At 66.5% G+C, this 55,555-nt stretch carries 54 protein-coding genes (2 of these 54 running past the window's edge); 24 read left to right on the top strand and 30 right to left on the bottom strand.

What is annotated here, in order from left to right; translation table 11 throughout:
- On the top strand, positions 1–373 hold the end of the coding sequence (locus tag VGV58_RS08220; RefSeq protein ID WP_326873480.1) for an AGE family epimerase/isomerase. Its footprint begins 773 nt before the window's first position; the window shows 373 of its 1,146 coding nt (coding positions 774–1,146); its start codon lies off the left edge, out of view; its stop codon occupies positions 371–373.
- On the opposite strand, the gene VGV58_RS08215 is transcribed toward VGV58_RS08220, so the two are convergent.
- Genes VGV58_RS08215 through VGV58_RS08205 form a run of 3 tightly spaced genes read right to left on the bottom strand, consistent with a single transcriptional unit; the run spans position 370 to position 3,682 of the window.
- Positions 370–996 carry a DUF4166 domain-containing protein gene (locus VGV58_RS08215; protein ID WP_326873479.1) on the bottom strand — a complete coding sequence of 209 codons (627 nt, stop codon included), beginning with the start codon at positions 994–996 and terminating at the stop codon, positions 370–372. The two genes, VGV58_RS08220 and VGV58_RS08215, sit on opposite strands and share 4 nt — an antisense overlap.
- Positions 997–999: 3 nt before the next feature.
- A complete protein-coding gene (locus tag VGV58_RS08210) occupies positions 1,000–2,406 on the bottom strand; it encodes an FAD-binding oxidoreductase (protein ID WP_326873478.1) in 1,407 nt (468 codons plus the stop codon).
- Between the two features lie 19 nt (positions 2,407–2,425).
- A complete protein-coding gene (locus tag VGV58_RS08205) occupies positions 2,426–3,682 on the bottom strand; it encodes a class I SAM-dependent RNA methyltransferase (protein WP_326873477.1) in 1,257 nt (418 codons plus the stop codon).
- Between the two features lie 80 nt (positions 3,683–3,762).
- On the opposite strand from VGV58_RS08205, the gene VGV58_RS08200 reads away from it, so the two are divergent.
- Together VGV58_RS08200 and VGV58_RS08195 are read left to right on the top strand one after the other, a co-directional pair.
- Entirely contained in the window at positions 3,763–4,806 is a 1,044-nt protein-coding gene (locus VGV58_RS08200; RefSeq protein ID WP_326873476.1) for a cysteine synthase A, read from the top strand.
- Positions 4,807–4,810: 4 nt separating this feature from the next.
- Positions 4,811–5,317, top strand: coding sequence for an MOSC domain-containing protein (locus VGV58_RS08195; protein ID WP_326873475.1), 507 nt, complete (start codon positions 4,811–4,813; stop codon positions 5,315–5,317).
- Positions 5,318–5,326: 9 nt separating this feature from the next.
- Here the strand turns inward: VGV58_RS08195 and VGV58_RS08190 are convergent, their stop codons facing one another.
- The 5 genes from VGV58_RS08190 to VGV58_RS08170 all read right to left on the bottom strand — a co-directional run bounded on the left by VGV58_RS08190 (position 5,327) and on the right by VGV58_RS08170 (position 11,489).
- Positions 5,327–6,694: a dicarboxylate/amino acid:cation symporter gene (locus VGV58_RS08190; RefSeq protein ID WP_326873474.1), complete on the bottom strand. Its 1,368-nt coding sequence runs from the start codon at positions 6,692–6,694 to the stop codon at positions 5,327–5,329.
- Positions 6,695–6,864: 170 nt separating this feature from the next.
- Positions 6,865–7,860, bottom strand: coding sequence for a nucleotidyltransferase domain-containing protein (locus VGV58_RS08185; RefSeq protein ID WP_326873473.1), 996 nt, complete (start codon positions 7,858–7,860; stop codon positions 6,865–6,867).
- Positions 7,857–8,516 carry a 3'-5' exonuclease gene (locus tag VGV58_RS08180; protein WP_326873472.1) on the bottom strand — a complete coding sequence of 220 codons (660 nt, stop codon included), beginning with the start codon at positions 8,514–8,516 and terminating at the stop codon, positions 7,857–7,859. The genes VGV58_RS08185 and VGV58_RS08180 overlap by 4 nt, the downstream gene beginning before the upstream one ends.
- Before the next feature lie 167 nt (positions 8,517–8,683).
- Positions 8,684–10,462, bottom strand: coding sequence for an SLC13 family permease (locus VGV58_RS08175; protein ID WP_326873471.1), 1,779 nt, complete (start codon positions 10,460–10,462; stop codon positions 8,684–8,686).
- 37 nt (positions 10,463–10,499) lie between these two features.
- Positions 10,500–11,489: a magnesium transporter CorA family protein gene (locus VGV58_RS08170; protein WP_326873470.1), complete on the bottom strand. Its 990-nt coding sequence runs from the start codon at positions 11,487–11,489 to the stop codon at positions 10,500–10,502.
- Positions 11,490–11,709: 220 nt separating this feature from the next.
- Between VGV58_RS08170 and VGV58_RS08165 the strand changes: the two genes are divergently transcribed.
- Complete coding sequence (locus VGV58_RS08165) at positions 11,710–14,202, top strand: methyl-accepting chemotaxis protein (protein WP_326873469.1); 2,493 nt, start codon at positions 11,710–11,712, stop codon at positions 14,200–14,202.
- Positions 14,203–14,316: 114 nt separating this feature from the next.
- Here VGV58_RS08165 and VGV58_RS08160 read toward each other — a convergent pair whose 3' ends face one another.
- On the bottom strand, positions 14,317–15,177 hold the full coding sequence (locus VGV58_RS08160; RefSeq protein WP_326873468.1) for an SDR family oxidoreductase: 861 nt from the start codon (positions 15,175–15,177) through the stop codon (positions 14,317–14,319).
- Between the two features lie 17 nt (positions 15,178–15,194).
- Positions 15,195–16,052 (bottom strand): SDR family NAD(P)-dependent oxidoreductase, encoded by an 858-nt coding sequence (locus VGV58_RS08155; RefSeq protein WP_326873467.1) that lies wholly within the window; start codon positions 16,050–16,052, stop codon positions 15,195–15,197.
- A gap of 68 nt (positions 16,053–16,120) precedes the next feature.
- Here VGV58_RS08155 and VGV58_RS08150 point away from each other — a divergent pair, with 68 nt between their 5' ends.
- Positions 16,121–16,915, top strand: coding sequence for a class I SAM-dependent methyltransferase (locus tag VGV58_RS08150; RefSeq protein WP_326873466.1), 795 nt, complete (start codon positions 16,121–16,123; stop codon positions 16,913–16,915).
- 215 nt (positions 16,916–17,130) lie between these two features.
- Here the strand turns inward: VGV58_RS08150 and VGV58_RS08145 are convergent, their stop codons facing one another.
- Positions 17,131–18,906 carry an acyl-CoA dehydrogenase gene (locus VGV58_RS08145; protein ID WP_326873465.1) on the bottom strand — a complete coding sequence of 592 codons (1,776 nt, stop codon included), beginning with the start codon at positions 18,904–18,906 and terminating at the stop codon, positions 17,131–17,133.
- 166 nt (positions 18,907–19,072) lie between these two features.
- Between VGV58_RS08145 and VGV58_RS08140 the strand changes: the two genes are divergently transcribed.
- Together VGV58_RS08140 and VGV58_RS08135 are read left to right on the top strand one after the other, a co-directional pair.
- Complete coding sequence (locus tag VGV58_RS08140) at positions 19,073–20,050, top strand: L-threonylcarbamoyladenylate synthase (RefSeq protein WP_326873464.1); 978 nt, start codon at positions 19,073–19,075, stop codon at positions 20,048–20,050.
- Positions 20,051–20,131: 81 nt separating this feature from the next.
- A complete protein-coding gene (locus VGV58_RS08135; protein ID WP_326873463.1) occupies positions 20,132–21,040 on the top strand; it encodes a LysR family transcriptional regulator in 909 nt (302 codons plus the stop codon).
- Positions 21,041–21,043: 3 nt separating this feature from the next.
- Here VGV58_RS08135 and acuI read toward each other — a convergent pair whose 3' ends face one another.
- Positions 21,044–22,030: an acrylyl-CoA reductase (NADPH) gene (gene acuI, locus VGV58_RS08130; protein ID WP_326873462.1), complete on the bottom strand. Its 987-nt coding sequence runs from the start codon at positions 22,028–22,030 to the stop codon at positions 21,044–21,046.
- Positions 22,031–22,117: 87 nt separating this feature from the next.
- Positions 22,118–23,353 carry an MFS transporter gene (locus VGV58_RS08125; RefSeq protein WP_326873461.1) on the bottom strand — a complete coding sequence of 412 codons (1,236 nt, stop codon included), beginning with the start codon at positions 23,351–23,353 and terminating at the stop codon, positions 22,118–22,120.
- 183 nt (positions 23,354–23,536) lie between these two features.
- Between VGV58_RS08125 and VGV58_RS08120 the strand changes: the two genes are divergently transcribed.
- Both VGV58_RS08120 and VGV58_RS08115 read left to right on the top strand, forming a co-directional pair.
- On the top strand, positions 23,537–23,890 hold the full coding sequence (locus VGV58_RS08120) for a VOC family protein (RefSeq protein WP_326873460.1): 354 nt from the start codon (positions 23,537–23,539) through the stop codon (positions 23,888–23,890).
- A 69-nt stretch (positions 23,891–23,959) separates the two neighbouring features.
- On the top strand, positions 23,960–24,094 hold the full coding sequence (locus VGV58_RS08115) for a hypothetical protein (protein ID WP_326873459.1): 135 nt from the start codon (positions 23,960–23,962) through the stop codon (positions 24,092–24,094).
- 43 nt (positions 24,095–24,137) lie between these two features.
- Here the strand turns inward: VGV58_RS08115 and VGV58_RS08110 are convergent, their stop codons facing one another.
- The 6 genes from VGV58_RS08110 to VGV58_RS08085 form a co-directional block, all read right to left on the bottom strand.
- Positions 24,138–25,055 carry a dihydrodipicolinate synthase family protein gene (locus VGV58_RS08110; RefSeq protein WP_326873458.1) on the bottom strand — a complete coding sequence of 306 codons (918 nt, stop codon included), beginning with the start codon at positions 25,053–25,055 and terminating at the stop codon, positions 24,138–24,140.
- 40 nt (positions 25,056–25,095) lie between these two features.
- Positions 25,096–25,629, bottom strand: coding sequence for an O-acetyl-ADP-ribose deacetylase (locus tag VGV58_RS08105; RefSeq protein ID WP_326873457.1), 534 nt, complete (start codon positions 25,627–25,629; stop codon positions 25,096–25,098).
- A gap of 75 nt (positions 25,630–25,704) precedes the next feature.
- Positions 25,705–27,222 carry a tripartite tricarboxylate transporter permease gene (locus VGV58_RS08100; protein WP_326873456.1) on the bottom strand — a complete coding sequence of 506 codons (1,518 nt, stop codon included), beginning with the start codon at positions 27,220–27,222 and terminating at the stop codon, positions 25,705–25,707.
- Positions 27,223–27,244: 22 nt separating this feature from the next.
- Positions 27,245–27,733 carry a tripartite tricarboxylate transporter TctB family protein gene (locus VGV58_RS08095; protein ID WP_326873455.1) on the bottom strand — a complete coding sequence of 163 codons (489 nt, stop codon included), beginning with the start codon at positions 27,731–27,733 and terminating at the stop codon, positions 27,245–27,247.
- A 92-nt stretch (positions 27,734–27,825) separates the two neighbouring features.
- Positions 27,826–28,821 carry a Bug family tripartite tricarboxylate transporter substrate binding protein gene (locus VGV58_RS08090; protein ID WP_326873454.1) on the bottom strand — a complete coding sequence of 332 codons (996 nt, stop codon included), beginning with the start codon at positions 28,819–28,821 and terminating at the stop codon, positions 27,826–27,828.
- A 62-nt stretch (positions 28,822–28,883) separates the two neighbouring features.
- Positions 28,884–29,918, bottom strand: coding sequence for a 4-hydroxythreonine-4-phosphate dehydrogenase PdxA (locus VGV58_RS08085; RefSeq protein WP_326873453.1), 1,035 nt, complete (start codon positions 29,916–29,918; stop codon positions 28,884–28,886).
- A gap of 244 nt (positions 29,919–30,162) precedes the next feature.
- Here VGV58_RS08085 and VGV58_RS08080 point away from each other — a divergent pair, with 244 nt between their 5' ends.
- Positions 30,163–30,849 (top strand): GntR family transcriptional regulator, encoded by a 687-nt coding sequence (locus VGV58_RS08080; protein ID WP_326873452.1) that lies wholly within the window; start codon positions 30,163–30,165, stop codon positions 30,847–30,849.
- Positions 30,850–30,876: 27 nt separating this feature from the next.
- Here the strand turns inward: VGV58_RS08080 and VGV58_RS08075 are convergent, their stop codons facing one another.
- Together VGV58_RS08075 and VGV58_RS08070 are read right to left on the bottom strand one after the other, a co-directional pair.
- On the bottom strand, positions 30,877–32,109 hold the full coding sequence (locus VGV58_RS08075) for an HlyD family secretion protein (RefSeq protein WP_326873451.1): 1,233 nt from the start codon (positions 32,107–32,109) through the stop codon (positions 30,877–30,879).
- A 10-nt stretch (positions 32,110–32,119) separates the two neighbouring features.
- Positions 32,120–32,575, bottom strand: a complete 456-nt coding sequence (locus VGV58_RS08070; RefSeq protein WP_326873450.1) for a hypothetical protein — start codon at positions 32,573–32,575, stop codon at positions 32,120–32,122.
- A gap of 154 nt (positions 32,576–32,729) precedes the next feature.
- On the opposite strand from VGV58_RS08070, the gene VGV58_RS08065 reads away from it, so the two are divergent.
- The 7 genes from VGV58_RS08065 (at position 32,730) to VGV58_RS08035 (ending at position 39,328) form a co-directional block, all read left to right on the top strand.
- Positions 32,730–33,644, top strand: coding sequence for a LysR family transcriptional regulator (locus VGV58_RS08065; RefSeq protein WP_326873449.1), 915 nt, complete (start codon positions 32,730–32,732; stop codon positions 33,642–33,644).
- Between the two features lie 117 nt (positions 33,645–33,761).
- A complete protein-coding gene (locus VGV58_RS08060; protein ID WP_326873448.1) occupies positions 33,762–34,637 on the top strand; it encodes a shikimate dehydrogenase in 876 nt (291 codons plus the stop codon).
- A 66-nt stretch (positions 34,638–34,703) separates the two neighbouring features.
- Positions 34,704–35,840: an ABC transporter substrate-binding protein gene (locus tag VGV58_RS08055; protein WP_326873447.1), complete on the top strand. Its 1,137-nt coding sequence runs from the start codon at positions 34,704–34,706 to the stop codon at positions 35,838–35,840.
- Positions 35,841–35,950: 110 nt separating this feature from the next.
- Positions 35,951–36,829, top strand: a complete 879-nt coding sequence (locus VGV58_RS08050) for a branched-chain amino acid ABC transporter permease (protein ID WP_326873446.1) — start codon at positions 35,951–35,953, stop codon at positions 36,827–36,829.
- The gene (locus VGV58_RS08045; protein ID WP_326873445.1) at positions 36,826–37,839 is read left to right on the top strand and encodes a branched-chain amino acid ABC transporter permease; all 1,014 of its coding nucleotides are present in this window, start codon (positions 36,826–36,828) and stop codon (positions 37,837–37,839) included. Before VGV58_RS08050 ends, VGV58_RS08045 begins: the two co-directional genes overlap by 4 nt.
- A complete protein-coding gene (locus tag VGV58_RS08040) occupies positions 37,836–38,579 on the top strand; it encodes an ABC transporter ATP-binding protein (protein WP_326873444.1) in 744 nt (247 codons plus the stop codon). Before VGV58_RS08045 ends, VGV58_RS08040 begins: the two co-directional genes overlap by 4 nt.
- An 11-nt stretch (positions 38,580–38,590) precedes the next feature.
- Positions 38,591–39,328, top strand: a complete 738-nt coding sequence (locus VGV58_RS08035; RefSeq protein ID WP_326873443.1) for an ABC transporter ATP-binding protein — start codon at positions 38,591–38,593, stop codon at positions 39,326–39,328.
- A 149-nt stretch (positions 39,329–39,477) separates the two neighbouring features.
- Here VGV58_RS08035 and VGV58_RS08030 read toward each other — a convergent pair whose 3' ends face one another.
- Entirely contained in the window at positions 39,478–40,464 is a 987-nt protein-coding gene (locus VGV58_RS08030) for an MBL fold metallo-hydrolase (RefSeq protein ID WP_326873442.1), read from the bottom strand.
- A gap of 204 nt (positions 40,465–40,668) precedes the next feature.
- On the opposite strand from VGV58_RS08030, the gene VGV58_RS08025 reads away from it, so the two are divergent.
- On the top strand, positions 40,669–41,631 hold the full coding sequence (locus VGV58_RS08025) for a LysR family transcriptional regulator (RefSeq protein WP_326873441.1): 963 nt from the start codon (positions 40,669–40,671) through the stop codon (positions 41,629–41,631).
- A 73-nt stretch (positions 41,632–41,704) separates the two neighbouring features.
- Positions 41,705–42,829, top strand: coding sequence for a zinc-dependent alcohol dehydrogenase family protein (locus tag VGV58_RS08020; protein ID WP_326873440.1), 1,125 nt, complete (start codon positions 41,705–41,707; stop codon positions 42,827–42,829).
- Positions 42,830–42,916: 87 nt separating this feature from the next.
- On the opposite strand, the gene VGV58_RS08015 is transcribed toward VGV58_RS08020, so the two are convergent.
- Complete coding sequence (locus VGV58_RS08015) at positions 42,917–44,140, bottom strand: MFS transporter (RefSeq protein ID WP_326873439.1); 1,224 nt, start codon at positions 44,138–44,140, stop codon at positions 42,917–42,919.
- 48 nt (positions 44,141–44,188) lie between these two features.
- On the opposite strand from VGV58_RS08015, the gene VGV58_RS08010 reads away from it, so the two are divergent.
- Positions 44,189–44,743, top strand: a complete 555-nt coding sequence (locus VGV58_RS08010; RefSeq protein WP_326873438.1) for an Lrp/AsnC family transcriptional regulator — start codon at positions 44,189–44,191, stop codon at positions 44,741–44,743.
- Positions 44,744–44,746: 3 nt separating this feature from the next.
- Here the strand turns inward: VGV58_RS08010 and VGV58_RS08005 are convergent, their stop codons facing one another.
- From VGV58_RS08005 to VGV58_RS07975, 7 genes are all read right to left on the bottom strand, one after another.
- The gene (locus VGV58_RS08005; protein ID WP_326873437.1) at positions 44,747–45,475 is read right to left on the bottom strand and encodes a class I SAM-dependent methyltransferase; all 729 of its coding nucleotides are present in this window, start codon (positions 45,473–45,475) and stop codon (positions 44,747–44,749) included.
- Between the two features lie 106 nt (positions 45,476–45,581).
- On the bottom strand, positions 45,582–47,015 hold the full coding sequence (locus tag VGV58_RS08000; RefSeq protein ID WP_326873436.1) for an aldehyde dehydrogenase family protein: 1,434 nt from the start codon (positions 47,013–47,015) through the stop codon (positions 45,582–45,584).
- Positions 47,016–47,053: 38 nt separating this feature from the next.
- Positions 47,054–47,749, bottom strand: coding sequence for an ABC transporter ATP-binding protein (locus VGV58_RS07995; protein ID WP_326873435.1), 696 nt, complete (start codon positions 47,747–47,749; stop codon positions 47,054–47,056).
- Position 47,750: 1 nt separating this feature from the next.
- Entirely contained in the window at positions 47,751–48,500 is a 750-nt protein-coding gene (locus VGV58_RS07990) for an ABC transporter ATP-binding protein (RefSeq protein ID WP_326873434.1), read from the bottom strand.
- Positions 48,497–49,450: a branched-chain amino acid ABC transporter permease gene (locus VGV58_RS07985; RefSeq protein ID WP_326873433.1), complete on the bottom strand. Its 954-nt coding sequence runs from the start codon at positions 49,448–49,450 to the stop codon at positions 48,497–48,499. Before VGV58_RS07985 ends, VGV58_RS07990 begins: the two co-directional genes overlap by 4 nt.
- Positions 49,450–50,343 carry a branched-chain amino acid ABC transporter permease gene (locus VGV58_RS07980; RefSeq protein ID WP_326873432.1) on the bottom strand — a complete coding sequence of 298 codons (894 nt, stop codon included), beginning with the start codon at positions 50,341–50,343 and terminating at the stop codon, positions 49,450–49,452. The genes VGV58_RS07985 and VGV58_RS07980 overlap by 1 nt, the downstream gene beginning before the upstream one ends.
- Positions 50,344–50,535: 192 nt before the next feature.
- Positions 50,536–51,831, bottom strand: coding sequence for an ABC transporter substrate-binding protein (locus tag VGV58_RS07975; protein WP_326873431.1), 1,296 nt, complete (start codon positions 51,829–51,831; stop codon positions 50,536–50,538).
- Between the two features lie 224 nt (positions 51,832–52,055).
- Between VGV58_RS07975 and VGV58_RS07970 the strand changes: the two genes are divergently transcribed.
- From VGV58_RS07970 to VGV58_RS07955, 4 genes are all read left to right on the top strand, one after another.
- Entirely contained in the window at positions 52,056–53,198 is a 1,143-nt protein-coding gene (locus VGV58_RS07970; protein ID WP_326873430.1) for a CaiB/BaiF CoA transferase family protein, read from the top strand.
- A 7-nt stretch (positions 53,199–53,205) separates the two neighbouring features.
- Positions 53,206–54,363, top strand: coding sequence for an acyl-CoA dehydrogenase family protein (locus VGV58_RS07965; protein WP_326873429.1), 1,158 nt, complete (start codon positions 53,206–53,208; stop codon positions 54,361–54,363).
- Between the two features lie 5 nt (positions 54,364–54,368).
- Entirely contained in the window at positions 54,369–55,208 is an 840-nt protein-coding gene (locus tag VGV58_RS07960; RefSeq protein WP_326873593.1) for an HTD2 family dehydratase, read from the top strand.
- 74 nt (positions 55,209–55,282) lie between these two features.
- Positions 55,283–55,555, top strand: partial view of a bifunctional 2',3'-cyclic-nucleotide 2'-phosphodiesterase/3'-nucleotidase gene (locus tag VGV58_RS07955; protein ID WP_326873428.1) — the start only. Its footprint extends 1,683 nt past the window's final position; the window shows 273 of its 1,956 coding nt (coding positions 1–273); the start codon lies at positions 55,283–55,285; the stop codon falls past the right edge of the window.

Genomic DNA, 55,555 nt, shown 5'->3' with positions numbered 1-55,555 from the left:
CCGCAAGCTCCACGCGTTCGGAGAACGTCAGGTCAACGCCTCGGCCAATCCATCGCGGCTCGTCGTGAACGAGGTCGATCCGACGGGGCGTGTGCTGAACGGCGCTGCGCTGCTCTGGCCGCAGACCGAGTATCTGAAGGCGCTGGTCGCGCGGATCGAATTCGAGAGCGATGCCGATGCCGCAGCACTGCTCGACCGGCATCTACACCTGATGTTCCGGCACTTCGTCGATCGTGAGAGCGGTATCTGGGTCAACCAGCTCGACGACCGGGGGCTGCCGATCAGCGAGCGGGTGCCGGTCCGGGTGCTTTACCACCTTGTGCTGGCGCTCGCCGAAGTCTGCCGCGTCACCAAGGGTGGCGTCCCGTCCTAGCGCGCGCTGGCCACCTCCTCCTCCGGAAGCGCGAAGGTGCCGCTATAGCGGAACAGCTCGCCGAACAGCGGATGCTTCAGCGTCATCCGCATGCTGAAGCTGCGCTCATCGATCGGCCGCTCCTCGATATAGCCGGTGCCGAGGAGCAGACCGACGGGCAGTGGTAGATCGTAGCCGAAGAGCCGCCAGACATAGCCTTCGTCGCGGAAGATCAGCGCCCCCTCCTCGGCCGTCACCCTGAGGCGCATGCCGACGCCGAAGCGGACGAATTCGATGACCTGATTGGGCCCCACCTGCTGCATGTGCGAGCGGAAGTGGAACGGCCTGCGACCGGCAAAATGGAACACGCGGTTCCAGTGCAGCGTGCCGTCATTGGGCCGCGCGGTGTAGTGCACCTCGATCGGCACGTCGCGGCCACGATAGGGCACCAGCGCCCCGACGATCCGAGCGAAGGGCAACAGCACCTTGGCGAAGGTGCTGTGCTCGACCTCCTGCATCACCCCTTCGACACAGATGTAATCGTCGCTGAACGGGCGCAGGAAGTAGTGGCGCCGGATGACCTCGCCGAGCCGGTGCCAGTCCTCGCCGAGCACCTCCTGGAAGACCGGCCGGCGTCCGCTCATGCGCTACAGCACCGCGCCGGGGTTGAGCACGCCCTTGGGATCGAGCGCCGCCTTCACCGTCCGCATCAAATCGAGCTCGACCGGATCCTTGACGCCCGGCAGGAGCGAGCGCTTCAGGCGGCCGATGCCATGCTCGGCCGAGATCGAGCCCTTGAGCTCGGTGACGATGGCGTGGACCGCCTCGTTCATCGCGCCCCAGCCTGCGAGATAGGCGGCCTTGTCGGCGCCGACCGGCTGGCTGACGTTGAAATGGATGTTGCCGTCGCCGAGATGGCCGAAGGGCACCGGCCGGCAGCCCGGCACCAGCGCCTCGACCGTGGCGATGGCGCGCTTCAGGAACTCGGGCGTCGCCTGGATCGGCACGGAGACGTCGTGCTTGATCGAGCCGCCCTCATGGGTCTGCACCTCCGAGAGCATCTCGCGCAGCTTCCAGAGATCGGCGCGCTGGCCGAGCGAGCCGGCGAGCACGGCATCGGTGACGAGCCCCTCCTCCAAGGCTTCCCCGAGGAAGGCCTCGACCGCGTCGGTAACCCCGACCTCGGCCTGGGCGCAGACCTCCATCAGCACATACCAGGGCGACGGCTCCGACAGCGGATCGCGGGCGCCGCTGGCATGGCGGACGACGAAGTCGAGGCCGATGCGGGGCATGATCTCGAAGGTGGTGAGCGTCCCGCCGGCGCTGGCCTTGGCCTTGTTCAGCAGCGCGAGCGCCGCTTCCGGATCGGGCACGGCGAGGAAGGCCGTGGCACGCGCCGCCGGCAGCGGGAAGAGCTTCAGCACCGCGGCGGTGATGATACCGAGCGTGCCTTCCGAGCCGATGAAGAGGTTCTTGAGGTCGTAGCCGGTGTTGTCCTTGCGGAGCTGGCGCAGGCCGTTCCAGATGCGGCCATCGGCTAGGACGACCTCGAGGCCGAGGCAGAGCTCGCGCGCATTGCCATAGGCGATCACCGCCGTGCCGCCGGCATTACTCGAGAGATTGCCACCGACCGTGCAGGAGCCTTCCGAAGCCAGCGAGAGCGGGAAGAGCCGCCCGGCCGCCTCGGCCGCTTCCTGCGCCTTCTGCAGGATGACGCCGGCCTCGACGGTCATGGTGTCACCGGCGGCATCGACCGAGCGGATCTTGTCGAGCCGCTGTAGCGACAGGATGATCTCCCGGCCCTCGGCGACAGGGACCTGGCCGCCGACCATGCCGGTATTGCCGCCTTGCGGCACGACCGTGACGCCGGTCTCGCTGGCCCATTTCATCACGGCTGAAACCTCCGCGACGGAGCCCGGCCGCACCACGGCCTGTGCCTTGCCGGGGAAGAGACCGCGCGGCTCCTTGAGATAAGGCACCATCGCGTCGGCGTCGGTGATCACATTCTTGGCGCCGACGATGCCGGCCAGAGCTTCGATAACGGGCGCGCTCATCCTGCCTCCGGAGATCTGGTCACTTGCGGCCGACAGTCTTGCGGAAGACGCCGACGAGTTCGATGTGGGCGGAATAGCGGAACTGGTCGACCGGCGTCACGCGCTCCAGCGCATAGCCACCTGCGACCAAAAGCGCCGCGTCGCGGGCAAAGCTGCCGACATCGCAGGAGACGTAAGCCACCAAAGGCACCTTCGAGGCCGCGAGCCGCTTGACCTGCGCCTCTGCGCCGGCGCGCGGCGGATCGAGCACGATGGCGTCGAACACGTTGAGCTCATGCTCCAGCAGCGGCCGGCGGAAGAGATCGCGCGCCTCGACCGTGACCGGCTTCAGCCCTTGCGTGTGGTTGGCAGCCCGGCTCAGCGCCTGGACCGCGGCCTTGTCGCTCTCGTAGGCCGAAACCTGCGCCTTTTCGGCGAGCCGAACACTGAACGGGCCGCAGCCGGCGAAGAGATCGGCGATGCGCTTCGCCTTGGGGATCGCGTCGAGCACGAGGCGCGACAGGATCGCCTCGCCCTCGGCCGTTGCTTGCAGGAAGCCGCCGGGCGCGGGTGTCACCGCCGCCTTGCCCATCAGCTGGAAGGGCGCACGCCGTTCGACGATGACCTCGCCATGCATGGACAGGCGCGCGAGATCGAGGCGTTCGGCCACCTCGGTAAGTTGCCGGCGCAAGCTGTCTCCGGCCGGTCCGTGGCCGCGAATGTCGACATCGAGGCCAGCCTCGGAAGCGGTCAACTGGATGTCGAGCGCCTTGTTCGAGGAGCGCAGCCGGTTGGCGAGATGCTGCGCCACGATCGGCGCGCGTTCCAGCCCCGGCGCCAGCACCGGGCAGGCCACGACCTCGACCAGATCGTGGGTGCCTGCCGCCATGAAGCCGACGCGCATCCCATCATCCTCGCGGCGGGCATGGAAGGTGACGCGTCTGCGGCCAACACCATGGGCATCGACCATGGGAGCGACTTCGGTTTCCAGCCCGGCGCGAGAGAGCGCCGTCACCACCTGCTGGCGCTTCCATTCGGCATAGAGCCCCTCGCCCATATGCTGCGCGGCGCAGCCACCGCAGCGGGTGAAGAGCGGGCAGATCGCGGCGATGCGCGAGGCGGAGGGCGCGAGGATCTCGACGACCTGCGCCCGGTCGCCGTCTCGCACGGCCCGCACATTCTCGCCCGGCAAGGCGAAAGGCACGAAGACCTGGCCTTCGGCCGTCTCGGCGACGCCGTCGCCGCGCTGGCCAAGCCGCGCGATCGTGAGCGTTTCATTCATGGCGAGGGCGGACATGGGGTGTTGGGCTCGTGACGTGATTGCGGGTTTGGCCTATCAGGTGACGGCAAGCAGGGAAATGGCTGGAGTTGCCTAATATGACCATCCGCAACGGCGTCGTCGAAGCGATCGGCAACACCCCCTTGATCAAATTGAAGCGCGCCTCGCAGGAAACCGGCTGCGAGATCCTCGGCAAGGCCGAGTTCATGAACCCCGGCCAGTCGGTCAAGGACCGGGCCGCGCTCGCCATTATCCGCGACGCCGAGAAGAGCGGCGCGCTGCGCCCCGGCGGCGTCATCGTCGAGGGTACGGCCGGCAATACCGGCATCGGCCTGGCTTTGGTCGGCAATGCGCTGGGCTATCGCTCGGTGATCGTCATTCCGGAGACGCAGAGCCAGGAAAAGAAGGACATGCTGCGGCTCGCCGGCGCGACGCTGGTCGAGGTGCCGGCCGTCGGTTACGTCAACCCGAACAATTACGTGAAGGTCTCCGGCCGCCTCGCCGAGGAACTGGCGAAGACTGAAGCGAACGGCGCGATCTGGGCCAACCAGTTCGACAATACCGCCAACCGCCAGGGCCATATCGAGACCACCGGGCCGGAGATCTGGCAGCAGACCGACGGCAAGGTCGACGGCTTCGTCAGCGCCGTCGGCACCGGCGGCACGCTCGCCGGCGTTGCGATCGCACTGAAGAACTTCAACCCGAAGATCAGGATCGCCCTCGCCGACCCGATGGGCGCAGCGCTCTATGCCTATTACACCACGGGCGAACTCAAGGCCGAGGGCTCCTCGATCACTGAGGGTATCGGCCAGGGCCGCATCACCAAAAACATCGAGGGCGCGCCGGTCGACGTCGCCTTCCAGATCCCGGACGAAGAGGCGATCCCGCTCTGCTTCCAGCTGCTGGAGGAAGAGGGCCTCTGCCTCGGTGGCTCCTCCGGCATCAACGTCGCCGGCGCGATCCGACTGGCGAAGGAGATGGGGCCCGGCCACACCATCGTGACCATCCTCTGCGATTACGGCACGCGCTACCAGTCGAAGCTGTTCAATCCGGAGTTCCTGCGCTCGAAGAACCTGCCTGTTCCGGGTTGGCTGGAGCGCGATGGCGGGCTGAAGGACGTGCTCACCAAGGTGATGGCCTGACACCGTGCAGCCGCAGCCGGGATCGCTCCTCTCCGAGCTGCTGAACGCGCCGATCCGGCCGGGCCGGGTCGTCTGGATCGGATTGCGACCGGCACGACGCGCGGCGATGACCAGCGTCGAGACGGCCACGGCGAGTGCGGCGGAAGGCCTTGTCGGCGATCGCTATAACGGCCGGAGCGGTTCGCGGCAGATCACGCTGATCCAGCGAGAGCATCTTGCCGCGATCGCCAGCCATCTCGGCTTGGAGCGGATCGATCCGGACCAGCTGCGCCGCAACATCGTCGTCGAACGCATCAACCTCGCGGCCCTGAAGGATCACCGCTTCCGCCTCGGCACGGCCATCCTGGCATGGACCGGCGAATGCCATCCCTGCTCACGAATGGAAGAGGCTTTCGGCCCCGGCGGCTACAACGCCGTGCGGGGCCATGGCGGCATCACGGCGCGGGTGATCGAAAGCGGGACCATCGCGCTCGGCGACAAGCTGGAGCGGCTTCCCGCAACCAGCCTGTAGCTGGCGGCGTCAGGCCGTCTGCGCGCCGGCCTCGATCGCCTCGATGTCGCCGGCGCGATCGTATTGCGCCTGATCGAGCATCCCCTGCCGCTTGGCGACGATGGTCGGCACCAGCGCCTGCCCGGCGACGTTCACCGCGGTACGGCCCATGTCGAGGATCGGGTCGATGGCGAGCAGCAAGCCGACGCCGGCGAGCGGCAGGCCGAGCGTCGACAGGGTCAGCGTCAGCATCACCGTCGCGCCGGTCAGGCCCGCGGTCGCGGCCGAGCCGATCACCGAAACGAAGGCGATCAGCACATATTCCTGGATGCCGAGCGGCACGCCGTAGAACTGCGCGACGAAGATCGCCGAGATCGCCGGGTAGATCGCGGCGCAGCCATCCATCTTGGTGGTAGCGCCGAGCGGCACGGCGAAGGCAGCGTATTCGCGGGGCACGCCGAGGCTCTTTTCGGTCACCGCCTCGGTGACCGGCAAGGTGCCGACCGAGGAGCGCGAGACGAAGGCGAGCTGGATCGCCGGCCAGGCGCCCGCGAAGAAGCGCAGCGGCGAGAGCCCGTGCAGGACGAGCAGCACCGGGTAGACGATCAGCAGCACGATGGCGAGGCCGAGATAGATCGCGAAGGCGTACCAGGAGAGCTGCTGCAGGGTCTGCCAGCCATATTGCGCGACGGCGTTGCCGAGCAGGCCGATGGTGCCGATCGGCGTCAGCCGGATCACCCACCACAGGATCTTGCGCGTGATCGCCAGCAGCGACTCGTTGAAGGAGAGGAACGCATTGGCGCGCTCGCCGACCTTCAGCGCCGCGACGCCGACGACGATCGAGATCACCAGCAGCTGCAGCACGTTGAAGCCGAGTCGCGTCGTCGCCGCGCCACCATCGATCCGGGTCGAGGCCTGCAGGCCGAGCATGTTGGCGGGAACGAGACCCTTCAGGAAGTCAAGCCAGGAGCCGACCGAGCCGGGCGCCTTGGCGCTGGCGGCGAGCACCCCGGAATTGATGCCGGGCTGGATGATCAGGCCGAGCGCGATGCCGATCAGCACGGCGATGAAGGCGGTGAGCGCGAACCAGAGCAGCGTCTGCCAGACCAGCGCAGCGGCGTTGGAAAGCTGCCGGAGATTGCTGATCGAGGCGACGATCGCGGTGAAGATCAGCGGCGGCACCAGAGCCTGCAGCAATTGCACGAAGATCGAGCCGGTGGTCGCGAGCGTCGTCGTCAGCCAGTTCGCCTGTCCGGCCGCGTCGGGGCCGATATTGCGCGCGATCCAGCCGAGCACGAGCCCGATCACCATGGCCGCCAGGACCTGGAAGCCGAAGTTCGCGTAAAATGGCTTTGCGCCGGCGGTCGCCGCGCCGGCTCGGGACGTCACTGTGGTCATGGCAAGAGCTCGTCAATCGCCGCGATGCGGCTGAACATGTCTGCCCGTTTTATAGGCGCTGTTACAGCTTCCGGAAAGCTGAAGATAACATTCACGCCGACTGTCTGAACGGTTGAAACTCGCTTCCCCATCCCAGCAATTACATCGACTCAACCCATACATTCGCAGCGTTACACAACAATAATGCGATGGAGCCGCCCTCCCTTACCAATAGCGCTTACAGATTCAAACACTGCGTCCCCAAATGAATTTGCAGCCTTATTTAAATCTGCCCCATCCTGACTGGAGCTAAATCGCTCGATGAGCTCCGCCTCTGGCACGGAAGTAGCCATTAAAAACGTTTCATATCTTCGCAAGAGCTCAACCAATGTTTCTCGCACGCGATCGTCAGACACCTCTTTTACGATATGCTCCACCCTCTGCGTGGGCGTCATCCCACACATAAGCTTGGCATCATCAGGAGATACAGTTTTCTTCTCACCAAAGACGTATAAGAGAAAAATCAATGCAGAATAACATGTCATAAGTCTACTATATTTCAGTTTATAGTTTTTTATCTTTCTCTTGATCCTCTTTTCTTCGGGTTCCCTTTCGGTTCTCGCTTCATAATTCACACAAAAAGTCCGCCAGAGTCGCAAAATATCGTTCACTAAAAAAGCAGGAGCAAAATCACTAGAATGATCTGGATAATCCCCCCAATACGCACCTATTACGGATTCGATCACCTCCTCATATATCGACACTCCAATTAATGGAGAGCTTTCTAAAAGCAAAAGGAGTCGAGCCGTAAATGTATTTGTTACATCATCCTCCGGCGTACCCAGTGATCTTGTAAGTTGATTTACGGAATAATGCTGTAAATATTTACCATCCCCGTCAAAATCCGGTATCCCCATTTGGCGGGTCTGATATATAAGATCAGCCTTTACGCAAATTTCATCGAGTCTTTTCAAACTTGGACGATCTGTTCCATCTTCCATCGATCGACTACGACCGACTATGAACAGGTCCAAATCACTGCTTGATCCAGACTCTTTCCTACCAAATGAGCCAGTGGCGTAAACACACGCTTTCTGCTCTAAAATTTTTTCGGAATTCGCAAGAGCCTCTCTCAGCTTCGCGAAACGCTCGCTGGTACTGAGGCGTCGCCGCTCAATCTCGTTCAAGGTCCACCCCACTCAAATACATTTGCAAATATTTCAGCCTGTTCGATAGCGTCGTCAACTGCGTGATGAGTATGCGCTCTTCTTGAACGCAACATTTCGGGCACCTTCGACCGACTTGACTGCGAAATTGGTATATGCGCCTTCACCGCCAGCGCAGTCTTTATGTCAAAGCATTGCGAATGACCGAACGGAGAACCTTGCATCGAAAATCTTATAAAATACCAGTATAACCACGCCCAATCAAAACTCAGAGGGTAAGCAACAAGAACCGGGCGCGCATCTCCCGCTATAGAGTTCACCCATTCGGCAGCATCTGTCATGGCGACTTCGGGCGAAACACCATTCAACATCAACCGCGTGCGATCTAAGCCATTTACCTGAAGCGCCTCTCTTTCAAAATTCTCAGAAATAGGCCTCAATTCAACGTAAAATCGCTTTGAATAATCACGAGGCCTCTGAAAATGCCGCCCATCGAACGATCCAGCATACACAAGTGCGAACGAGAGAATTGAGTATGGCCCTGGGATTGGGCCATCGGTCTCAACGTCCGCTGAAAAATATGCGTCCACCCGAGAGCTCATCTCATGAGATTGATTGGGAGCAACTTCACCGAAGCTAAATTCTTCGCGCTGACGCTCGTCGGCTAGATGGCTCATATCGTTCGACCCTACACGCGGACATTTTCGCACATCACGCTCTCCGAGGATATCCGAGTCGCACTTTCAAGACAGCGCAGAGCGTCATTTCTTATGACCTAGAATGCGCCGATGATAGGATCACCCGGCTCCCACTCCACAATTGCGCGTTCTGATAGGCACTTCATTCAGCGCAGCGGCCAGACGAAGAGGATCAGCGGCACCGCGAGCAGGATCACCAGCAGCGACAGAGGCGCGCCAAGCCTGGCATAATCGCCGAAGCGGTAGCCGCCCGGCCCCATCACCAGCGTGTTGCACTGATGGCCAATCGGGGTGAGGAAGTCGCAGGCCGCGCCGATTGCGACCGCCATCAGGAAGGCGTCGGGATTGTAGCCCAGTGTCTTGGCGAAGCCGGCACCGATCGGCGCCATCACCAGCACGGTCGCGGCATTGTTGAGGAATGGCGTCACGGCCATGGCGGCGACGAGCATCAGCCCGACCGCGCCCCAGCCCGGCAGGCCGGCGCCGACCTGCGCGAGCAAACCTGCGAAGACATCGGTCGCGCCGGTCAGGCGCAGGCTGTCGCTGACCGGGATCAGCGCCGCCAGCATCACCAGGATCGGCGCTTCGACCGACTCATAGGCATCGCGGAGTGTCAGCGCCCGCGTGACGAGCAGCGCCACGGCAGCCGCGAAGAACGCGATCGCCACCGGCAGCAGGCCGAGCGCGACGACGATGACCGTCGCGGCGACGATCGATCCGGTGACGAAGCGGCGGCGCGTGCTGCCCAGAGCAAGGCTGCGCGCCGCCAGCGGCAGCAGGCCGAGCTCGCGCAGGCGCTCGGGCAAGAGGTCCTCGTCGCCCTGCAGCAGCACGACGTCGCCGGCGCGCAGGCGGATGTCGCGCAGGCGCTCGGTGATGCGCTCGCCGGCGCGGCTGATGCCGAGCAGGTTGATGTGGAAGCGGGCGTGCAAGTCGACGTCGGCGGCGCTGAGCCCTTCGAGCAGCGAGCCCTGCGTCACGATCGCCTCACCGGTTCTGGCCGGATCGAGCGAGCCCTCGCGCTGCGTCGAGCGATGCTGGCCGACGAGCTCCAGCCCGCCATCGGCGACGACGCGCTCCAGCGCCTTGGGCTCGCCACGCAGCAGCAGGATGTCGTTGGCACGCAGGCTGGCATCGGGCAGCGGCGCCCGGCGGCGCTCGCCATCGCGCAGGATCGCCACGACCTCGACCTCGCCATCGCCCGGCTTCCTGAGATCGGCGACGGTCTTGCCGGCCAGCGGCCCCTTCTCGGGGATGCGTGCCTCGGTGACGTAGTCCTTGATGTCGACGGCCTGGTCGAGCGAACGCGAGCCCTGGCGGTCTTTCGGCAGCAGCCGATAGGCGACGCTGAGAAAGGCGCAGCCGGCGAGCGCGATGCCGATGCCGACCGGGGTGAAGTCGAACATGGCGAAAGGCTCGCCACCGAGCTCCTGCCTGACGCGCGCGACGATGACGTTCGGCGATGTACCGACCAGGGTGACGATGCCGCCGAGCAGCGAGGCGAAGGCCATCGGCATCAGGAAGACCGAGGGCGATTTTCCGTCCTTGCGGGCGAGCTGGTAGGCAATCGGCAGCATCATCGCGAGCGCGCCGATGTTCTTGATGATCGCCGACATGGCGGCGACGACGAAGACGAGGACCGCGACCTGCGCCTGCGTCGAGCGCAGTCGCGGGGAGATGCTGGCAAGCGCGGTCTCGACCAGCCCGGAGCGCGCCACTGCGGCGCTGACGATCAGGGCGCTGGCGACGATGATGACGATGTCGTCGGAAAAACCCTTGAAGGCTTCCTTGGCCGGCACGACGCCGAGCGCGACACCCGCGAGCAGCGCCAGGAGCGCGACCACGTCATAGCGCAGCTTGCCCCAGACGAAGGCCGCCATCATCGCGGCGACCAGGGAGCAAGACAGAATCTGTGGCAACGTCATCCGGGCAAGCTATCCGAAGGCCGCCGCCCCGGCACGGTCAAAGCCACTTTTTCCAGCGGAAGAACAGATAGGGCAGCACGGCGAAAAGAATCATCAGGCCGACTGCCATCGGGTAGCCGAGCTGCCATTCCAACTCGGGCATGGTCTTGAAGTTCATTCCATAGATCGAGGCGATCAGGGTCGGTGGCATCAGCGCGACCGAGACGACCGAAAACAGCTTGATGATCTTGTTTTGCTCGATGCTGACGAGGCCCAGCGTCGCGTCGAGCATGAACTGCAGCTTGCTCGACAGGAAGGTGGCGTGCTCCTCGATCGCCTGGACGTCGCGCAAGGAGGAGCGCCATTCCGGGTTGAAGCCGCCGGCCGCCTTCTTGGTGCGCTTGAAGTTGGCGGAGAGGTACAGCAGCACGCGCTCGACCGAGACCATGCTCTCGCGCACATTGGAGATGATGTGCTCGTACTGGCCGATCTTGCGCACCACCGCCTGATAAGCGCGGCCATGCTCGACATGGGCGCTGTCACCGTCGAAGATCTGGCGCGAGCGCATGTCGATGCGATCGCCGACGCCGCGCAGCACCTCGGCGGCGCGATCGACGACCGCCTCGATCAGCCCCTCGATGACGCCGGCCGGCTCGAGCTCGCAGCCGCCGGGCTTGGTGACGCGGTTCTTGAAGATGTTGAAGGCGCCGGGCTCGTCATAGCGCACCGTCACCAGCGCCTTTTCGGTCAGGATGAAGGTGACGTCGGCGAGGCGCGGGACATTGGTGTCGGACTGGCAGATGATCCGCGCCGTCATGTAATGCGCGCCGTTCTCGGCATAGATGATCTCGGACGGCTCGAGATCGTGCATCTCCTCCCGCGTCGGGATGGAGATGCCGAGATGCTGCTCGATCTTTGCGTCCTCGGGCCCGGTCGGATTGAGCAGGTCGATCCAGATCGCGCCGGACGGAATCTCGTCCTCGACGGAAAGGGTGCGCGGGACGAGCTTGTCGCCGCTCGTCTGGCAGATGCCGTGGATCAGGAGCATGGCAAGTCGTCCGGAATCGGGCGCAGCAGGGCTGCGGATTTGCGCTGCACCAACTCCAAACCTCCGGCAGTGTCAAACCGATGACGTGCTCCGGGCAACGTCGCGTTCAGCGAAGTTCACCTGTCCGGCGGACGGCCCTTTCGAGCGTGGCGGCGTGGTTAGCATAAAATCAATCGCCGCATGGGATACCGGGCGGATCGGTTTCCCTTCAGAGTTTGCCATGTTCGACGCCGCGAAGAATCTCAGCATCAAGACCATGCTCCTGACCGTGCTCGGCCTTGCCAGCGCGGCGATCGTCGCGCTCTCGTCGCAGGCGCTCTGGCAGGCCTGGACGCGCCACAGCACCGCCGTCGAGGTGTCCGCCCTCGCCGACCTGAACAAGGCCTATTTCACGGCCCTGCAGAACCTGCGCTACGAGCGCGGCAATGGCGCGAGCGCGCTGACGATGCCGACCGAGAAGAACGGCGGGATGATCGACGACGTGCTGACGCGGCGCAAGCGTCTGGACGACGCCATCGCCACGGCGCAGGGAATCGTCCGCAGCAACGGCTACGAGGTCGCCAAGACCGTCTCGCAGGAGATCGACGGCCATGTCGCGGCGCTGAAGCCTCTGCGGGCGAAGGTCGACGCCAACTGGAAGCTGCCGCTGGATGCGCGGGAGAAGGAGCTGGCCGGGGCCAGCATGGCCCAGACCGGCAAGTTCCTGACCGCGCTCGAAGCCGCCTCGGCGACGCTGGAAGAACGCATCCTCGCGCTCGACGCCAGCTTCGCCAACCTGACCTCCGTCCGCGCGATGGCCTGGGCCGCGCGCTCGCTCAGCGGATCGTCGACCATCGTCCTCAACAACGCCGTCGCGCAGGACCGGCCGCTGGACGCCAAGGAAAGCAATGGCGTCCTCGTCAACGATGCGCGCATGGAGTTCGCTTGGGGCGTGGTGAGGCAGCTCATCGGCCAGGCCAGCACCCCGCAGGCGCTCAAGGACGCGCTCACCACCGCCGAGAACACCTATTTCGGCGGCTCCTTCAAGGCGACGCGGGCCGACCTCGTCGCCAACGTGACCGGCGGGCGCAAGCCTTCGATCAACCCCGACCAATGGCGCGACCAGATCGTCGCGGCTTCCGAGACGCTTGGCGCCGTGGCGAGCCGCGCCATCGACGTCGTCTCGGATGTCGCCGACGCGAAGGCCGATGCGGCGATGCGCTCGCTCGTCGCCTACGGCCTGCTCCTGCTCGCCGCGCTGGTTCTCGCGCTGATCGGCCTCTGGCTGGTGCAAAGCCGCGTGACGCGCCCGATCACCGCCTTGACCGCCTCGATGAAGCAGCTGGCGCAGGGCGACTTCTCCGCCGAGGTCATGGACAATGGCCGCAATGACGAGATCGGCGGCATGGCCGCCGCCGTCCGGGTGTTCAAGGAGAACGGTTTGCGCGTCCAGGCGCTGGAGGCGCAGGAGCGCGCCGCCGCAGCCGAGCGGGCCGCGCGGACCGAAGCGATGGTCGCCGTGGTCAGCGATGTCGGCACGGTCGTCGCGGCTGCAGCAGCCGGCGACTTCAGTGCGCGCCTGCGTCTGGAGAGCGCCGACGCGCAGATGCAGCAGCTGGTCGACGGCATCAACCAGATCAACGCCGTGGTCGACGGCGCGACGACCGAGTTCGCCGACATCCTGGCATCGGTCTCGCAGGGCGACCTGACCCGCCGGGTCGCGACCAGCTATCAAGGCCGCTTCGCCGAGCTGAAGCACTCGGTCAACGAGACGGTCGAGCGCCTCTCGGAGACGATCGGCGGCATCCAAGCGACGACCTCGCAGGTTTCGGCCTCCGCCCGCGAGATCAAGGCGGGCGCCGATGATCTCGCCAAGCGGACCGAGGAGCAGGCCGCCTCGCTGGAGGAAACCGCCGCGACGACCGAGGAACTCGCAGCCTCCGTCAAGGCGAGCGCAAGCTCCTCGAAGGTGGCTGCATCGTCCTCCGACGAGGCCACGAACGTGGCGCAGAAGGGCGGCATGATCGTCCAGGACGCGGTCGCGGCGATGGAGCGGATCGAGGCCGCCTCGCGCAAGATCACCGACATCACCTCTGTGATCGACGGCATCGCCTTCCAGACCAATCTGCTGGCGCTCAACGCCGCCGTTGAGGCAGCCCGCGCCGGCGATGCCGGCAAGGGCTTCGCCGTGGTCGCCTCGGAGGTGCGGACGCTCGCCCAGCGCTCGGGCGAGGCCTCGAAGGACATCACCACCCTGATCCAGTCCTCGACCAGCGAGATCGAGGAAGGCGTCAAGCTCGTCCGCTCGGCCGGTGCCGTCCTCGACCAGATCGTCTCGGCCTCCCGGCAGGTCGCTGCGACCGTCGTCGAGATCTCGACGGCTGCGGGCGAGCAGGCCAACGGCATCGACGAGATGAGCCAGACCGTCGCCCATATGGACGAGATGACCCAGGCTAACGCGGCTCTCGCCGAACAAAGCGCCGCCTCGGCAGCCTCGCTCGCCGACCAGATCCACAGCCTGGATCAGCTGGTCGCGGCCTTCCGCATCGCCGGAGGCGCACGCTCGACCAACGAGCCGGAGCGCCTGCGCAACCTCGCCGCGGCCGCGATGTCGGAGACCCGCTCGGCTCCGCGCGCGCCGGCGCGGAAGGCACAACCCGCCCCCGCAGCTGCGATGCCGGCCCGCAAGGTCGCGAGCGGCGGAGCGCGGGACCGCAAGTGGGAGGAGTTCTGAGTTCCTGTAGAATTTGCGCGCTTCTCCAAGCGCGCAAATTCTACAGTCTTTCGGTATGCCGCATTTTCTTCACGCGAACCGGTTCCCACTTCGCTCGAAAATGCTCCGGCAGGCTCAGACGCCGCCCTTCACGCCCTCAGGCGGCTTGATCTCCTCGGGCACGAAGAAGTCCGGCATCAGCGGCACCGACGGATCGACCTGGTAGGGCGTGAAATCGGTGACGCCCTCGCTGGCCATGAAGTTATCGTCGATCAGGAAATTGCCCGAGAAGCCGCGCGAGGGTTTGTTGAAGACCATGTAGGCGGCGTCGGCCAGCATCTCCGGCGTACGGCTCGCCTGCACCATCTTGTCGCCGCCGAGCAGGTTCTTCACCGCAGCGGTCGCGACCGTAGTGCGCGGCCAGAGCGCGTTCACGGCGATGCCCTTCGGCGCCAGCTCGCCGGCAAGGCCGAGCACGCACAGGCTCATGCCGTATTTCGCCATGGTGTAGGCGAGGTGCGGCGCAAACCAGCGCATCTTCATATCGAGCGGCGGCGACAGCATCAGGATGTGCGGGTTCTCCGCCTTCTCCAGATGCGGGATCGCGTATTTCGAGACCATGAAGGTGCCGCGCGTGTTGATCTGGTGCATCAGATCGTAGCGCTTCATGTCGGTCATCTGGGTGTTGGTCAGCGAGATCGCGCTGGCATTGTTCACGACGATGTCGATGCCGCCAAAGGTCTCGGCGGTCTTGGCGATCGCCTCGGCGACGCTCTGCTCGTCGCGGACATCGACCATCAGCGGCAGGCACTTGCCACCGGCCGCCTCGATCTCGGCGGCGGCGGTATAGATCGTGCCTTCGAGCTTGGGATGCGGCTCGGCCGTCTTGGCGGCGATGGTGACGTTGGCGCCGTCGCGCGCCGCCTTGATGGCGATGGCGAGGCCGATGCCGCGCGATCCGCCGGTGATGAAGAGCGTCTTGCCCTTGAGCGACATGCAGGTCTCCTCCCTCATTAGTCTTGCAAAATGAACCGGTCCGGCTGGCTGCCGTCCGCATCGGTGAAGCCATAGGCGCGCGCCAGATCGGCGACGTGCAGCACCTGCCCGGCATGGCGGGCGACGTCCGGATCGCCGGCCAGCGCCGCGACCGCGCGGCCGGCATAAAGCGGCGTCTCGGTGGTCTCGTCGGCCATCCCGGCGTCGCGCACGCGCTCGGTCAGGACATGGCCAGGGGACAAGGCCAGTGCGGTGACGCCAAAGGGCTTGAGCTCCTGCGCCATCGCCAGCGTCAGCCGGTTCATCGCCGCCTTGGACAGGTCGTAGAAGACGTCGCCGAGATAGCCGCCGGCGGTGTCGAAGCTCACCGTGACGATCAGGCCCTGGCGCATCTGCACCATGGCGGGTGCGACGGCGCGCGCGAGCAGCAACTGCGCATAGACGCCGCTCTCGAAGCTCTGGCCGAGCCGCGCCACCGGGCGGCGCCAGAACGGCGCGCCGAAGGCCGAGCCATCCGGATAGCGCTCGCCATCATAGCCCTCATTGCCACCCCAGACCGCGTCGACGACGCAATCGAGCCGACCGAAACGTCGCAGCGACCAGGCGACGAGTTGGTCGACCTCGCGCTCATTGGTGTGGTCGCAGCGATAGGGCTCGCCGCGGCCGCCGGCAGCCTCGACCTCGCGGGCGGTGTCCTCGAAGGTCTCGGAGCGCTGGTCGGTGCGCGGGCCGGCTTCGCTGGAGCGGCCGGTGACGATAACGGCCGCGCCGCCCTGGCCGAGCGCCCTTGCGATGCCACGCCCGAGCCCGCGCGAGGCGCCTGCGACGAGGCAGACCTTGCCGGCAAGCGGCCTTTGCGGGCTGTTATCGGTCATGGCGATACCGCTGGCGCAATGCGAGCGGCTCCGCTAGAAGCCCCCTCCCCCGAACGGCGAGGACGATCATGGAAGCGAGCGAAGTCGCGGCCTGCTGGGAGGCCAATGCCGAAACCTGGACCCGGCAGGCGCGCGCCGGTTACGACCTCTATCGAGATGCCCAGAACACCCCGGCCTTCTTCGCCAACCTGCCCGATATCGACGGGCTGGACGGCCTCGATATCGGCTGCGGCGAGGGTTCGAACACCCGCAAGCTCGCCGAGGCCGGCGCCAGCGTCACCGCGATCGACATCGCGCCGACCTTCATCCGCCACGCGCAGGAGGCGGAGGCTGCGAACCCGCTCGGGATCGACTATCGCATCGCCGACGGCATGGCCCTGCCTTTCGCCGATGCCTCGTTCGATTTCGCCACCGCTTTCATGTCGCTGATGGACATGCCGCATCAGGACCGCGTGCTGGCCGAGGCCAAGCGGGTGCTGAAGCCGAGCGGCTTCCTGCAGTTCTCGATCCTGCATCCCTGTTTCGCCACGCCCGGCCGCAAGGTGATGCGGGACGAGGCCGGAAACGTGCTCGGCATCGAAGTGCGTGAATATTTCCGCGTCAGCGACGGCGAGATCGAGAGCTGGCGCTTCGGCGCGGCGCCGGCCGAGGAGAAGGCCAGGGTCGAGCCGTTCCGGGTTCCGCGCTTCCATCGCACGCTGAGCGACTGGGTCAACCTTCTGGTCGCCTCCGGCTTCCGGATCGAGCACATGCACGAGCCGGGTGTGGATGCTGAAACGGCCAAGGCCGTGCCCTATCTCGCCGACACCTATATCGCACCGCTCTTCCTGCACATGAGGGTGCGGAAGCCGGTCCGCCCTTGATGCGATACCGACTGCGATGATGAAGCGCGGGAGCCCTCCACCCTTGTGGGGGAGGGTTGGGAGGGGGGTGACCGGGTGAGCGTCGGATCGCCGACGATCAGCCTCACGGCTGACTACCCCCCTCTCTAGCTCTCCCCCACAAGGGGGGAGAGGACAGGTTGCGGCTCCCGCGAAGCCCCTTGCAGGATAGTGCTCCGGCAGGGAGAGTTCCGCGTTCACGCCGCGAAGACCGCAGCCGAATCCTCGACGGCGCCGGCGCCCTCGGTCACTGCCAACTCCAATGCCGTGGCTTCGCCGACATGGTGCTCGGCATAGAAGCGCGCGGTGGCGAGCGCCGCGGCGCCCTGATCCTCGCCCTGCATGGCCAGCGCCTTCTTGGCGAGACCCGTGCCACCCTGGGCAAGCGCGAACAGCTTGAGATAAGGGGTCGCGCCGGCGAGTGCGCTCGCCTGATCGATGCCCATCGTCGCCAGCATCCATTCGGTGGCGCGTTCGAGCGAGTCGACGGCAGCGCCGAGCCGCGCCGCGCTATGGCCGAAGCCGGGCGTATTGGCCTCGCGCACCTGGGCGACCACGCCGCGCATCTCGCCGATCAGCGCCTTGACCGCATCGCCATTGGAAAGCGGCAGCTTGCGCAGCACGAGGTCGATCGCCTGGATGCCGTTGGTGCCCTCGTAGATCGTGGCGATGCGGGCATCGCGCAGATGCTGGGCCGCGCCGGTCTCCTCGACATAGCCCATGCCGCCATGGATCTGGACGCCGGTGGACGCGACCTCGACGCCGATATCGGTGGCATAGGCCTTGGCGACCGGCGTCAGCAGCGCGGCACGCTCGGCCGCCGCCTTGCGCTTGCCCTCGTCGGCCTCGCGATGCGAGCGGTCGAGCAATGCGGCCAGCAGCAGCGAGAGCGTGCGTGCGGCCTGCGTCTTGGCGCGCATCTCCATCAGCATGCGGCGGATGTCGGGATGGACGATGATCGGGCTCATCGGCGCGCCCTTCGGCGCATCGAGCGCCGTGCCTTGCTTGCGCTCCTGCGCGAACGAAAGCGCCTGCTGATAGGCGCGCTCGGCGATGGCGACGCCCTGCACCGCGACGTTGAGGCGGGCATTGTTCATCATCGTGAACATGCAGGCGAGGCCGCGATTCTCCTCGCCGATCAGCCAGCCGATCGCGCCGCCCTCGTCGCCATAGCTCATCGCGCAGGTCGGCGAAGCATGGATGCCGAGCTTGTGTTCGACGCCGGTGCAGCGGACATCGTTGCGCTTGCCGAGCGAGCCGTCGGCATTGACCAGGAATTTCGGCACGAGGAAGAGCGAGATGCCGCGCGTGCCGGGAGGGGCGTCGGGCAGGCGGGCGAGGACGAGGTGGACGATGTTGTCCGTCATCTCGTGATCGCCATAGGTAATGAAGATCTTCTGGCCGCTGATGCGATAGGTGCCGTCACCGGCGCGCTCGGCCTTGGAACGCAGCGCGTTCAGGTCCGAGCCGGCCTGCGGCTCCGTCAGGTTCATCGTGCCCATCCACTCGCCGGAGACGAGCTTGGCGAGATAGGTCTCCTTCAGATAATCGGAGCCATGGGCATGCAGCGCCTCGATCGCGCCAACGGTCAGCAGCGGGCCGAGCGCAAAGGCGAAGGCGGCCGAATTCCACATCTCGGTGCAGGCCGACTGCACCAGCGTCGGCAAAGCCTGGCCGCCATAGGCCTCCGGCCCCGGCAGCGCGTTCCAGCCACCCTGCGCCCAGGCGTGATAAGCTTCTTTCCAGCCCGGCGGGGTGACGACCGTGCCGTCCTTGAGCTTGGAACCGACGCGATCGCCGACAACATTCAGGGGCGCGAGGACATCGCCGGCGAACTTCGCGGCTTCCTCAAGCACGGCCTCGGTGACGCCATCCGCGAGCTCCGGTGCGAGCCCCTCGTCGATGAGGGCATCGAGCCCGGCGACATGGCGCATCGTTGCCAGGATATCCTCGACCGGAGCACGGTACGACATCGCTTACCTCCCTCGGCGCCCGCGCAGCATGGCTGGGCATTCGTCTCGTTGCGTTGACGGCGATGCTAGCCGCGAACTATGCGCTTGCCCACGCGCCAGATGGCGCGGTCTCGCACATGCCATCCCGGCATTGTTATAGTTTACATATGAACTTTCAAGAGCGACCGTGACAGGATCCCGCCAGACCCAGCGCCTTTCCGCCGATGAGCCCGGCATCGCCGCCGCCGCGGAGCTGCTGCGCGCCGGCAAGCTGGTCGCGCTGCCGACCGAGACGGTCTACGGGCTTGCCGCCGACGCCAGCGACGACCGCGCCGTCGCCTCGATCTACGCCGCCAAGGACCGGCCGAGCTTCAACCCGCTGATCTCGCATCTGCCGGATGTCGACGCCGCCCGGCGCCAGGGCCTGTTCGATGCGCCGGCGCTGGCGCTGGCGAAAGCGTTCTGGCCGGGGCCGCTGACGCTGGTCGTGCCGGCCTCCGGCAGCTGTACTGTCTGCAGCCTCGCCCGCGCCGGGCTCGACAGCGTCGCGCTGCGGGTGCCGTCGCATCCGGTGGCGCGCGCCGTGCTGCGGGCGGCGGGCCGGCCGATCGCGGCGCCCTCCGCCAATCGCTCTGGACGCATCAGCCCGACGCAGGCGGATCATGTCCTCGCCGATCTCGACGGCCGCATCGACGCCGTGCTCGACGCCGGACCGACGGCGGTCGGGGTCGAATCCAGCATCGTCGCCTGCCTCGGCGGCGCGCCGCGCCTGCTCCGGCCGGGCGGTGTCCCCCGGGCGGCGCTGGAAGCGGCGATCGGGCAAGCCCTCGTCATCGTCGAGGAGGGCGGCGCAGCCCCGATCGCTCCCGGACTGCTCGCCTCGCATTATGCGCCGCGCGCCGCCGTCAGGCTCGATGCGGAGGCACCACGACCGGGCGAAGCCTGGCTCGGCTTCGGGCGCGAGCCTAGTGGCTCCGCCCTGCCCGCGCTCGCCTTCAACCTGAGCCCGTCAGGCGATCTGACCGAGGCGGCCGCCAATCTCTTCGCCGCGATGCGCCGGCTCGACGATCAGCGCCCGGCGACGATCGCTGTGGCGTCGATCCCGGTGCACGGTCTCGGCGAAGCGATCAACGACCGACTGCGCCGCGCCGCCGCGCCGCGCTGAAATCGGCATTATCGCCGGACATCCGCTTGCAATTCCGCAAGATACGGCAATGCTGCACGCGGAGTTGCCGGAGAGTGGCCATTGTCGATATCGAAGCTCGCCTGGGATGATTTCCGCCTGATCAAGGCGATCGCCGATGCTGGCGGGCTGACCGGAGCGGCCGCGGCGCTCAACGTCAATCATTCGACAGTGTTCCGCCGGCTCGGCCAGATCGAGGAACAGCTCGGCCACGCTCTCTTCGAGCGCCGCAAGACCGGTTATGTCGCGACCTCGGCCGGCGAGGAGATGACCACGCTGGCCTCGCGCATCGACGACGACGTCACCGCCTTCGGACGCCGGCTGGCGGGGCGCGATCTCGCCCCCTCCGGCGACTTGCGGGTCACCACCACCGATACGCTCTATCTGCATGTGCTGCTGCCGATCTTCGCAGCGTTCCGGGCGGCGCATCCGTTGATCCGGCTCGACATCGTCATGGCCAGCCAGACGCTCAACCTCTCGCGGCGCGACGCCGACGTCGCCATCCGCGCCAGCGATTCACCGGGCGAAACGCTGGTCGGCCGCCGCCTCGCCAATCTGAACTGGGCCGTCTATGCCCGCGCCGACGCGCCGGCAACCGAGGCCGAGGCGCATGAGCCGAAGCTGCTGTTCCGGCGCGACTGGGTCGCGCTTGGCGACCCGCTCGGCTATGTCAAGGCCGCCCGCTATGTCCGCGATCATGTCCCGGCCGAACGGATCGCGCTGCGTTCCTCGGCCGTGCTCGGGCTGACGGAAGCTGTCGAGCAGGGGATGGGCATCGGCCCTCTGCCCTGCTTCATCGCCGACCAGCGACCGGGGCTCGTCCGCCTGCTGCCGCCGGACCCGGACTTCTCCACCGGGCTGTGGATCCTGACCCACCCCGACATCAGGCATGCGCCACGCGTGCGCGCCTTCATGGACTTCGTCGGCGGCGAGCTGGCGAAGCGGAAGGCGCAGCTTGAAGGCGCCGGTTGATCCTCAGCCGATCTCGACGACGACGCGGCCGCGCACCTTGCCGTCGAGCAGAGCGCGGCCGGTCTCGACCACATCCTCCAGCGGGATCGTCGTCGTCATCGCCGCGAGCTTGTCGCGGTCGAGATCGCGCGCAAGCCGTGCCCAGGCTTCGAGCCGGCGCGGCTTCGGGCACATCACCGAGTCGATGCCGAGCAGTGCGACGCCGCGCAGGATGAAGGGCGCGACCGAGGCCGGCAGGTCCATGCCCTGCGCCAGGCCGCAGGCGGCGATAGCGCCACCATACTTCGTCATCGACAGCACATTGGCGAGCGTATGCGAGCCGACGGCGTCGACGCCGGCGATCCAGCGCTCCTTGCCGAGCGGGCGGCCGGGGCCGGAGAGTTCGTTGCGGTCGATGATCTCGGCCGCGCCGAGGCCCTTGAGGTAATCCGCCTCCTCGGGACGGCCAGTCGAGGCAATCACATGCCAGCCGGCCTTGGCGAGCAGCGCGGTCGCGACCGAGCCGACGCCGCCGGCGGCGCCGGTGACGACGACAGGTCCGTCGGCGGACTTCACGCCGTAACGCTCCAGCGCGAGCAGGCTGAGCATGGCGGTGTAGCCGGCGGTGCCGATCGCCATTGCCTCGGCCGGCGTCATGCCCTCGGGCAGCGGCACCAGCCAGTCGCCCTTGACCCGGCTCTTCTGGGCATAGGCGCCCAGATGCGTCTCGCCCGTGCCCCAGCCATTGAGGATGACGAGATCGCCGGGCTTGAATGCGGGATTGTCGGAACTCTCGACCCGGCCGGCGAAATCGATGCCGGGGATCATCGGCCAGCGCCGCACCACCGGGGCGCGGCCAGTGATGGCGAGCCCGTCCTTGTAGTTCAGCGTCGAATGGGTGACGCGGACGGTGACGTCGCCTTCCATCAGGTCGGCTTCGGCGAACTCGCCGAAGGCGACGCTGGTGCCGGCTTCGCCCTTGCTGGCGATGAGGGCCTTGAAGGTCGACATGAACTCACTCCCCGGAAGCTATCGAACTTTCCCTAGGAGTGACCCGCCCGGCCGCCGCCCGCAAGCGCGGCGAGCGTGCATCTTTGGTCAGGCCGGCTGCGGCACGGCGCGCCCCACCGGCTTCTCGACGATCGGCAGGTTGATCAGCGCCGAGGCGACGCCGAGCGCGACCGAGAGCCACCAGACGATCGTATAGGAGCCGAACTGCTCATAGAGGATGCCGCCGAGCAGCACCCCGAGGAAGCCGCCGACCTGATGCGAGAAGAAGGCGAAGCCGTAGAGCATCGCCATGTACTTGGTGCCGAACATCAGCATGACCAGCGCCGAGGTCGGCGGAACCGTCGAGAGCCAGAACACGCCGATGACGATGCCGAAGGCGATCGCGGTCATCGAACTCGGCGGCAAGAGGATGAAGGCGGCGATGGCGACGGCGCGGCCGAGATAGATCCAGGCAAGCAGATGGCGCTTGGGCATGCGCGCCGTCAGCCAGCCGGAGCCGAGCGAGCCGACCGCATTGGCGAGGCCGATCGCGGCCAAGGTCCAGCCGCCGACCCAGGCCGGCAGGCCGGTGTCCTTGAGATAGGCCGGCATGTGCACGGTGATGAAGGCGAGCTGGAAGCCGCAGGTGAAGAACCCCAGCACAAGCAGGACATAGGAGCGGTGCTTGAAGGCCTCGGCCAATGCCTGCGCGATGCTCTGGTTGGGGGCGGCGACAGCGCCGGGCGCTGCAGCCGGCTGCTTTGAGCCCCGCATCGCCAGCATCACCGAGAGCGGCAGTATCGGCAGCAAGGTGAAGGCGAAGACGATCAGCGCCTGCTGCCAGCCCAGCGTCTCGATCAGGATGTTGCCGATCGGCGGGAACAGGAACTGGCCGAAGGAACCGGCGGCGGTGCCGGCGCCGAAGGCGAGCGGACGCCATTGCTCGGGCAGGAGCTTGCCGAAGGCGGCGAGGATCAGGTTGAAGGAACAGGCGGAGAGGCCAAAGCCGATCAGCACGCCGGCGCCGAGATGCAGCTGCAACGGCGTCGAGGCGTAGGACATCATGACGAGGCCGGCGGCATAGAGCAGCGCGCCGGCGCAGAGCACGCGCACCATGCCGAAGCGATCGGCGATCGCGCCGGCGAAGGGCGCTCCCAGGCCCCAGAGCAGGTTCTGGATCGCCAGCGCGAGGCTGAACGTGTCGCGCCCCCAGCCGTACTGCGAAATCATCGGGAGCTGGAACAGGCCGGCGCTGGCGCGCGGGCCGAAGCTGATCAGCGCGATCAGGCAGCCGGCGGCAACGATGATCTCCGGCGCGTAGCCGCGCTTGGCGGTTGCGGTCATGACAGGCTCCGGAGCGGGAATCGTGTGTCTGCACGATAGGGTGCGCAACCGGAGCATGCCAACGCGTTTCCGTTACGTTGCACATCACAACATTGCATGGAGAAGCGCCGCCATTGCCGCCACAGGCTGACCGCACCGATACGACATAAGAGGCCGGACAGACTGATCGCAGGGAGCCAAGCCATGACCGCAGCGAGCAACGACCGCCGCATCGATTATGTCGAATTCGTCGTCACCGACATCCCGCGCGCCCGCGCCTTCTACGAAAAGGCCTTCGGCTGGACGATGACGGAGTACGGCCCAGAGTATTGCGCCTTCGCCGATGGCCGGCTGGAGGGCGGCTTCACGACGATCGGCACGGTGAGACCCGGCGGCCCGCTGGTGGTCATCTATGCCGACGATCTCGCCGCCGTGCAGAAGAGCGTCGAGGCTGCCGGCGGCGAGATCGTCAAGCCGGCCTTCGATTTCCCAGGCGGCCGGCGCTTCCACTTCGCCGACCCGGACGGCTACGAGCTCGCGGTCTGGACGAGGGCCTGACCTGCAGAATTCGCCGGCAAACAGCGCGATTTTCTGCTATGATCGCCTCTGCAATCGTGGAGGCGACCAATGCGTGCCGTCATGGAGTTGCTTGCTGCCTACAGCTCGTGGCTGTCCCGGATGCTTCTGGTGACGCCGGAGTTCATCACCAAAGATCGACGGGGCAACCTGCCGCCGCCCTCCGGCGGCATCGGAGCCTATTGACGATCGCTGCCCGCCTTCGCGACGGGCAGCATCCGCGCCTGGGCTACTTGCCCCAGCGCAAGGCGAGCGGATCGAGTTCGCGCGCGAGCTCGAGCAGGCCTTCGCGCGTCTGCGGATGCAGCGGCGTCAGCGGGTGGCGGACGGCATCCGACTTGATCACGCCGCCCGCCTTCATCACCGCCTTGGCCGAGCGCAGGCCGCATTGCCGGTTCTCGTAGTTGATGATCGGCAGCACGCGGGCATAGAGCGCCGCCGCCTGCTTGCGGTCGCCCGCGGCATGGGCGGCGAGGATCGGCTTGATCAAATCGGGGATCATCGCCGAGGTCATCGTGCCGGTCGCGCCAGCGTCGAGATCGGCCATCAGCGTGATCGCCTCCTCGCCATCAAACGGACCGACGATGGCGTCGCCGCCAGCCTCGATCAGCGCGCGCAGCTTGCCGGCGGTGCCTGGCTGCTCGATCTTGAAATAGCGGACGAGCGGCACCTCCCTGTTGAGCCTGACCATGAAGGGCACGGTCATGGTCACGCCGGAGAGCGGAGCGTCCTGCAGGATGATCGGGATACCGCAGGCGTCGGCGACGATCTTGAAGTGCTCGATCATGCCCTGCTCGTCGGCCTTGAGCAGCGCGCCGTGATAGGGCGGCATCATCATCAGCATCCTGGCGCCGGCATCAGCCGCGGCCTTGGCACGCTGGGCGGCGATGCGGGTCGAGAAATGCGAGGTGGTGACGCAGACCGGCACGCGGCCGGCGACCTGCTCGATCGAAAGCCGCATGACCTCGTCGCGCTCGGCGTCGGTCAAAAGGAACTGCTCGGAGAAATTGGCGAGGATGCAGATGCCGTCGACGCCCTGGTCGACCATCAGGTCCATGACCCGGCGGTTGCCGTCATGGTCGACGTCCCCGTTCTCGTGGAAGATCGTCGGCGCGATCGGGATGATGCCCTTGTAGGGTTCGCTCATGGCAAGGCCTCGGCTGTTCGTGGCTGGAGGTGGGTGGAATTCATTGCGCCTGCCCATCGCCGGCTTCGACGAGCTCGGCCCGGTAGATGGCGAGGTCCTCGGGCGAGAAGCAGCAGAAGGTGATGGCGTCGAAATCGGGCTTGGCTTTCAGGGCCGACGCGACCATCGCCACGGCGATCTTCGCGGCGGCCGTGATCGGATAGCCGTAGACGCCGGTGCTGATGCTCGGGAAAGCGATGCTGCGCACACCCGCGCCAGCCGCGACCGCGAGGGAGCGGCGGTAGCAGGAGGCGAGCAGCGCCGCCTCGCTCTGGCCGCCACCTTGCCAGACCGGCCCGACCGTGTGGATGACGAAGCGCGCCGGCAGGCGATAGCCCTTCGTCAGCTTGGCGTCGCCGGTCTGGCAGCCGCCGAGCCTGCGGCATTCCTGCAGGAGCTCCGGCCCAGCCGCCCGATGGATGGCGCCGTCGACGCCGCCCCCGCCCAGCAGCGAGTTGTTGGCGGCATTGACGATTGCGTCGACGGCAAGCGTCGTGATGTCGGCCTGGATGGCGCGCAGTCTCGATCCTGTCATCGGCGATCCGCCTTCGGCTCGGTTCTGGACGGCTCACCATAGCGTCGGCATCCAGGCTCCGGCAGTGCGTCTGGCTCACGCCTTGGCTGCGCGGGCCGTCACCAGCTTGCGGATGCCGCGCCTTGTCGAGCCGATCAGCGGGAAGAGCAGCAGCGCCAGGCCGATCGCCATCAAGCTCGCCACCAGCGGGTTCGACCAGAAGATCGAGAGCGAGCCCTGGCTGAAGATCATCGACTGGCGGAAGGCGTCCTCCGCCTTGTCGCCGATGACCATGGCGAGCACCAAAGGCGCGATCGGATAGTCGAGCTTCTTGAAGAGATAGCCGACGATACCGAAGGCGAGTGCCAGCCAGATGTCGAACTCCTTGTTGCCGACTGTATAGGCGCCGATGAAGCAGACCACGACGATCGCCGGCCCGATGATCGAGAACGGGATGCGCAGGATCGAGGCGAAGAGCGGCACGGTCGCCAGCACGACGATGACCGCGACGACGTTGCCGAGATACATCGAGGCGATCAGGCCCCAGACGAAGTCGGGCCGCTCGACGAAGAGCATCGGGCCGGGATTGAGGCCCCAGATCATCAGGCCGCCCATCATCACCGCGGCGGTGGCCGAGCCGGGGATGCCGAGCGCCAGCATCGGCAGCATGGCGGCGGAGCCGGCGGCGTGGTCGGCCGTCTCGGGCGAGATCACGCCCTCGGGCTCGCCCTTGCCGAACTTCTCCGGATTGCGCGAGGAGCGCTTGGCCATGGCGTAGCTCATGAAGGAGGCCGCGGTCGGGCCGCCCGGCGTGATGCCCATCCAGATGCCGATGATGCTGGAGCGCAGCAGCGCCAGCCAGTAGCGCGGCAGCTTCAGCGCGGTGGCGAGCACATCGCGTGGATGCACCTTGGCCTTCACCCCTTCGAAGCGCAGCCCGTCTTCCATCGTCTGCAGGAGTTCGCCGAGGCCGAACAGGCCGATCACGGCGATGAGGAAGCTGACGCCGGCGAGCAGGACATCGAACTCATAGGTCAGACGGACACTGCCCGAGACGGAATCCATGCCGATCGAGGCGAAGGTGAACCCCATCGCCATCGAGACTATGGTCTTCAGCGGCGAGGCGCCGCCGAGGCCCACGAAGCTGGCGAAGGTCATGAAATAGACGGCGAAATACTCCGGCGAGGAGAATTTCAGCGCGAAGCGCGCGACCCAACCCGAGAGCAGCGTGATCAGGATGACACCGGCCATGGCGCCGAAGCCGGCCGAGAGGAAGGCGAAGGAGAGCGCTTCGGTCGCCCTGCCCTGCTTGGCCATCGGGTGGCCGTCGAAGGTGGTGGCGACCGAGGAGGGCTCGCCGGGGATGTTGAACAGGATCGAGGTGGTCGAGCCGCCGAAGAGCGCGCCCCAGTAGAGCGAGGTCAGGAGGATGATCGCCGAGACCGGGTCCATCGAGAAGGTCAGCGGCAGCATCAGCGAGACGCCGTTGGGCGCGCCCAGGCCCGGCAGCACGCCGACCAGAATGCCGAGCAGCACGCCGGCGAACATCAGCGCGACGTGATGGGTGGTCAGCGCGACCTCGAAGCCGTGGAGGAGCGAGGCGAAGTTTTCCATGGGATGGCTCCGGCTCGCTGGATCAGAGCCCGAGCATCGCCTCGACCGGCCCCTTGAGCAGGCCGACCTGGGCGAATTTCTCGAGGCCGAAATAGAAGAAGGCGGCGGTGCCGAAAGCCGTCGCGAGCGAAGGCAGCCAGCCATAGCGGCCCTGGAAGCGCATCGCGAAGACGAGGTAGAGCAGCATCGCGACATACATGCCGAGCGTGACGCTCAGCACGACGAAGGCGAGCATCGGCAGGAAGAAGGAGAGGACGCGCTTGCCCTGCTCCCTGTCGAGGAAGATGTCGGCGAGCGCCGCCGAGCCACCCATGCGCCGGCCGATCGTGGTCACGATCGTGCCCGCGCTGGCGAGCGCGATCAGCAGGCCGCAATAGAATGGGAAGGCACCGGGCTGCGGGCCGGAGGAATCCCAGCCGACACCAAACTCACGGGCACCGCTGACGATGACGAGGCCGAAGGCGAGCGTCGCCAGCGCTGTCGCGATCTCGGCCTGGAAACGGCTGATCATCGGCGCTCCTCCCGAATTCAAACACTGTTCTGAACGATCATCCCGGGTGGAGCGGCGTCCACCCGGGATGATCCAATATCGACCCGGTCAGGTCAGTTGACGACCCAGCCTTCGGCCTTGAAGGTCTTGGCGTTGGCGGCCTCGTCCTTGGCGACGAAATCGGCGAGTTCCTTGCCCTTCATGAAGCGGGCGGTCTGCGCCGTGCGGGCGACGAACTCGATCCATTCAGGGGTCTTGCTGACCTTCTCCATCACGTCGGCATAGAAGGTGACGGCATCGGCCGGAACCTCGGCCGGCAGCCAGACAGTGCGCGGCATCTGGAACGCCTCGAGCGGCAGGCCGGCCTCCTTGCAGGTCGGGATGTCCCCCCAGCCCTTGCCGTCATGGACCGGGTCGCTCTTGGCGAGACGCACCGGCGAGAAGACGCAGAGCGGCTTGACCTGGCCGGCCTTCCACTGGCCGATGTTCTCGTTCGGGTTGTTGGTGTTGGAATCGACATGGCCGCCGGCGAGCTGGGTCGCGGCCGCGCCACCGCCCTGGAAGGGCACGTAGATCCACTTGGCGCCGGTCGCCTCCTGGATCATCGCGGTCAACGTCTGGTCGGTATCCTTGGACTGGCTGCCAGCCATCTTCAGGCTGCCGGGCTTGGCCTTGGCCGCCTCGACATAGGCTTTGGCGTCATTATAGGGCGAATCGCCCTTCACCCAGATCAGGAACTCGTCGAGCGCCAGCGCGGCGACCGGGGTGAGGTCCGAGAACTTGTAGCCGAGCTTGGCGACATAAGGCAGCAGGTAGGCATTGTTGGTGCCGAAGATGACCTTGTGGGCGTCGCCCTTACCACCCTTGCCGTAGATGAAGGTTTCAGCGCCGCTGCCGCCGCCCTTGTTGAGCACCACGATCGGCTGCTCGACCAGCTTGTGCTTGGTGATGATCGACTGGATGACGCGGGCGAAATTGTCAGTGCCGCCGCCCGGCCCTGAGGCTACGACGAACTCGATCGGCTTGGTCGGCTGCCAGGCAGCGGCAGGAACCACCGCTGCGATAACGGAGGCGAGCGCGGCGCCGGCCGCGATGCAGAAACGTTTCATGCTGTCTCTCCCTTGATAGTCGTTGAAATGAAGCAGCTCTTTTCGGCCGCTGGGACGGGCGTTCAGGCGGCCTTGCGCGCCGCCTTGCCCTCTCCCGCCATCTTGATCGCGAGCGAAAGCGCGGCGCGGGTCGCGCCGAGATTGGCGATGCCCTTGCCGGCGATCTCGTAGGCCGTGCCATGGGCCGGCGTGCAGATCGGGAACGGGAAGCCGCCGATCAGCGTGACACCGCGATCGAAGCCCATCAGCTTCATCGCGATCTGGCCCTGGTCATGATACATGGTCAGCACCGCGTCGAAATCGCCGTTCTTGGCGCGCAGGAACACCGTGTCGGACGGGAACGGCCCCTCGACCACATAGCCCCTGGCCTTGGCGGCCTTCACCGCCGGCTCGATCGTATCGATCTCGTCGCGACCGAAATTGCCGCCATCGCCCGCATGCGGATTGATGCCGGCGACCGCGATGCGCGGCGGGTTGAAGCCAGCGGCGCGCAGGTTCTTCTCGGCAAGGTCGAGCGCCCGCAGGATGCGCTCCTGCGTGATGTTCTGGGCGACCTCGGAGAGCGGGATATGCGACGTGACGCGGGCGTTCCAGAGCTTCTCCAGCACGTTGAACTCGCTGGCCGGCCCCTCGAATTCGATCGCGTCGCGCACGAAACGGATCTCGTCGTCATAGCCCGGATAGGCGAAGCGCATCGCCGCCTTGTTGAAAGGGGTGAAGAACACCGCATCGGCCTTGCCGGACGCGGCGAGACGCAGCGCGCGGCGGAAATTGTCGGTCGCAGCCTTGCCGCCGGCGAGCGTCGCCTTGCCGCGCTGGAGGTCGGCCGGATCATGGTTCTTGAGATCGACGAAGACCGGCTTGCCGGCGTCGGCCGGCAGGGCATCGCCCTCGCCCACGACATGCAGGTCGGGAGTCAGCCCGGCATCGTCGGCGCCGAGCTGGAACAGGCGGTAGTCGCCGAAGACGACATAACGGGCAGCCTTGCTCAGATCGGGCTCGACCAGAATGCGGGCGGTGAGTTCGGGGCTGATGCCAGAGGGATCGCCCATCGCGACCGCGATCACCGGCAAGGAAGCCTGCGCCTTGATATCCATCTCGTCCTCCCGAGGCCGGCCACCGCCGGCTGCTTGGCCTCCGGCCTATCATGGGGGCCGTCGCGAAATCAAGTATGCTGTATGCAGCATAACATTCCTGCACTACTCTACCGCGAGTCCGGCAGCGGCTTCACCTGTCCACAGGTCTCGCTACGTCCGGCCGGGAGGTCGTCGTCGGAGCCGGGCTGCTCGCGTTGACAGCGCGAAAGCGCCATGCCGTACAGAAAGACAAAGGAGAGCCGCGATGACGAACGAGGCCGGCATGTCGAGCGACGCGCAGGATACCTATCCGCGCATCACCCGCCGCACCTTGCACGAAGAGGTGCTCGAACGACTGCGCGACATGATCATAGAGGGCAGGCTCGGCCCCGGGCAACGCATCAACGAAGGCGCCGTCGGGGCCCAGCTCGGCGTCTCGCGCACGCCCCTCCGCGAAGCCATCAAGACCTTGGCGAGCGAGGGACTGGTCGAGATCCAACCGGCCAAGGGCGCGATCGTCCGCAAGTTCTCGGCTGGTGACCTGCTGCAGATCCTCGAAGTGCTGAAGACGCTGGAACAGCTCGGCGGCCGGATGACCTGCGCGCAGGCGAGCGACGAGACCATCGCCGCGATCAAGGCACTGCACGACGAGATGATGGAGCTTTACCGGACCCGCAACCGGCTCGACTATTTCAAGCTCAACCAGGCGATCCACAGCGCCATCGTCGCCGCCTCCGGCAACGACGTGCTGGTCGAGATGCACGGCACCCTGCAGGCCAGGATCAAGCGGCTGCGTTTCATCGGCAATGAGGGCCCGGAGAAATGGGCCGGCGCCGTAGCCGAGCACGAGGAGATGATCGTGGCGCTGCTGAAGCGCGACGGCGAGGCGCTGGCGGCCGTGATCGGCAAGCACATGGACTCGACGCTGGTGCGCGTACGCGACGTGCTGTGAAAGGCGGGGTCGGCGCGGCTCCGCCGCTCAGTGGCCGCTGAAGACGAGCGTCTTGATTGGTAGCACCAGCGCCTGGATGCGCAGCAGCATGGCATGCACCACGCCGGTCGCGTCGACCGCGTGCAAGGCGATGCGCCGTAGCGTTCCGGTATCCTTGGCGGCGATGATGTCGTGGTTGTTGCTGTAGGCGTTGGCGATGCAGCTCGACCCCGGTGTCACCCCGTCGAGCCCGCCCGGATAGAGCGGCTCCATATAGGTCAGGATCGTTCCCGGACGCACCACCTGCTGGGCGTCGATCAATTGCTCGCCGCTGCGGACCTGGCCAGCGGCGATGAAGTCCTGCACGCCGGTCACCACCATCGGGATCACCGTCCAGGGTTTGGAGATGCAGGTGACCTCGGCGACCATGCCGACCTTCATCACCTGCGCCTCGATCTGGCCGAAACCGGCCTGCAGCCGCCCGCGGCCAGCCTCCTCCGGGATGATCGCCCCGGCCGGGCGCATGAACGGGTTGACGATGTCGCCGGGCCGCAGCGTGAACTGCTCGACATGGCCGTTGAAGCCGGCCCGCACCACGGTCTTGCCCAGCTCGACCTCGGCCTGCGCCAGCGCGGCCTGGGCGCTGGCGCGCTCGGCCGGAAGCAGGGTCGAGATCTTGGTCTGAGCGGCCGCCTGCGATGCCGTCGTCGAGGCCACCGTCGCCTCGCGGCCGGCGACGATGTTCTCGAGCTTCTCGATCTCGCGGGTCGCGACGATGTCGTCATTGCGCCGCTTCAGTTCGCGCTTGGTCTGCAACTCGTCGAGCGCCTGCTGCAGCGCGCTTTTCGCCTCCTGGATCTTGCCGTCGAAGGTGAGGATATCGGCCTTCGCGACCACCAGCGCCGCATCGACCTCGGCGAGCTTGCGCCGCGCCGTCTCGACCGCCGCCTGCTGGCTGGTGCTGTCGAGGGTGAAGATCGGCTCCCCCTGCGCGACCTTGCCGCTGACGCCGACATGGACCTGCGCGACCCGGCCATTGATCTCCGGAATGATCGGCACGCTGCGGAAGAACACGGTCGCCGATGTCGTCGAGGGGTGGTTGTAGAAGATCACCGTGATCAGCCCGACCGTGAGCATCACGCAGGTGACGATGCCCCAGCGCAGCTCGAACCAGACAGAATAAAGCGTGATCTCCTTGCCCAGCCGCCTGCCTTGGCCATAGCGGCGATAGAGGTAGTCCGGGACGATGGTGAAGAGGGCGCAGACGAGGAGTTCGAGCATCGGGGCCTCCTCAGTGCTGGCCAGCCGGCGCGGCCGCCACGACCGGCTGAGGCGCCGGCTTGTCGTCCGGAGAGGCAATCCCATGCTCCAGATCGGAAGCCGCCTCTCCGCCACGGCCGGGCGCGATGCCGGCGATCTTCTCGAGCGAGCCGGCCATGCGGCTGAACATGCCGGAGAAATCAGGGACGTCGATCAAGGCGAGCAGCAATCCGATCACCCAGAACAGATGCACATGCGTGAACAAGGCGAGCAGCCCGAGCACGGCGACGATCTCGAACTGGAGCTTGTGGGACTTGTGCGCGATGCGCTCAGGCAAAGTGTGCAGGCGCAGGAAGAGCAGGCCGACGCCGAGCACGGCAGCGAGCAGAATGATCGCCGCGACCACCATCAGGATATCCGTGCCACCCGGATCGGTGATGAACGACGGCAGCTGATGCGGCGCCGCCGGATGAACCTGGTCAGCCATCTCATCCCCCCGGATCGATAGACGACGTTGGGTCAGGTGACGATCAAATCGCGTCGGAGTCAATCAGCCTCGACCGGACTACGCCATCCTGTCTTGACAGGCCGGCGACCCTCACCTCCGCTTGTGGCAAGAAGCCGGCGAGGAACGGTCAGCCATGCTCACCCTGCGCCAGATCGAGGTGATCCGGGCGATCATGATCACCGGCACGATCGCCGGAGCGGCCAAGCTGCTCAACGTTTCCGCCCCCGGCATCAGCCGGCTGATGAAGCACACCGAGCGCTCGCTCAAGCTCAAGCTGTTCGAGCGCCGGCACGGCCGCTATGTGCCGACGCCGGAGGCCAAGGATATCTTCGAGCAGATCAACGGCGTCTACCGCAAGGTCGACGACCTCCACTCGATGCTGGCCCGGATCGAGCGCGGCGGCGATGTCGAGTTCAAGCTCGGCTCGGTGCCGAGCATCTGCCATGTCATGGTGCCGCGTGCGATCGAGCGCCTCAGGCGCAAGCATCCCGACCTGCGCATCGACATCAACATCCTGAAGATCGAGGAGGCGCTCGACTATCTCCTGCTCGGCAAGGGCGAGATCGTGGCGATGAGCTACAAGCTGGACCATCCCGGGCTGGATTTCATGCCATTGGCGATGGGCGAGCTACTCTGCATCGTGCCACAGAACCATCCGCTCGCCGGCTACAGCAGCATCTCGGCCCGCGAGATCGTCCAGCATCAGCTGATCGGCATCGACCCGAACGACCCCTATGGCCGGATCATGAGCGAGATCTTCCAGCGCCAGGGCCTCCATTACGAGATGGCGATCAAGGCGCGCTTCGGCACCACGGTCTGCTCGCTGGTGCGGGCGGGGCTCGGCATCGCCATCATCGACCAGTTCACCGTCGCCCACGGCTCAATGCAGGGCATCGCCACGATCCCGATCGAGGAACCGACCCGTTTCCAGACCTATGTCGCGATGAAAAACGACAAGGCGCTCTCGCTCTATGCCGAGACCTTCGTGAAATTGCTGCGCGAGGAGATGAACGCGGTCGTTTCGCCGCGGCTTGCCGCCGAAAGATAACATCAAGTTAGGCAGCAGCGACGAATTGGTTATCGCGTTACGGCCTCAAATCGGTTTAGCTGCAGGCTCATGCGCAAGCCCGCCGAGACGGGCCGTGACGGGGATGGAACACCGACCATGGTCATCGCCAGGAAGAGCAAGCGGGTGCTGCTCGGGCTGATCGGCTTCCCGATCGCGCATTCGGCGACGCCGACGACGCAGGAGGCCGCGGCACGGGCGGCCGGTATTGAGGCGCATTACCATCTGATCGAGGCCGCTGGCGCCGGACGCGAGGATCTCGCCGCCATGCTCGACGGTATCCGCCGGCTCGGCTTCTCCGGCATCAACGTCACCTATCCCTACAAGGAAGCGGTCGTGCCGCTGCTCGACGGGCTGTCCGAGCAGGCCGCCGCGATGGGCGCGGTCAACACGATCGTCGTCGATAACGGCCGCCTGATCGGCCACAACACCGACGCCTCGGGCTTCGCCACCGCCTATCGCCGGCTCGGCCGGCAGGATGGCAATAAGCCGGTCGCGATCATCGGCACCGGCGGCGTCGGCAAGGCGATCGCCTTCGCGCTCGCCGGCTGCGGCGTCACCCGGCTGCGGCTCTGCGACGTCGATCGCAGAAGGGCTGAAGCGCTGGCCGGGCTCCTCGGCACCCGCGCGAGCGTCGAGATCGCCGCAAGCGCCGAGGAAGCGGCCGAGGGCGCCGCCGGCATCGTCAACGGCACGCCGATCGGCATGCTGCCGGACCGCGGCATCCCGATCGAGCCCAGCGCGATCCATGCCTCGCAATGGGTGGCGGACGCGGTCTATCACCCGCTCTGGACACCGCTGCTGAAAGCGGCGCAAAAAGCCGGCGCAACGGTGATGACCGGGCGCGAGCTCGCGATTCACCAGGCGGTCGATGCCTTCCGGCTCTTCACTGGTCTGGAAGCATCGGAAGCCGTGATCGGCGCCGCCTTCGACTCCGTGACAGCGGCGGGCGAGACAACCGGGCACGCCGCCTGAGCAAGACGACCCGGGGCATCACCGGGCGGGGATTTGAGACACTAAGGATAAGTGGAGGGAACGAGCATGAAGAAGCACTGGATCATCGCTGCCGCGCTCGGCATGGCCGTCAGCCTGCCGGCCCTGGCGCAAGACAAGGTCAAGCTCGTCGACGTCGTCGAGCTCTCAGGCGCGGGCGCGACCGCCGGCACCAACTGGAAGAACGGCATCGACCTCGCCGTCGCCGACATCAACGCCAAGGGCGGCATCCTCGGCAAGCAGATCGAGATCGTCCACTACGACACGCAGACCAACCCGGGTAACACACGCGCCGCCGTGCAGCGCGCCATCGACGAGGGCACCTATGCCGTGCTCGGCCCGGTCTTCTCCGGCCCGATCGGCGCCTCCATGCAGATCGCCCAGCGCGCCGAGATCGCCCAGCTCGTCGGCGGCGAGGCGGCCGGCCTGACCAAGCAGGGCAACGAATACCTGTTCCGGACCTCGCTGAGCCAGACCGCGGCGATGCCGAAGATCGCCAAATACCTGAAGGACACGGTCAAGGCGGGCTCGGTCGCCGTCGTCTGGGTCAACAACGACTTCGGCAAGGGCGGCCGCGACGCGATCATCCCCGAGCTCGAGAAGGCCGGCATCAAGCTCGCCGCCGATATCGCCACCGAGCAGGGCCAGGCCGACTTCGCCGCCGACGCGATCAAGGTCAAGAACTCCAATGCCGATGCGATCTTCGTCTATCTGAACGAGGAGGAGAGCGCCCGCTTCCTGCGCGCCGCCAAGCAGCAGAGCATCACCAAGCCGATGGTCGGCGAGACCACCCTGCTCGGCGCCAAGGTGATCGAGCTCGCGGGCGACGCCGCCAACGGCGTCAAGGGCCATGTCGGCCTCTCGATCGACGCGCCGATCCCGGCCTTCCAGGAGTTCGGCAAGAAGTTCCAGGCCAAGTACAACTACGCCTCCGACCATAACGGCATGAAGGGCTACATGGCCGTCTACATGGTGAAGTGGGCGACCGAGAAGCAGAAGAAGTTCGACAAGAAGGGCGTCGCCGACACGCTGCGCGGCGCCACGATCAAGACCTCGGACGAGCCGGGCATCCTGATCGAGACCACGATCGAGAAGAACGGCGACCTCGACCGCGAGAGCTTCCTCGCCGAGGTCAAGGACGGCAAGCAGGTGATCACGGCGACGCTGCCGAAGATCAACCCGTAACAGGCGCGTCATTCTCGGGCGGCGCAGCGCGCCGACCCGGGAATCTCATCATCCCGAGATGGTCGGGCCCGGCTCGACCATGACGCTCAACGCACCGAGCGAGAAAAGCCATGGCCGAATTCCTCGCCTATCTCATCGCCGGCATCGCCACGGGCGCGATCTATGCGCTCGCCGCGATCGGCTTCACCCTGGTCTGGCAGACCTCGCAAACGATCAACTTCGCCCAGGGCGAATTCGTGATGCTGCCGGCAGTGCTGGTGCTGCTCGCGATCAAGCTGCTCGGCGCGCCGATCTGGCTGGGAGCGCTGATCGGTATCGCCGCCTTCATCCTGATCTTCGGCGTCGGCTTCAAGCTGACGATCGTCGATCCGATGATCCGGCACGGCGTCCTGCCGCTCGCCATCGCGACCATGGCGCTGTCGATCATCATGAAGGAAGGCGCCAAGGACGGTTTCTCCGCCGAAGCGCAGAAATTCCCCTCCTTCGTGCCGACCGAGACGATCTCGGTCTTCGGCGCGGCGATCTCGCTGCAGCACGTCGCGATCATCGCGGTCGCCTTCGGCGTCATCGGCCTGCTGCAATGGTTCGTCGGCGGCACGCGCCTCGGCCGCCAGATGCAGGCGACGGCGCAGAACCCGACGGTGGCACGCATCCTCGGCATCCCGGTCGAGCGCATGGTGCTGCTGACCTTCGTGATCAACGCGGCGCTCGCCGTCGTCGCCTCTGTGCTGATCTCGCCGATCTATCTGGCGAAATTCTCGAATGGCGAGGTGATCGGCCTGTTCGCCTTCATCGCGGCGATCGTCGGCGGCTTCAACCAGGTCCGCGGCGCCCTGGTCGGCGGGCTGATCGTCGGCATCGTCGACAGCATGGCCGCCGCCTACATCTCGACCTCCTATCGGCTGGCCGTGCCGCTGGTGCTCCTGGTCGTCGTCATCCTCGTCAAGCCGGAAGGCCTGATGGGCCGCAAAGAGGAGCGCCGGGTATGACCGCGCCCGCAACCCACAGCGCCGCCCCGGCGGCGCGCCGCCTGCCCCTCCCCGCCTTCGTCGACGGCACGCTGCTGACGCTCGTCACGGCCGCAGTCATCCTCTGGTTCGCCCCCTCCGGCATGGGCCGCTACGGCACCTATGTGCTCTCGCTCTGGCTGGTGATGAGCGTCGCCGTGATGGGCCTCAATCTGACGCTCGGCTATGCCGGCCTGAAGTCGCTGGCACAAGCGGCCTTCATGGGCATCGGCGCCTATGCGACGGCGCTGCTGACCAGCAAGGTCGGGCTGAACTGGTACGCTTCCTTCGCTGTCTCGGGCCTGCTGACCTTCGCAGTCGGGCTCGTGCTCGGCTTCCCGGCGCTGCGGGTCAAGGCGCATTACCTCGCCTTCGTGACACTCGCCTTCTCGACGCTGATCTGGCTCGTGCTGCGCAATGAGCAATGGCTGACCGGCGGCGTCTTCGGCCTCTCCAACATCCCGCGGCCGAGCTTCTTCGGCCTCAAGCTCGACGGGGCGCTCGCCTTCCATCGCTTCGTCGTTGTCGTCACCTTCCTACTCGCGGTCGTGCTCTGGTGGATGATCCGCTCGCCCTGGGGCCGGGCCTTCACCGCCCTGCGCGAAAACCCGATCCGTGCCGCGAGCCTGGGCATCGACACCCGCATGTACACGCTGCTCGCCTTCGCGATCGGCTCGGCCTATGCGGGCTTCGCCGGGGCGCTCTATGCGCCGCTGGTCGAGTTCATCGACCCCTCGCCCTTCTCGCTGTCGCAGAGCTTCTTTCTGCTGCTGATGGTGGTCGCCGGCGGCGCCGGCTACCTGCTCGGGCCATTCATCGGCGCGCTGCTCGGCGTCGTGCTGCCGGAATGGCTGCGCTTTGCCGGCTCGCTCTACCTGATCATCTTCGCGGCCATCGTCATGCTGCTGCTGATCGCCTGCCCGCAGGGCATGAGCGGTCTGCTGGAACGCGGCTGGGCCAAGCTCACCGGCAAGAAGGAGGGCGCACGATGACCGAGGTCCTCGAAGTCTCCAACCTGCACAAGGCCTTCGGCGGCATCAAGGCGGTGAACGGCGTCTCCTTCAAGGTCAATGAAGGCGAGATCCTCGGCATCATCGGCCCCAATGGCTGCGGCAAGTCGACCCTGTTCAACTGCATCCTCGGCCAGCTCGAGCCGACCGAGGGCGCGGTGAAACTCGACGGCCGGGACGTCACCAATATGCGCCCCTCCGAGCTCAACAGGCTCGGCGTCAGCCGCACCTTCCAGCTGCTGCAGGTCTTCCCCGAGCTCTCGGTACGCGAGAACTTGATCCTCGCCGGCCAGGAGCATGAAGGCACCATGTTTTCGCGCTTCTTCGGGGCGCGCGACGCCGGGCTCTCGGCCAAGGCCGAGCAGATGATCGGCTTCTTCAAGCTCGGGCATCTCGCCGATGCCAAGGCCGGCGGGCTCTCCTATGGCCAGCAGAAGCTGCTCGACGCCGCCATGGCCTTCATGGCCGGCCCCCGCCTCGTCCTGCTCGATGAGCCGGCCGGCGGCGTCAATCTGACCATGCTCGGCGATCTCAAGGAGCGCCTGCGCGCCATCAATGCCGAGCAGGGCGCGACCTTCGTGGTGATCGAGCACAACATGGATTTCGTGATGTCGCTGTGCTCGCGCGTCATCGTGCTGGCCGAAGGCAAGGTCCTCGCCGAGGGCACTCCGGCCGAGGTCCGCGCCAATCCGGCGGTCATCGAAGCCTATCTTGGGCATTGAGGAGCGATGCCATGACCACCCCCATCCTCGAACTCGACGGCGTGGTCGGCGGCTACGGCGCCATGACCATCCTCAACGGCACGACCTTCAAGGTGCCGCGTGCCGCGATCACGACCGTGATCGGCCCGAACGGCGCCGGTAAGTCGACCGTGTTCAAGGCGATCTTCGGCCTGCTCAAGGTGCGCGAGGGCCATATCCGGCTGGAAGGCCAGGAGATCACCAACTGGAACCAGCGCAAGCTGCTGGAGGCCGGCATCTGCTATGTGCCGCAGGGCCGCAACATCTTCCCCGAGCTCTCGGTGCGCCACAATATCGAGCTCGGCGCGGTCGCGGCGGGCAACCACATCACCGACATGCCCAGGCGGATCGAGGCGGCGCTCGACCGCTTCCCGTCGTTGCGGGCCAAGGCCGACGTCCAGGCCTCGACGCTCTCGGGCGGCCAGCAGAAGCAGCTCGAGATCGTGCGCGGCCTGCTGCTCGATCCCAAGCTCGTGCTGATCGACGAGCCCTCGATCGGCCTGTCGCCGATGATGGTGCAGGAGACCTTCGACATCCTGAAGGAGCTGCGCGCGAAGGGCGTCACCATCCTGATGATCGAGCAGAACGCCCGCTCGGCGCTGGAAATCTCCGACGAAGGCCTGGTGCTGGAGCTCGGCCAGACCCGCATGCAGGGCCCGGCAGCCAGCATCCTCGCCGACCCCCGCGTCGCCCAGCTCTTCCTCGGCGGAGCGATGACGGAAGCGGCCTGAGGACACCGACGCCTCTCCAGGCAGGTGCCGGCGAGCTGCTTCGCGATCGGCCCATGCCTCGCATGGGCACCGGTAGTGGCCATGGGTGCCCGGGGCCGCGCCCAGGCACCCATGGCCGCCGCACAGACTGAGCCTGGGGGAGGGTCAGCTCAGCCGCGCAGCATCTGCATCGCAGCGGGATAGTAGCGGAAGCCGTCGCCGGCCTTGGCGAGATTGCCGAAGCCCGGCCAGGCGAAGTGATAGGACATCACCGGCGTCTTCTGCTCGGCCAGCATGGTCAGCAGCTTCACCCGCGACTGCACCGACATCTTCGGGTCCCAGTCATAGGCGAATTCGACGCGCGGATTCTCGGTCAGCAGCACCGGGTGGTGGGTGAGATCGCCGAGGAAGACGAAGGATTTTCCGCCCGAAGAAACGTTGAAGATGGTGTGGCCGGGGCTGTGGCCGGGCGCCGAGATCGCGGTGATGCCCGGCAGGAACTCCTGCCCGTCCTTGAAGAAGACGATGCGGTCGCGCACCGGCCTCAAGTTTGCGCGAGCGTGGTCGCCGAACGCCTTGAACGGCGTGCCGAGGCGGGCGTCGTCGAGCCAGTAATCATGGTCGACCTGGCTGATATAGATCTGCGCATTGGGGAAGTTGGGCTTGCCCTCGGCCGAGCAGATGCCGCCGGTGTGGTCGATATGGGCGTGGCTGCAGACGATCGCGTCGATGGATGCCGGGTCGATGCCCGCTTCCTGCATGCTCTTCAGCAGCCGGCCCGTCGTCGGGCCGAAGGCCTTGGAGAAGCCCATGCCGGTATCGAACATCACCAGCCGGTCGCCGAAATTGACGATCGGGATGTTCTGCTCGAGCACGACATTGTCCTTGGCCAGGAAATTCGTCTCGAGCAGGCCGTAGACCTGCTCCTTCGGCAGGCCGAGGAAGCTGGAGCCGGGATCGCCGAGCGGCAACGGCCCGTCCGAGACCACCGTGACTTCGGCCTGGCCGAGCGGAAAGCGATAGTAATAGGGCACCTGGCTGTTCGCGAGCGGGGCCTTGGCGAAGGCGCCGCCAGGCAAGGCCGTACCGGCGGCAAGCGCGGCAGCGCCAGACAGGAAACCGCGGCGATCAAGGGAGGGAATGAGCAGCTTCGACATGGCGTTCCTCCGGGTGGAAAGGGAGCGGCGTCGGGCGCCGTCTTCTTCGCCGGGCGGCCCTGTGTCGTGTCAGGCCTTGCCGGAAGGGAAAGATGCACGTCTGCGGAGTGGACGGCCAATAAGGCTTCGCTCTAGTCTGCATAAGAGAAAGCTGCCGCCTCTCGCGGCGGCGGTGTGGCAGCATCATCGGGAGATCGGGCGGCGATGGATCTGCGCCAGTTGCGCTATTTCACGGCCATCGTCGAACAGGGCTCATTCTCCAAGGCGGCGCTCAAGCTGAGGGTGGCGCAGCCGGCGCTGAGCCAGCATCTGCGCCATATGGAGGACGAGCTCGGCGTCGCCCTGCTGCATCGCGGCACGCGCGGCGTGCAGCCGACCGAGGCGGGCGAGCGCCTGCTCGCCAAGGCCCGTACCATTCTCGCCGAATTCGCCGAACTGCGCGACAGCGTGCGCGGCGAGCAGGCGGCGCCGGCCGGCGAGGTCCGCATCGGCCTGCCCGGCACGGTCAGCGAGCAATTCAGCGTGCCGCTGATCGAGGCAACGCAGGAGCGCTTTCCGGATGTGCGCATCCGCGTCGCCGAGGCGATGAGTGGTTTCGTGCTCGACTGGCTGCGCAAGGGCGAGGTCGACCTCGCAGTGATCTACTCGACCTCCGACCCGAAGGGGCTCGGCATCCACCATGTCCTGACCGAGGAGCTCTGCCTGTTCGGCGTACCCGCCCTGACCGCGCTGAAGACCGCGCCCGGCAAGGCGGTGACATTGAGCGAAGCCGCCGGGCTCGACCTGATCCTGCCCGGGCCAGGCCACGGCCTGCGCGACCAGATCGACGAGGCCGCGGCCGGCATCAACGCCACCGTCCACGCCGCGGTCGAGATCGAATCCTATACGCAGATCAAGCGCCTGGCCGAGCGCGGCCTCGGCTACAGCATCCTGCCGCGCATGGCCGTCAGGGCGCAGGAGAAGGCTGGCATCTTCCGGACATGGCCGCTGGAAGAGCCGTCGCTCTATCGCAAGGTCTACCTCGCCTATTCGACCGAACGGCCGATGACGGCCGCCGCCCGCGCCATCGGCCAGCTCTCCTGGGAGATCCTGCGCGGCCTCGTCGCCGACGAGCGCTGGACCGCGACGCTCGGAGACGAGACCGATCCGCCCGCCTTATACGGCTGATCGGGATTTCGTCTTTGACAGGCGGCGCGGCGAGCCGAACACTCCCGGGCAAATCAGCTCACGAGGACACGCCTTGAAGACCCGCGCCGCCGTGCTGCACGCCAGCCCCGTCACCGCGCCCTATGCGCAGTCGAAGCCGCTCCGGATCGAGGAGGTCGAGCTCGCTCCGCCCGGCATGGGCGAGGTGCTGGTCAGGGTCCGCGCCGCGGGCCTGTGCCATTCCGACCTCTCGGTGATCGACGGCAACCGGCCGCGCCCGGTGCCGATGGTGCTCGGCCATGAGGCCGCCGGCGAGGTCGAGGAGGTCGGTCCCGGCGTCACCGACCTCAAGAAGGGCGACCGCGTCGTCATGGTGTTTGTGCCTTCCTGCGGCCATTGCGCGCCGTGCAGCGAGGGGCGCCCTGCCCTGTGCGAGCCGGGCAACGCCGCCAATGGCGTCGGCGAGTTGATGGCCGGTGGGCGCCGGCTCTCGCAGAACGGCAAGCCGGTGCACCACCATGTCGGCGTCTCCGCCTTCGCCGAGCACACGGTGATGTCGCGTCATTCCCTGGTGAAGATCGAGGCCGACATTCCCCATGAAATCGCAGCGCTGTTCGGCTGCGCCGTGTTGACCGGCGTCGGCGCCGCGGTGAACACCGCCAAGGTCCGCGCCGGCGAAACGGCCGCAGTGGTCGGGCTCGGCGGCGTCGGCCTCTCCGCTTTGCTTGGCGCCGTCGCCTGCGGCGCCTCGCGCGTCATCGCCGTGGATCTCTCGGACGAAAAGCTGAAGATCGCCCGCGAGCTCGGCGCGACCGACACGTTCAATGCCAGCGCGCCCGATGTGGTCGAGGCGATCCGGGCCGCCACCAAGGGTGGCGTCGACCACGGCCTCGAAATGGCCGGCTCGGTGAAGGCGCTGGAGCTCGCCTACCAGATCACGCGGCGCGGCGGCACGACGACAACCGCCGGTCTCGCCAATCCCGCCCATACGATGTCCCTGGCGCCGGTCCGCCTCGTCGGCGAGGAGCGGACGTTGAAGGGCTCCTATGTCGGCTCCTGCATCCCGGTGCGCGACATTCCCCGCTTCATCGACCTCTACCAGCGCGGCCGGATGCCAGTCGACAAGCTCTGGACCAGCTCAAGCCCGCTCGAAGGGATCAACGAAGGCTTCGACGCGCTGAACGAGGGTCGGACGATCCGGCACGTCATCCAGATGTGAAACGTCTTTCCGGGGCGCCGCGAAGCGGCGAGCCCGGAACCCAGAACCGATGCCGGCTCCGGAAGAAGCTGGCCAACTCCAGTATTATCAAGAACCCTCATCGGTTCTGGGCTCCGGGCTCAGGCCTGCGGCCTGCCCCGAAATGACGGCGCGTGGCGCCAGCGCTGCCGCAAGCGCCGCCACCAGCATCAGCGCGACTGCAAGCCCGGCCAGCGCTGAAAAGCCGGCTTTGGCGTAGAGCGGCCCAAAGCCCATCGTCCCCACGAAAAGCGCAAGATAGGTGACGCCGCTGTTGAGGCCCATGATCGCGCCGCGGCGGCCGGGATCGAGTGCCGCGAGCCGGAGGATCAGCACGTTCAGCGCGGCATGGTTAGCCATGCCCCAGCAGAAGACGACGGCGAGCAGCGCCGGATAAGAGGCCGAGGCGACCGTCATCGCCAGATAGACACAGCCGACCAGCGCGAAGAACAGCGGCAGCAGGCGGGCCGGTCCGAGGCGATCGATCCAGCGATCGAGAAAGGTCGTCGCGCCGAAGCCGAGGCCATAGCACAGGGCAAGCAGGCCGCCAGCGCTGACCGGCAAGCCGAGCCCGCGATGGAGATGGTCGCCGACATAGCCGTAGACGCCGTAGAACGAGGCCATGAAGGCGGCACAGGCGAGCAGCAGCGGCGCGATACCGGGTACACGGAGGGCCGAAAGCGGCGACGGCGCAGCGCGTCCGGTCGAGCTGCCGCCAGCCGTCAGCTTCGTCGTCCCGGCCATGGCAGCCAGCCCAGCCACGACGACGACGGCGTAGACCATGCGCCAGCCCATCACATCGGCGATCACCGCCGAGAGCGAGACGCCGGCGACCATGCTGAGCGTCCAGCCGAAGAGGACGATGCCGAGCGTGTCGCTCTCGCGGCCGGGAGGCGCGGCCAGCGCGGCCAGCGTGTAGATCGCCGGCAATGCGAGGCCGGCGGCAAGCCCGGCCAGCAATTGCGCTCCGACGAAAGCCGGCAGAACTGGCGCCGCCCCGCTCGCGGCGAGAGCGCCAAGAAAGGCCAGCAACGCATAGCGTAGCACCCGGCCCGCGCCGAAGCGGTCAATCAACCCGGCGAGCAGCAGAGCGCTCGCCGCCGTGCCGATGCCGAAGGCGGCCGAGGCGGTCATCACGGTCGGCACGCTGCTGGCGAAGCTCTCCGCGACACGCGGTGCGATCGGCCCCAGTGCCAGCGAATTGGCGCCGACGAGGCCGATGCACAGGCAGAGCGCATAGGCCGCGGCGGGAATGCCGGGCGTATCCGAAGCAATTTGATTTCTATTCGTCATTTCGACAGAATGTCCGAATGAAATTCTGTTTCAACCGGAGATCGACGAATGCTTGAAAAAACAGATGGCGTTCGGCGCAGCCGCGGGTCCGAGCGGGAACTCGATGCGATGGACCGAAAGCTGTTAGGCGTCCTGGTCGAGGATGCGACGATCAGCTACGCCGATCTCGGCGAGCGGGTCGGCCTGTCGCCACCGGCAGCGCATGAGCGGGTGAAGCGGCTGCGGCGCTCGGGCGCGATCAAGCGGGTCGCGGCGCTGATCGAGCCGGAGGCGACCGGCAAGACGCTGCTCGCCTTCGTCCACGTCGACACCACCGGCTGGGGCAAGACCACGACCCTCCTCGCAATCGAGGCGCATCCCGAGGTCGAGGAGATCCATTCGGTCGCGGGCGACACCTGCATGATGCTCAAGGTCCGCACCGAAAGCACGCATGCGCTCGAAGGCCTGCTGGCGAAGATCTACGACGTGCCCGGGGTCACCGCGACACGCAGCTATGTCGTGCTCTCGACCTATCTGGAGCGGCCAGTCCAGCCCGGCATCACCGGCGAATGGCCGGGGCGAGTGAAGGATCCTCGGCTGCCGGCCCCAGCCGGTGCGGGCTGAACCTCAACCGTATATGGCGGAGGTATCCGCCGGCTTCGCGGCGAACGGCGCCTTGAGGTGATGCAACCGCAGCGGCTGGTGCAGGACATAGCCGCCCTTCTCGTGCTCCGACAGCGCCTCGAAGCGGGCGATCAGCTTGCCTTGCGCCGCCTGGGCCCGCTCCTCGCGCGACGGGTCGATCGCTACGGCGCGCGCCATGAAGGCGGCGGCATCGGGAAAAGCCTCGATCCGGTCGTACTCGATCTGCCTGATCTCGCTGACGATGCCGCGGCGCCTCGCCCTGACGATCGCATCCTGTGCCGCCTGCCGGATCTCGGTCTCGTCCTCGATCAGCCGCAGCGTATCGAAGAACGATCCTTCCGAGAGCGATTCGACGACGATGACGCTGCCACCCTTGCCGACGACGCGGGCGGCCTCTTCCAGCGCCAGCAACATATCGGGAATGGGGACATGGTGCAGGCTGTTGAGGAAGATCGCGGCGTGCACGCTGCCGTCGCCCCAAGGGAGAAGCTGGGCGCAGCCGTGCTTCAGCGCAGCCTTCGGTACGAGCGCCTGTGCGGCTTCAAGCATGGCCTCATCGGGATCGAGCCCGGACACGCTGGCGCCACGTTCAGCCAGCGCCTGCAGCAGGTTGCCCCGACCGCAGCCGATGTCGAGGATGCGCCGGCCCTGCAGCGGCGCCAGCAACTTCTCCAGGATATCAACGGTATCGCCAGCCGGCCGCATGCCCATGACAAATGAATGCTTGCGCCCGCAGAGGGGCGCAAGACCTGTTCTCCTGCGATCCCAAGCTACTCCTTACGGGTGAACAACCTGGCCGCGACCCACTCGTTCCATGTTACCCGTGCTTGTGCACGATCGTCTTGGCGACGGCGAACTCCTCCAGCGCCATGAAGCCCTTCTCGCGGCCATGGCCGCTCTTGCCGGTGCCACCGAAGGGCAGCTCGATGCCGCCGCCGGCGCCATAGCCGTTGATGAAGACTTGCCCGGCCCGGACGCGCTTGGCGACGCGCTGCTGGCGGCCGCCGTTGTTTGTCCAGACGCCGGCGACGAGGCCATAGGGGGTGGAATTGGCTAGCTTCACCGCATCCTCCTCGTCGTCGAAGGAGAAGGCGGCGAGCACCGGCCCGAACACCTCTTCCTGCTCCAGCCGGTTGCCGCGTGGCACCTGGCCGAACAGGGTCGGCGTCACGTAGAAGCCGCCATTCGGCACGCCCTGCGCGATCGCGCCCTCGGCGAGGACCGGGATGCCCTGCTCGCGGGCCTGGTCGACAAAGCTCTGCACCCGGCCGCGCTGCTTGGCGTTGATCACCGGGCCGCAATCGAGGTCCATCTCGGGCGTGCCAGCGCGCAGCTTGGAGAACTGCTTGGCGACGGCGCCGACGAAGTCGTCATAGACGGTCTTCTGCACCAGCACACGGCTGCCGGCCGAGCAGGTCTGCCCGGTGTTCTGGACGATCGCCTTGCAGACGATCGGCACGGCGGCATCGAAATCGGCATCGTCGAAGACGATCTGGGGCGACTTGCCGCCGAGCTCCAGCGTGCAGGTGATGAAATTGTCGGCGCAGGCCTTCTGAATGATCTGGCCGACCTGGGGCGAGCCGGTGAAGGAGATGAAGCCGACGCCGGGATTGCGGCAGAGCGCTTCGCCCGCCTCATGGCCGCGGCCGGTGACGATGTTGATCGCGCCGTCCGGGAAACCGACCTCGGTGGCGAGCTCGGCGAGGCGCAGAGCTGTCTGGCAGGCATCCTCGGCGGGTTTCAGCACCACGGCATTGCCCATGGCGAGCGAGGCGGTCAGCGAGCGGCCGAACATCTGGGCCGGATAGTTCCAGGGCAGAATATGGCCGGTGACGCCATAGGGCTCGTGCACGACGCTGACATTGTAGCCGTTGAGGAACGGGATGATGTGGCCATGCACTTTGTCGGCGGCGCCGCCATAGAACTCGAAATAGCGGACGGTCGCCTCGATATCGGCGCGCGCCTGCGCCATCGGCTTGCCGGTGTCCTGAGCCTCGATCCGCGCCAGCTCGTCGAAATGGTCCTGGACCTTGAGCGCGAGCTTCGAGATCAGCCGGCCGCGCTCAGCCGCCGTCAGCCTGCCCCAGGCGCCCTCATAGGCGGCGCGAGCGGCCCGCACGGCGTCGTCGATATCCTCGGCGTTGCCGCAGGCGATGCGGGTGAACTCCTCGCCGGTCGCCGGGGCGAGCACCGCCATGGTCTCGCCGGTGCGGCCGGCGACGTGCCGGCCGTTGATGAAGTGCTGGGTCATGATGGTCTCCGTCTACGGCGATGCCGTCTCGTCTTGTCTCAATGCAGCCCGGCGGCGGCGAGCGAGCTCTGCGCCAGCACGGTCTCGCTGACCTCGCCGCGCTCGATCGCATAGGCCCGGCCTGCGAAGTTGCGCAGCAGACTGGGGTTGGATTCGGTGATCAGCAAGGCGATGTCGGGATGGCTGTCGCGCAAGGCGCGCAGGGCAGCGGCATAGCGGTTGGCCAGCACAGGGGCGAGGCCCTGGAAAGGCTCGTCGAGCAGGATGACGCGGCTGCCGACCATCAGCGCCCGGGCGAGCGCCGCCATCTTGCCCTGCCCGCCGGAGAGACCGGCGGCGGGACGCTGGCGCAGATCGGCGAGTTCTGGCAGCACCGCATAGATGCGCTCCAGCCTTCGCGCGATCTCGGCCTCGCCGAGCTTCATCACCTCGGCCGGCAGGCGGATGTTCTCCTCGATGGTGAAGGTCGAGAACAGCCGGCGATCCTCCGGCGCGTAGCCGATGCCGAGGCGCGGCCGCTCATGCGCCTTCACCCCGTCGAGCGGCTTGCCGTCGAAGCTGATGGCGCCGCCGGTCACCGTCATGAAGCCCATGATGGCGCGCAGCAGGCTGGTCTTGCCGGCGCCGTTGCGGCCGATGAGGGCGACGGTCGCGCCCTCCTCCAGCGACAGCGTGGCCCGGCGCAGTACCTGCACGCCTTCGATCTGCGCCGAGAGCTCCCTGATCTCCAGCATCTCAGACCCCCACCCCGATCACGGTCTCGCGCACCTCTGGATGGCTGAGGATCTCCTCCGGCGTGCCCTGATGGGCGATGCGCCCGCCGGTCCAGACCGCGACGCGGTTGGCGTAGCGGGCGACCACGTCCATGTCGTGCTCGACGAAGACCGCCGTGGTGGCGCGGGCGTCGAGCACGCGGGTCAGCGTGTCCATCACCTGGAATTTCTCGGTCGAGGACACCCCACTGGTCGGCTCATCCATGAAGATCAGCTTCGGTTCGAGCGCGAGCGCGACGGCAATGTCGATCAGCTTGCGCATGCCCTCCGGCAATTCGCGGACGATACGGTTGCCGGTCTCCTTCAGACCGACCAGATCGAGCAGCGCCCACATCTCCTCGGCTTTCGGATGGCGCTGCATGGCGAGGAAAGGCGACCACGAGCCTTCGCGGGCCGAGAGTGCCAGCAGCAGGTTCTCGATCACGGTGTTGTCGAGGAAGAGCTGCGGGATCTGGAAGGAGCGGCCGATGCCGAGGCGGGTGATCGCCTGCGGCGAGAGGCGTGTCACATCCTGCCCGTTGAAGACCACTCGCCCGGATTGCGGCTTGAGATAGCCGGTGCAGAGATTGATGAAGGTGGTCTTGCCGGCGCCGTTCGGGCCGATGATGGCGATGCGCTCGTTCGCCGCCACCTTGAGCGAGGCGCCGTTCGCCGCCTGCACGCCGCCGAAGCGCAGATGGAGGTCATCAGCCTCGAGGATGACGCCGCTCATCGCCCGCCCTCCTCGCGCTGCGGCTTGCCGCCCTTGCCCGCGACGATGCCGTAGAGGCCCGCCGGCGCGAAGAAGATGATGATCAGCAGCATGACGCCAAGCACGGCATGCCAAGTCTCGGGCGCATAGACGGCGGCATAGCCGCGGATGATCTGGAACATCAACGCCCCGAGGAAAGGCCCGGCGACGCCGCCGATGCCGCCGAGGATCGCGATGAAGACGAACTCGCCCGAGCGCACCCAATAGGCCAGCTCCGGCGTGACGTGGCCGGAGACCAGCGCGATGATCGCCCCGCCCAAGCCCGCCAGCAGGCCGGAGAGCAGATAGGCGCCGTAGAGCACCTTGCGCGGGGAGACGCCGAGATATTCGAGCCGCGTCTCGTTCGACTTGATCGCCTCCAGCGCCTTGCCGCCGGGCGAGAGCAGGTAACGCGCGACGAAGAGCGCCGCGACGATGCAGAGCACGAGCGTGACATAGAAGGTCGCGAGCTCGAACTGCTCGCGGCCGAACTCGATGCCGGCGAAGGTGGGCCGCGGCACGCGCTTGCCGTCGGCGCCGCCGGTGATCGGGAAGAGCTTCTCCAGCAGCGAAAAGAACACCATGGAGATGGCGAGGTTGAGCATACCGAAGAAGATCGCGCGGTAGCGCACGACGAAGAGGCCGACGATCGCCGCGAGCAGGCCCGATGCCGCCATGCCGACCGGGATCAGGATCAGCGCCTCGTGGCCGATCTTGGCAGCCGCCAGGAAGGCGACGGCATAGGCGCTGAACGAGAAGAACAGTCCGTGGCCGAAGGAGACCTGGCCGGCGCGCAGCAGCACCATGATGCCGAGCGCCGCGAGCCCCTCGCAGAGCGCGACGGTGAGGATCACCGTCGACCAGGGCGAGAACAGCGGGAAGACCGCGAGCGCCGCGACCAGCGCGAGGCCGAAGACGAACTGGCGCGCCATCACACCTTCCTCGTCTGCACGGTCGAGAACAGGCCCTGAGGACGGACCAGCAGCACGAGCATCATGATCAGGTAGGGGATCAGCACGTCGAATTCCGGCGCGAAATAGACTGCAGCCGAGCGCCCGAGGCCGATCAGCAGCGCCGCCACCGCCGCGCCCTCGATCCGGCCGAGGCCGGCGGTCGCGGCCACCGCGAAAGAGAGGACGAGCGTGCCGGCGCCGATGCCGGGGGTGAGCGATGTCGTCGCCGAGGCGAGCGCGCCGCCAAGCGCTGCCAGCGAAGCGCCGATGATGAAGGTGATCAGGTAGACCCGCGCCGCATCGATGCCCATCGCGGTCGCAGCCTCGCGGTCCTGCGTCACCGCGACGATGGCGCGGCCGAAGCTGGTACGGCGCAGAAAGAAGCGCAGTCCGAGCAGGACCACAGCTGCGACCAGCGGCATCAGGATGAGCTGGTAGGTGGTGTAGAAGATGCCGAAGACCTCCACCGTGCCGAGCCAGTTCATCGGGGCGTTGGCGAAATAGGGCTGCACGCCGAAGACGACCTTCTGCGCGTCCTCCAGGATCATGAAGACGGCGAAGGTGACGATGAGCTGCAGCACCTCCTCCTTGCCATAGACCCGGCGCAGCAGGGCGATCTCAACGAGGCCGCCGACCAGGATGCCGACCAGCGCGGCGGCAAGCAGCAGAGCCGGAAAGGCGAGCCAGGTCGGCAGGCCGGCGGCACCGAGGGCAAGCACGGCCGCCGCCGCAACATAGGCGCCGATCGCATAGAACGAGCCATGGGCGACATTGACGATGCCGAGCACGCCGAAGATCAGCGACAGCCCGACCGCGACCAGGAAGATCAGCGAGCCATAGGCCAGGCCGTCAAGCGCGGCGAGGAGAAGCATTTCAGGAGGCATACGACCCGTTCTTCAGATTCTGATTCAAGTGCTTGAGGCTTTGATTCAAGCCGGCCCCGTCATTCCGGCCGCAGCGAAGCGGAGCGCCGGAATCCATCGTAGGGAACAGTGCTCTACGATGGATTCCGGAGCGGCGCGGCTAAAGCCGCTTGTCCGGAATGACGGGCGTCGTGGCGGCATTTATTTCGCGTAGTCGAAGGTCTCGATCGACTTGTCGGTGACGAGGTCGGGCTTCACCTTGGCGAACCAGTCGAGCGACTTCTCGCCGAGCGGCGTGGTCACCAGCTTGCCGGGATAGAGCGCCATCTTGTCGTAGACCGCGAAGGGGAATTCCGGCACCCGCTTGGTCGTGCCGAGCAGCTGATCCTCCAGCCCCTGATGATCCGCGCGGATGGTGATCGTGCCGGTCAGCGACTTGAACTCCAGCCCCTCGAAGGCGACGATGACCGCTTCCTTGCTCGGCCATTTGCCGCCGGCGCCCGCCTTCTCATAGGCCTTCACCAGGCCGGTCAGGGCCTGCTGCATGTGGAAGGTCGGATAGATCGGATAGACGCCGGTCTTGTCCTTGTACGCCTTGACGAAGGACTGCATCTCCGGCGTGTCCTTGTGCTTGGGATGCCGCCAGTAATGGTCGCCGCGGCTGCCTACGATCACGCCTTCCGGCAGGACATTACCGAGCCGCTCCAGCGAGCTTTCGGCCAGCGGCAGCACGAAGGTCGACTGCTTCAAGAGGCCGCGCGCCGCCGCCTGCTGGACGAAGGTGTCGAGATCGCCGCCCCAGGAGGTCGAGATCACCACATCGGGCCGCAGCGCCGAGAGCCGCGTGATCTCGGTCGAGAAATCAGGCGCGCCGAATTTCGGGAAGAGCTCGGCGACGACCTTGACGTCGGGCTTCAGCGCCTTGAGGCCGGCCTGCAGCAGGGCCCAGGATTCACGGCCCCAGGCGTAGTCCTGGTTGACCACCGCGACCGATTTGAAGTCGGGCTTCACCTTCATCAGGTAGAGCAGCGTCGCCATCATCTCGGCGCCGGCATGGGCCTGGGTGCGGACGGAGTATTTCCACTTGCCGTCCTCGAAGATGGTCTGCGTGCCGCAATCCCACATCACGTTGACGACCTTGAGGTCCTCCGCGACCGGGGCGAGCGCGTTGCAGGAACCGGACGAGATCGCGCCCAGCATCACCTGCGCGCCCTGCTCCTGCACGACGCGGCGATATTCGGAGAGGAGCTGGTTGGTGCCGGCGCCTTCGTCGACATAGACCGGTTTCAGCGGCACGCCGAGCACGCCGCCCTTGGCGTTGATCTCCGCGATCAAGAGGTCGGCAGCATTGCGGCCGGGCACGCCGAACACCGAGGCCGGCCCAGACAGGAAGGTGGCGATGCCGACCACCAGTTCCTTCGGCTTGTCCTGCGCCCAAGCCGAGCCTGCGAGCAGCGTACTAGCCAGCGCGGCCAGCGCCAGTTTCATCGTCTTCATGAGCATCCTCCCTGAACCTCGCATGACATCGGGCGCTCTTCAGCGGCGCCTCGTCCGGCGAAAAGGGGCGCATAGAGCCAGCACTCGGACAAGAAGGATAAAGCGATGAAGGCCATAGGGTTTTTCTATGGAGCGGGCGCTATGGCCGCCATCGCGAAACGCTATTTGACTTCATCGGGCCGACGACGATCTCTCGCGCGGAACGGAAGGCGCGCGACTGACTGATGACCAATGCTCTCGATGGAATCCTGGTGGTGGCGCTGGAGCAGGCGGTGGCCGCTCCCATGGCGAGCTGCCGGCTCGCCGATGCCGGCGCCCGCGTCATCAAGCTGGAGCGCGAGGAAGGCGATTTCTCGCGCGGTTATGACGACTATGCCGGAGGGCTGTCCTCCTATTTCGTCTGGATCAACCGCGGCAAGGAATCCTGCCGGGTCGATCTCAAGGATCCGAAGGACCTCACTCTGGTCGAGGCGATGCTGGCCGAGGCCGATGTCTTCATCCAGAACTTCGCGCCCGGCGCCACCGACCGGCTCGGCATCGGCAGCGAGGCGCTGCGCCAGCGCCATCCGAAACTGATCACCTGCGACATCTCCGGCTATGCGCCCGGCACGCCGCATTACACCAAGAAGGCCTATGACCTCTTGATCCAGGCGGAAGCCGGCCTTGCCGCCGTCACCGGCAGCCCCGACTCCGGCCCGACGCGGATCGGCATCTCGATCGCCGACATCGCCACCGGCAACGCCGCCTATGCCGCGATCCTGGAGGCGCTGATCCGGCGTGGTCGTACCGGCGAGGGCTCGCGCATCCAGCTCTCGCTGTTCGACACCATCGCCGACCTGATGAACGTGCCCTATCTGACCCGGCGCTATGGCGGGATCGAGCCGCCACGGCTCGGCCTCGCCCACCCTTCCATCGCGCCCTATGGCGTCTTCCGCCTCGCCGATGCCGAGGTGCTGATCTCGATCCAGAGCGAGCGCGAATGGCAGATCCTGGCCCGCGATGTACTGGGCAATGGCGACCTCCTGGAAGACCCGCGCTTCGCCAATAATGTGCTGCGCGTGCGCAACCGCCCTGCCCTCGACGCCGCGATACAGGCGACTCTCGCTACCCGTAGCTTTGCCGAGACGGCAGCCGGGCTCGATGCGGCCCGCATCGCCTATGGCACGGTCTCGACCATGTCCGATCTGATCAACCACCCGGCCGCGACCGCCCTGCCTGTTCCGACTCCGAACGGCCCGATCGAGGTGCTGGCGCCGCCGGTGCTGGTCGATGGCCAGCGCGTGCCGATGCGGGCGCCGCCCGGCCTCGGCGAGCATGACGAACCACTGCGCCGCGAATTCGCGGCCAAGGCAGCGCGGTCAGCCTGAGATGAGCATGACGACACCCAACGACCATTCCGACATCCGCGAGGCGGTCGCGAAGCTGTGCGCGGATTATCCCGGCGAGTACTGGCGCAAGCTCGACCGCGAGATGGCCTATCCCAGCGAATTCGTCACGGCGCTGACGCAGAGCGGCTTCCTCTCGGCGCTGATCCCGGAGGAGTATGGCGGCGCCGGGCTCACGCTCTCGGCTGCAGCAGCGATCATGGAGGAGATCCAGCGCCAGGGCTGCAATGGCGGCGCCTGCCATGCCCAGATGTATGTGATGGGGACGGTGCTACGCCATGGCAGCGCCGACCAGAAGCAGCGCTATCTGCCGAAGATCGCTTCGGGCGAATTGCGCTTGCAGGCCTTCGGCGTCACCGAGCCGACCAGTGGCACCGACACCACTGCCTTGCGTACCACTGCTAGGCGCGAGGGCGACCACTACATCGTCAACGGCCAGAAGATCTGGACCAGCCGGGCGGCGCAATCCGACCTGATGCTGCTGCTCGCCCGCACCACGCCGCGCGATCAGGTGCAAAAGCGCACCGACGGGCTCTCGGTCTTCATCCTCGACATGCGCGAGGCACATCAGGCCGGTCTCACCATCCGGCCGATCCGGACGATGATGAACCACGCCACCACCGAGGTCTTCTTCGACAATGTGAAGGTGCCGGCGGCAAACCTCGTCGGCGAGGAGGGCAAGGGCTTTCGCTACATCCTCTCAGGGATGAACGCCGAGCGCATCCTGATCGCGGCCGAATGCGTCGGCGACGCCAAATGGTTCATCGACAAGGCGTCGGGCTATGCCAAGGACCGCCAGGTCTTCGGCCGGCCGATCGGCCAGAACCAGGGCATCCAGTTCCCGATCGCCAGGGCCTACGCCAATATGCGCGCCGCCGAACTGATGGTGCGCGAGGCGATCCGCCTCTACGAGGCCGGCGCCAATCCCGGCGCCGAGGCCAACATGGCCAAGTTGCTGGCGGCGGACGCCTCCTTCGAGGCCGCCAATGCCTGCATCCAGACGCATGGCGGCTTCGGCTTCGCCGAGGAATACGACATCGAGCGCAAGTTCAGGGAGACCCGGCTCTACCAGGTCGCACCGATCTCGACCAACCTGATCCTGTCCTATCTCGCCGAGCATGTGCTCGGCATGCCGAGAAGCTATTGAGCCAGATGAATATCGACCATCTGAAGTCCTGGATCGGCAAGACTGAGCAGGCTTCCGATCTGATCACGCCGCGGCTCGTCGCCAGCTATGAGGCGACGTTCGCGCCGCATCTGGCGCCCTATGCCCAAGGCGAGGCACCACTCGCCCTGCACTGGTGCTTGGCGCCGCCGATCTCGCCGATGGCGGCCCTCGGCCCGGATGGGCATGCCGCCAAGGGCGAGTTCCTGCCACCAGTCGAATTGCCGCGCCGGATGTGGGCCGGCGGGCGGATCGAGACGATCGCGCCCTTGCGAACCGGCGACGAGGTCACCCGCCATTCGACCATCGGCGACGTCTCCTACAAGGACGGCCGCAGCGGCCCGCTCTGCTTCGTCGCCGTCGACCATGAACTCGTCACTGCCCGCGGCGTCGCGCTGCGCGAGCGCCACAACATTGTTTATCGCGAGGCAGCCAAGCCCGGCGCCGAGCCGCCGCCAACCGCTGCTCCGGCCGAGCCGCGCGCGGCCGATCTGACCTGGACGGTCGAGGCCGATCCGGTGCTGCTGTTCCGCTATTCGGCGATCACCTTCAACAGCCACCGGATCCACTACGACCAGCCCTATGTCACCGGCGTCGAGGGCTATGCCGGGCTCGTCGTCCACGGGCCGATCCAGGCGACGCTGATCATGAACATCATCGCCACCCTCTCCGGCGGCGAACCGATCCGGCTCGACTATCGCGGGCTCGCGCCGCTGATCGCCGGCGAAGCGTTCCAGGTGAAGGCTAAACGGCTGGAGGACGGCGCCATCGCTGCCTGGACCGAAGGTGCCGACGGGCGGGTGCGGATGGAGGGCGTGAGCCGCTAGGCTCATCTTCTCCCGTGTCACGGTCCTGCCATGGTGCTAGCGTCTGTCGCAGCACCTTGCTTCAGGAGCCGATGATGGACCGCGCCCCCCGTTTCAGCCGCCGCGACACGCTCAAGGCCGGGGCCGCCATCGCCGCAACCGGGGCCCTGCCCACAGGGCTGGCAGCGCAGGCGCCCGCCAGGCTCAAGCTCCGGCTGCTGGAGACCAGCGACCTCCATGTCAACGTCGTGCCCTACGACTATTTCCGCGATGCGCCCGACGACACGGTCGGCCTCGCCAAGACGGCGAGCCTGATCAAGTCAGCGCAGGCGGACGCGAAGAACAGCCTGCTCTTCGACAATGGCGAC

Source organism: Allobosea sp. (genome assembly GCF_035944895.1).
Classification (GTDB): domain Bacteria; phylum Pseudomonadota; class Alphaproteobacteria; order Rhizobiales; family Beijerinckiaceae; genus Allobosea.
The sequence above is the reverse complement of the archived record's forward strand: the minus strand, read 5'-3'. Positions and strand labels throughout refer to the sequence as shown.

Excerpts from the sequence above, each read along its gene's own strand:
- VGV58_RS08205 (WP_326873477.1), bottom strand. The coding sequence starts at position 3,682 with ATGTCCGCCCTCGCCATGAATGAAACGCTCACGATCGCGCGGCTTGGC.
- VGV58_RS08010 (WP_326873438.1), top strand. The coding sequence starts at position 44,189 with ATGCTTGAAAAAACAGATGGCGTTCGGCGCAGCCGCGGGTCCGAGCGG.
- VGV58_RS07960 (WP_326873593.1), top strand. The coding sequence starts at position 54,369 with ATGAATATCGACCATCTGAAGTCCTGGATCGGCAAGACTGAGCAGGCT.
- VGV58_RS08180 (WP_326873472.1), bottom strand. The coding sequence starts at position 8,516 with ATGAGCCATCTAGCCGACGAGCGTCAGCGCGAAGAATTTAGCTTCGGT.
- VGV58_RS07965 (WP_326873429.1), top strand. The coding sequence starts at position 53,206 with ATGACGACACCCAACGACCATTCCGACATCCGCGAGGCGGTCGCGAAG.
- VGV58_RS08190 (WP_326873474.1), bottom strand. The coding sequence starts at position 6,694 with ATGACCACAGTGACGTCCCGAGCCGGCGCGGCGACCGCCGGCGCAAAG.
- VGV58_RS08045 (WP_326873445.1), top strand. The coding sequence starts at position 36,826 with ATGACCGCGCCCGCAACCCACAGCGCCGCCCCGGCGGCGCGCCGCCTG.
- VGV58_RS07995 (WP_326873435.1), bottom strand. The coding sequence starts at position 47,749 with ATGCTGGAGATCAGGGAGCTCTCGGCGCAGATCGAAGGCGTGCAGGTA.
- VGV58_RS08000 (WP_326873436.1), bottom strand. The coding sequence starts at position 47,015 with ATGACCCAGCACTTCATCAACGGCCGGCACGTCGCCGGCCGCACCGGC.
- VGV58_RS08215 (WP_326873479.1), bottom strand. The coding sequence starts at position 996 with ATGAGCGGACGCCGGCCGGTCTTCCAGGAGGTGCTCGGCGAGGACTGG.
- VGV58_RS08170 (WP_326873470.1), bottom strand. The coding sequence starts at position 11,489 with ATGCTCCTGATCCACGGCATCTGCCAGACGAGCGGCGACAAGCTCGTC.
- VGV58_RS08160 (WP_326873468.1), bottom strand. The coding sequence starts at position 15,177 with ATGTCGCTCAAGGGCAAGACGCTCTTCATCACCGGCGGATCGCGCGGC.
- VGV58_RS07985 (WP_326873433.1), bottom strand. The coding sequence starts at position 49,450 with ATGGCGCGCCAGTTCGTCTTCGGCCTCGCGCTGGTCGCGGCGCTCGCG.
- VGV58_RS08040 (WP_326873444.1), top strand. The coding sequence starts at position 37,836 with ATGACCGAGGTCCTCGAAGTCTCCAACCTGCACAAGGCCTTCGGCGGC.
- VGV58_RS08070 (WP_326873450.1), bottom strand. The coding sequence starts at position 32,575 with ATGGCTGACCAGGTTCATCCGGCGGCGCCGCATCAGCTGCCGTCGTTC.
- VGV58_RS08085 (WP_326873453.1), bottom strand. The coding sequence starts at position 29,918 with ATGGATATCAAGGCGCAGGCTTCCTTGCCGGTGATCGCGGTCGCGATG.
- VGV58_RS08145 (WP_326873465.1), bottom strand. The coding sequence starts at position 18,906 with ATGTCGTACCGTGCTCCGGTCGAGGATATCCTGGCAACGATGCGCCAT.
- VGV58_RS08175 (WP_326873471.1), bottom strand. The coding sequence starts at position 10,462 with ATGACGTTGCCACAGATTCTGTCTTGCTCCCTGGTCGCCGCGATGATG.
- VGV58_RS07975 (WP_326873431.1), bottom strand. The coding sequence starts at position 51,831 with ATGAAGACGATGAAACTGGCGCTGGCCGCGCTGGCTAGTACGCTGCTC.
- VGV58_RS08165 (WP_326873469.1), top strand. The coding sequence starts at position 11,710 with ATGTTCGACGCCGCGAAGAATCTCAGCATCAAGACCATGCTCCTGACC.
- VGV58_RS08030 (WP_326873442.1), bottom strand. The coding sequence starts at position 40,464 with ATGTCGAAGCTGCTCATTCCCTCCCTTGATCGCCGCGGTTTCCTGTCT.
- VGV58_RS08005 (WP_326873437.1), bottom strand. The coding sequence starts at position 45,475 with ATGGGCATGCGGCCGGCTGGCGATACCGTTGATATCCTGGAGAAGTTG.
- acuI (WP_326873462.1), bottom strand. The coding sequence starts at position 22,030 with ATGTCGACCTTCAAGGCCCTCATCGCCAGCAAGGGCGAAGCCGGCACC.
- VGV58_RS08120 (WP_326873460.1), top strand. The coding sequence starts at position 23,537 with ATGACCGCAGCGAGCAACGACCGCCGCATCGATTATGTCGAATTCGTC.
- VGV58_RS08035 (WP_326873443.1), top strand. The coding sequence starts at position 38,591 with ATGACCACCCCCATCCTCGAACTCGACGGCGTGGTCGGCGGCTACGGC.
- VGV58_RS08025 (WP_326873441.1), top strand. The coding sequence starts at position 40,669 with ATGGATCTGCGCCAGTTGCGCTATTTCACGGCCATCGTCGAACAGGGC.
- VGV58_RS08050 (WP_326873446.1), top strand. The coding sequence starts at position 35,951 with ATGGCCGAATTCCTCGCCTATCTCATCGCCGGCATCGCCACGGGCGCG.
- VGV58_RS08065 (WP_326873449.1), top strand. The coding sequence starts at position 32,730 with ATGCTCACCCTGCGCCAGATCGAGGTGATCCGGGCGATCATGATCACC.
- VGV58_RS07990 (WP_326873434.1), bottom strand. The coding sequence starts at position 48,500 with ATGAGCGGCGTCATCCTCGAGGCTGATGACCTCCATCTGCGCTTCGGC.
- VGV58_RS08095 (WP_326873455.1), bottom strand. The coding sequence starts at position 27,733 with ATGATCAGCCGTTTCCAGGCCGAGATCGCGACAGCGCTGGCGACGCTC.
- VGV58_RS08080 (WP_326873452.1), top strand. The coding sequence starts at position 30,163 with ATGACGAACGAGGCCGGCATGTCGAGCGACGCGCAGGATACCTATCCG.
- VGV58_RS08110 (WP_326873458.1), bottom strand. The coding sequence starts at position 25,055 with ATGAGCGAACCCTACAAGGGCATCATCCCGATCGCGCCGACGATCTTC.
- VGV58_RS08150 (WP_326873466.1), top strand. The coding sequence starts at position 16,121 with ATGGAAGCGAGCGAAGTCGCGGCCTGCTGGGAGGCCAATGCCGAAACC.
- VGV58_RS08055 (WP_326873447.1), top strand. The coding sequence starts at position 34,704 with ATGAAGAAGCACTGGATCATCGCTGCCGCGCTCGGCATGGCCGTCAGC.
- VGV58_RS07980 (WP_326873432.1), bottom strand. The coding sequence starts at position 50,343 with ATGCTTCTCCTCGCCGCGCTTGACGGCCTGGCCTATGGCTCGCTGATC.
- VGV58_RS08100 (WP_326873456.1), bottom strand. The coding sequence starts at position 27,222 with ATGGAAAACTTCGCCTCGCTCCTCCACGGCTTCGAGGTCGCGCTGACC.
- VGV58_RS08115 (WP_326873459.1), top strand. The coding sequence starts at position 23,960 with ATGCGTGCCGTCATGGAGTTGCTTGCTGCCTACAGCTCGTGGCTGTCC.
- VGV58_RS08060 (WP_326873448.1), top strand. The coding sequence starts at position 33,762 with ATGGTCATCGCCAGGAAGAGCAAGCGGGTGCTGCTCGGGCTGATCGGC.
- VGV58_RS08075 (WP_326873451.1), bottom strand. The coding sequence starts at position 32,109 with ATGCTCGAACTCCTCGTCTGCGCCCTCTTCACCATCGTCCCGGACTAC.
- VGV58_RS08090 (WP_326873454.1), bottom strand. The coding sequence starts at position 28,821 with ATGAAACGTTTCTGCATCGCGGCCGGCGCCGCGCTCGCCTCCGTTATC.
- VGV58_RS08155 (WP_326873467.1), bottom strand. The coding sequence starts at position 16,052 with ATGACCGATAACAGCCCGCAAAGGCCGCTTGCCGGCAAGGTCTGCCTC.
- VGV58_RS07970 (WP_326873430.1), top strand. The coding sequence starts at position 52,056 with ATGACCAATGCTCTCGATGGAATCCTGGTGGTGGCGCTGGAGCAGGCG.
- VGV58_RS08105 (WP_326873457.1), bottom strand. The coding sequence starts at position 25,629 with ATGACAGGATCGAGACTGCGCGCCATCCAGGCCGACATCACGACGCTT.
- VGV58_RS08125 (WP_326873461.1), bottom strand. The coding sequence starts at position 23,353 with ATGACCGCAACCGCCAAGCGCGGCTACGCGCCGGAGATCATCGTTGCC.
- VGV58_RS08200 (WP_326873476.1), top strand. The coding sequence starts at position 3,763 with ATGACCATCCGCAACGGCGTCGTCGAAGCGATCGGCAACACCCCCTTG.
- VGV58_RS08015 (WP_326873439.1), bottom strand. The coding sequence starts at position 44,140 with ATGACGAATAGAAATCAAATTGCTTCGGATACGCCCGGCATTCCCGCC.
- VGV58_RS08210 (WP_326873478.1), bottom strand. The coding sequence starts at position 2,406 with ATGAGCGCGCCCGTTATCGAAGCTCTGGCCGGCATCGTCGGCGCCAAG.